Here is a 49,571-nt window from a genome sequence, read left to right on the forward strand (position 1 = left end):
GCCCCGCGGACACCGCCGCGCCGATCGTCGCGACGCCGCCGCCGACGAACACCTCCGTCCAGCCGACACCGGCCTGGTCGAGCGCGCCGATCGCCATGCGGCGCACGCTGCAGGGTTCGGCTTGCGTGGCCAGCCGCAGCGGTTGCGGCGGATGGTACTCGAAATCCGCCGCGGCCATCCAGCCGAACGACTCCGACAGGATGGTTTCGCCGTCGAGCCGCCGGCTGTCGTGCTGCAGCGCGACGGCCGCGTCGAGCTGGCCGCGGTCGAATGCATCGAGCACGTCGCGCGACGCGGCGACGCGGATCTCCAGCACGAGCGTCGGCTCCGCTTCGCTCATGCGCCGCAGCAGCATCGGGAGATCGGCGCCGACGACATGGTGGCTGACGCCGATCACCAGCCGCCGCCGGCCGGTGCCGAACGCGCCGATCGCACCGTGGTGGGCGGCCACCAGTTCGCGCGCCGGTTCCAGGAATGCGGTGCCGTCGGCCGACAGGCGAACCTGCCGGGGCGTGCGTTCCAGCAGGCGGCGGCCGAGGCCGCTTTCGAGCCGCTTGATCTTCAGGCTCACCGCGGACTGCGTCGTGTCCATCGCCTCGGCGGCCCGCGTGAAGCTCTTGAGGTCGGCGGTCAGCACGAACGCCTGCACGGCTTCGATGTCGAGCGTTTTCATCGCACTCTCATCCATTGAGAAATCGAATCATTGAAATATTCTGCCATCGTATTTTCAAATGATTCAAGGTCTTCTACGCTGTTCTCGAGCCATTCGGAATCTCCGTTTCCCTTCAGGAGTCGATCATGCTGACCGCGTACTACGTGCACCGCCTGCCGGCGGATTACGACCTCGACATCATCCGCCATCGCGTGCGCGAGCGCGGCAGGCTCTGGGACGACACGCCGGACCTGGTGTTCAAGGGGTTCCTGCTGCGCGAGGCGGGGCGCTACGGTGCGACGGAAAACGGCTATGCGTCGTTCTATCTGTGGCGTAACGAGCAGGCGTTCGCCGGGTTCGTCACGGGCGGCCGCTACCGGGTCGTGACGGACAGCTTCGGCCGCGCGCCGATCGACGTGCAGGTCACGCTCGATGCGCGCGAGGGCAGTGCGTCGACGGGGCGCTTCGTTCGTCTGGAAGCCGTCGATATTCCGGCGGATGCCGACCTCGAGGCGACGCTGGCGCGGGAGGTGACGCGCAATCGCGAAGTGGCGGCGCGGCAGGGTGTGGTGGCGGCCGCGGTCAGTCTGGACTCGCTACGCTGGCGGCTGACGCGTGCCCTCGTCACCGAACACGAGCCGGACGGCGGCGGCGCAGGCACGGTGTATCAGGTGCTGCATCTGGCGAGGCCGTTGCTCGATACGCTGGAAGGGAGCGGAGCATGACGACGGGCGTCGCGTCGCGATCGCGGGCCGGGCCGTCGGGTGGGGCGAGCGGCCCGGCATCCGTGCGATTGCCGGCCGGCCTCGTGGTCGCCGCGCATCTGGCCGGGATCGCGGCGGGGATCGCCGCGATTGCCGCGCTCGCGACGCTGCTGGCGCTGCTGTTCCGGTGAGGATCGCCGGTGCGGACGGCGGAAGACGGAAGAGCCGGGCACGACACGCGCGGCTCTTCCGCTGGGTGGGTGCCGCTCAGTGCCCTTGCAACCGGATATCCCGCGACGACGCACCGACGTACACGGTCCCGCCCGGCACGAACCGCCAGCCGTTACGTGACGTATCCCACACGCTCTGCATGCGCGGCGACACGGTCACGCGGACACGCCGCGCCTCGCCCGGATTCAGCCGGATCTTCTCCCAGCCGACCAGCCGCTTCGGCGGTTCGTCCTTGTACGGCACGCCGAGATAGACCTGCGGGATCTCCGCACCGGCGACGCGCCCGTCGTTGCGTACCGTGAACGCGACGCTCAGCGACCCGTCCCACTGCTTCGACACCGACAGCCCCGAATACGCGAAGTGCGTGTACGACAGCCCGTAGCCGAACTCGAACATCGGCTTGATGTTGCGCGCGTCATACCAGCGATAGCCCATGTTCAGCTTTTCCGCGTAGACCGGGTCGTTGTCGAACGTGCCGTTTTGCCCCCAGGCCGGCGAATCCTGATCGCGCGCGGGGAAGGTGACGGGCAGTTTGCCGGACGGATTGACCGCGCCGAACAGCACGTTCGCGATCGCCTTGCCGCCGGCTTCACCCGGATACCACGCCTCGACGATCGCCGACACGTTGTCCTTCCACGGCATCAGCACCGGATTGCCGCTCTGGACGACGACGATCGTATGCGGATTCGCGCGCGCGACGGCTTCGACGAGCGCGTCCTGGTTCGACGGGTTCGCGAGGCTCAGGCTCTGCAGGTCGCCGAAATCCTCGCCGGCCGGCTGGGCCACCACGACGATCGCGACGTCCGAGCGGCCCGCGAGCGCCGCGGCCTGGTCGATTTCCTGCTGCGTATACGCACGGAACGGCGACTGCTGGTCGCTGTTGCCCGCATACGTGACCTGCGCGGCCGGCGCAAGCGCGCGGATCGCCGCGACGATCGGCACGTCGACCTTCAGCCAAGGATTGCGCCACCAGCTGCACCCGGTCGACGCGCCGAACGTCAGGCCGCCGCAACCCGCGAACGACCCCGACACCGGGTCGCGCGTGTTGCCCGAGCCGCCGCCGGACAGCACGGCCGCGTCCGCATGGCCGCCGATCACGGCAATGCGCGACAGCGCCGATGCCGCCAGCGGCAACTGATTGCCGTCGTTCTTCAGCAGCACGATCGACTGCTCGGACGCGGCCTGCGCGAACCGGTTCGCGGCCGCGAAATCGATCGTGCCGCCGCCCGTGGCCGGATCGTCCATCACGCCGACGCGGATCATCACGGCGAGCTTGCGCCGCACCATGTCGTCGAGTCGTGCGGTCGACACCGAGCCGTTCGCGATCGCCTGCTTGACGGCCGTCGGCGTCAGGTACACGCTCGGCCCGACGTCTTCTTCCTCGTCGAGCCCGGCGTTGATCGCGGCGGCCGTGCTGTGCGTGGCGCCCCAGTCGGACTGCACCTGGCCCTGGAAGCCCCATTCGTTCTTCAGCACGTCGTTCAGCAGGTGAGGGTTTTCGCACGCGTATGCGCCGTTCAGCCGGTTGTAGCTGCACATCACGCTGCCGGGGCGACCGCGCTTCGCGGCGATCTCGAACGGCAGCAGGTAAAGCTCGCGCAGCGTGCGTTCGTCGATCTGCGTGTTGCCGCCCATCCGGCCGTGCTCCTGCTCGTTGCCCGCGTAGTGCTTGATCGTGGCGATGACCTTTTGCCGCTGCGTGGCGAGCGTGCGTTCGGCGAGAAGGTCGCCCGCGAGCAAGGGATCTTCGCCGAGATACTCGAACAGCCGGCCACCGCGCGGCTCGCGTGCGAGATTGGTGCCGCCGCCGAGGCCCATGCCGAATCCTTGCGCGCGCAACTGGATCGCGACCTGCTTGCCGTAGTCGTACGACAGCCGGCGATCCCAGCTCGCGGCGACGGCGATCGTCGCGGGGAACGTCGTGCTGGCCTGCGACGTGCTGCCGGAGCCGGTCGCCGAGTCGACCATGTTGAGATCGGGAATGCCGAGCCGCGGCACGCCCTGGATATAGCCGGCGCCGCCGCCAGGCACCTTGGACATTTCGTATTGCGAATGGATGAACTGGAGTTTCTCGTCGAGTGTCATCTTGCGCACGAGCAGGTCGGCGCGCCGTTGCGCGGCGGCCGACGCGAACGCATCGGTCGCATCGCCTTGTGCGTTGAAGTCGGCGTCGCCTGCGTAGGCGGTGGTGCAGAGGGTCGCTGCCAGCACGACGGCCGGCCAGAGTGTGTCCCGCATGTTGCTCTCCTGATCGTATTGCCGATTGTTCGGATGATGTCTGGAGCTGCGCTCGTCCGGTGGATTCGCACCGGACGCATTCGGCTGGCGATGCAGGGTGGTTGCGCGTCGGCATGCCAGGCCGGGCGGGGAATCGTTACGGCCGGTTGGGCTCGACCGGTCAACGCGGGCGGCGACGCGCAGGCCGCCCGGCACTGCCGAATCGGATGTAGCGATTCTCTGCAGCGACTAATGGTATGAATGTAGTTTGACTACAGCATCGGTGTTTCTACCGATATGTACGATCTTTATCGCGTAGTCGCGCAGGGTGGGTTGGAAAGGCGGTCATCGTTCCCGATGGTGGGGGTGTGGTCGGGTAAGAAGTACCTGTGTGCTGGTGCTATTGCGAGACTAGTTGTCCGGTTCGTTGCGTGCACATCTAACGGGATCGACATTGACATGTCATCGAATACGACGCGGTTGACCGGATGTTCGAAACGTACTTTTCATATGGCGATGGCGGTATCGCTCAATCACTTGGGTCATTTCACGCACTGTTTGCCGGTGAATCTGTTTATAGTCTTGCGCGGGTGCGTACGCTCGATCGAACTCGCACATCTCTTTTCGGTAATCAATATACCGGGCATCGAATCCGAAGGTGCGGCAGGAGTTGATTTCCGCTAAGTCCGACAATCACACGTGCAGGATCGATATGGCATTCCAGCTTCAGGATCGGGTTCAGGAAACGACCACTTCTACCGGTACGGGGGCACTGTCCCTGGCCGGTGCAATGACGGGATTCCGCGCATTTTCGTCCGTGTGCGCCAATGCCGATACTTTCTATTACGGGCTGCAAGCCGTCACGGGGGCCGGCGTTCCGAGCGGGAACTGGGAGATCGGAATCGGCACATACAACGCCAGCGGGAACACGCTAGCGCGTACCACCGTGCTGGCGTCGAGCAATGGCGGTGCGGTCGTGAATCTGGCTGCGGGTACCACACAGGTATGGATGGATTTACCTGCGGCGCTTCCGGCCAATTTGCCGGTTAGCGCCAAATATTTTGGTGCAAAGGGAAACACCCGGATCGTCAACGACGGCGTCACGACATCGGGATCAACATCGTTTTCGTCGGCCTCGGCGGTATTCACGGCGGCGGACGTCGGCAAGCGTATCGACATCGCGACAACGAACGCCAGTGGCGTTGCAACGCTGGTCGTTTCCACCACGATTGCGGCGTTCGTCAGCGCAACGCAGATCACGCTCGCGAAAGCGGCCAATGCGTCGGCGACCGGGGCGAACGTGGTCTACGGCACCGACGACGGCCCGGCCCTGACAGCCTGGCTGAATTACCTGATGACTATCTGGCCGGTCAAAGGCGACCTGCCTGCCGGGGTCTACTATTCGAGCCTCGTGCTTCCGCCGATCACCAAGCCGATAGCCGTGTTCGGGCATTCGGCGCGCACCTCGATCATTCAGTTCGGAGCCGGCGTCAGCGGCCAATGCCTGACGGTATTGAACGCGGGCTTCAACAACGAAGCGACGGATTTGCCGCAGACCGGAAACGTGTCATGGACGTCGAACATGGCCGTGCTCGCCGGGTGTGTCCTGCGCGACTTTACCCTTCAGGGCAATCGCGCGTGCGCATCACTGCAACATGGCCTGGTGTTGCAGGGCAACGTGGACTGGCTCGATGTCGCTCACGTGAACTGTCTGTATTTCCGCGGCGCCGGCGTGCTGTGGATGGACACCGGAAGCGGATCGACGCAAGCACGCGCCAACGTGCGCGAGATCAATCTGAACACGATGAAGATCAGGCACTGCGGCGACCTGTCGACGAATACGCCGAGTTTCGGGGTCTACCTTGACGACAGCCCGGCTGCCACTATGTCCGACTCGTCGAACCTGTTCAACCTGAACAATATCGACATCATCTTCAGCTATGGCACCGCGCTTGCCGTGCAGGATCGGCGCACGTCGAATACCGGCTTCCCGCTGTACGGAATTCAAGCGAGAAACATCGTGCTGCACGACCGGATGACGACGATGGGACTGAGCGGCGGCCGGATGTTTAGCGTCATCGGACAGGTCACAAACTGCCTTTTCGACATCAACGTCCCGCTGAGCGCACGTAATGATTACGCAGCGGAGATTCTGCCGAACCCGAATTTCAATGTTTATCCCACGGACAATGAATTTACCTTCGCATTCCCGAAGACGGTGAAGGGGGTGACGATCGGGAATATCGGCTACAACACGATCAGGTTCAGGAATTATTTCGGATGTGCCGAGGCGGTGTTCATTTCCACCGAGAGCCCGTACAACCTGCGAATCGATTGCGAGACCGACAGTGTGTTTCAGCAGGTCGCATCCGCCCTGATGCTGACGGGGACGGGCGCCGTCGCGATCCCGGGCTGGTCGTTCGGTACGACACCGAACCTGTCGATCTTCATGCCGGTCAACGCAGTCAACGGGACCGGCGATACGACGCTGGCGACCATTTTCGGCATCACGGGCACGATCACGCGTTCGGGAAGCGTCACGGCCGGGACCGACACCTATACGTTTACGCCGTCTTCATCCAGTACCGCGTACATTCCTGCCGGTGAATACTTCTCGAAGATCTGCGTCGACGCTTCGCAAGGCAACGGTGTCGCCGGGCGCTACAAATATATTCCGGAAGACCGCTACGGACGCGCTGTCAACAGCGCATGGGCCAGCGGGCGCCTGCTGCAAATGTGGCCGTGGCAATTTCACATCGAGAATGCAACCGGGCTCGTTCGTTACAGCTACGGCGTGCCGACGGCCGACAGCGCGGGTAACGCGATGGCGGTATGGTCCAACGGCTTCGTCGGCACAAGTTCGACGCCCGGGGTGACCGGTATCAGCAAACTGACGGCGAACTACGCGTCGCCCACGACGCTGACCAACCTGATCGGGGGCATCGACGGCCAGTCGGTGAAGATCGTTGCGACCAACGGCAATTGCACGATCGCGAACAACGCGAACATCCAGACGACAACCGGCGGCAATGTCGTCATGGCGAACGGCCAGGTTCTGACTTTTACGTTCGACGTAACACTGAACAAGTGGTGTGGCGGTTAGCAAGCCGCGGTCACGATCGCTTTTCAGGGTGTGGCACCATTTCCGTATGAAGTTTGGCGTTCGGTGGGGTTGCTCACATACGCGCCGGGCTGGACGGTGTCCAATCGTGTGTCGCCGCGGGAGCGGCCGCGCCGGAGCACGACCGTGACGGCAGGTAGCGCGGGGCGCTAGCTGACTGTATATCGTGCCGCTCACGCGAGGCCGCGGCGTATCCCCCGGATAAATGAAACAGCGTGCGTCACCGGACGGTGTCTTTCCGGTTCGCACGCTGGCTTGCCGAGGCCGACAAGCGGAATTACTTGGTGATGAGCGCGCCGGTCAAACCCGCACTGATTGCCGGCAGCAATAGATTCAGCACGCGGCTGGCCCGGACGAGCCCGGTATTGTCGACATAGACGATGTCCTTCGACGCCAGCGGGAACTGATTCGCCAGCAGCATCGAAACCGGTGACTTCATGTCGAGTCGATAGACTACGGGATCGCTGTCGTCGGCCTTGCGCAACACGAAAACCTGTTTGGCATTCGACGTCTGCTGGTTGAGTTGGCCGGCCTGTGCAAGTGCTTCGTTCAGCGTGAGCGAACCGTCACGTTGCGGCGGCACGGCCAGCGGCTTGTTGACTTCACCCATCACGTAGATCGGATTGTCTTCGCGCGCGCTCACATGCAGCAGGTCGCCCGGCTGCAGCATGATGGCGGCGGGGTTCTTGCCCGTTTGCATCATCCGCGCGACATTCACCGGATACGTCGTCCCATTGCGCGTGATCGTGACGCGACTCTGGTCCGCTGTCGGTGCAAAGCCACCGGCGCGATTGACTGCTTCGACCAAAGTCATCGGAATGTCGTTGATCGCCTGCGAACCGGGTGCTCGCACTTCACCGTCTACATACACCTGCTCGGCACGGAACGATGCCACGCGAACGGTAACTTGCGGCTTGATAAACACCTTCTTGAGTTCGGCAGTGACTTCCCGCTGGATCTGCACCGCGTTTTTTCCGGCGGCGTGGATCGGTCGCGTCATGTATGGAAACTGCACGTTGCCGTCGCTATCGATGACGAAACCGGGCGCCGCGTCCGAGGACTTCGTGTTCGGCGTCGGCTGGCCGGCAGCGGTGGCGAATTCCGGGTGATCCCATACCGTGATTTGCAACACGTCTCCCGGACCGAGCCTGTAGCCGCTTGGCCTGCCGAGCAGATTGTCGGGAATGGGCGACGCGGTGCGGTTCTTCTGCTCCGCGCGAATGAGCGTGATCAGCGTCAGATCGATCTGCTTGACCGGCACCTTCATGTCGCTGGTCACGTCACCGTTGTCGTCAGTCGTGACCGGCAATGCAGGGGACGACGCCATGTGCTGTCCGGGCGCATATGCACAAGCGGAAAGCATGGCGGAAATCGCCAGGCAAAGCGCCGCGCGCGTTCGGCGCCCTGTCGGGTCGTTCTTGTTCGGCACCGATGTGCCGAATCGTTCGTGGCTGCTCATGTCGTCATTCAGCATGGTTAAACAAAAAGCCTTGTCATCGATACATTGACGTATTGCGACGAAGACGTTTTTCGGCAGGTGACGGGGGCTCATGAACCTGAGTTCGACCGAAGACCCCACTTGTTTACTCGCTCGCTTGCCGTTCCAGTCGACCGACTATCAAACGCCTCGACCTCATCGCATGCTGCCGGGCGTACCGGCCGATCCGGGATGGGTTCCCGCATGGGCCATGTTGGACGAACCACGGAAAAAGGATGTGCGTTAGTTCACCCAGCCGTGGATAGCAGGCCGGATTGGTCGCTCGCGAGCAGTCGTTGATTCGTCATTTATTTGTGCGGTTGGGGTAGGTCGAAAACAGGGGGGGAACATTGCGGTCGGGCGCGTTCAAGTAGGCTGGGCCACATTTCTCGAATCGACCCCCGACGTGGCGCGAGAGGGTCGGTGACCCGGTGATTCGCTTACTCGGGGCCGCTTAATGTAAGGCATCGCACTCAGAAAACCGCGCATTTATCGCATAGTGATCCGGACCAGCAAGGTCACTTGTTTTCTGTTCAACGAATTCGACGGTGCGTTCTCGCGTGCAGGTGGTCGGACTCAGGACAAGTGCCTCGCGTGATGTGCCGAAAAGAGTGGCCCGGAGCGAGTGGCGGGACATGCGTGATCAACAGCATGCACGGCGACAGTGAGCCCGTCAGGACGGCAATTTGGGAGCGTATGCATGACATTGGATAGGCCTTCATCGAAGCGATCTCGAGACGGATCGGGAAGTATTTCTCGAAACGGGGTTGACTTCACGCTGGTCCAGCTGCTGGAAAACGTGTTTGATCACTGGCGCGTTTTCCTGGCTGTTTTCCTGGGGTGTTTGCTGTTGGCGATCGTGTATGCCGTTGCGGCAACACCGATGTACTCCGTGGACACGTTGATACAGGTCGAGGAAAACAAGCACAGCGCGCTGGGTTCGCTCTCCGAAATTTCAAACGCGCTGGATATCCAGAACTCGGCCGTCGTCGGCGAGATCGATATCGCTCGCTCGCGCGCGGTTGTCACCCAGGCAATCGACGCTACCGTCGCGCAGGTAGATGTGTCGGTCAGGAATACGATTCCGCTCGTCGGCGGTTTACTCGGTTCGATCTTGTCGAAGGATCGCAATGGCCTCGTCGAGCCATTGTTAAATACGCCGTTTTGGGCGTGGGGCGGCGAGCGGATCGAATTCACGAAATTCGACGTTCCCGATGCGCAGATCGGCAAGAAACTGGAACTCGACTATCTCGAGGGTAATCGCTTCCTGTTGAAGAACAGCAATGGTCAAGAGGTGTTGGCGGGCCAAGTGGGCCAACCAACCGAGGCAAACGGGTATCGGGTGGAGGTATCGCGGATCGTGGCACGCGCCGGTACGGAATTTCGCGTGCGCCGCGTCGCCACGCCGGTGCGACTCGAGGCTGTCCTGAAGAAACTGAACGGGGCCGAAACGAAACGTCAGTCGGGCATCATGCAGCTGAGTTTCGAGGACCCTGACCCCGTGTATGCCGCGCGGTTGCTCAATGCCATTGCTGCCGCCTATCTGGACGCCAAGACAAAGCGGCGCTCGGAGGATGCCGAGCACAGTCTTGCGTTTCTCGACACGCAATTGCCGGTGGTCAAGAAGCGACTGGAGCAGGCTGAGCATGCGTTGAACGAGTTTCGCAATGCACAGGGATCGATCGATGCGCAAGGCGATGTGCAACTGCTGATCGACCAGTTGGCGCTCGTAGAAAAGTCGCGGCTCGAAGCCAAGCTCGAGTACCAGGATCTGGCGTCGAAATATGTCGCCGGACAACCTCAGCTTACTGCGGTAGCCAGCAAGCTGAAAACGCTGGATCAGCAGTCGGCGGAATTGAAAAGCAAGGTCGCGCGCTTGCCGTCGCAGCAGCAGACCTACTTGCGCCTATCGCGCGACGTCGAGGTCAACAATCAACTCTATATCGGCTTGATGAACAACGCGCAGCAGCTGCAAATTGCAAAAGCTGGCACCGTCGGTAACGCGTCCGTTATCGACAAGGCTGATGTCACCGACAAACCGGTTCAGCCGAAACGCTTGCTCGTCATCGTGCTGGGTGCTGCGATCGGTTTGATACTGGGCGTTGCTTCGGCACAAGGCTGTGCGTTGTTTTTCCAAAACGCCCGGAATCCGGAGCATTTAGAGGAGGTGGCCGGCGTCCCTGTGCTGGGTATTGTCCCGACCTCGTTACATCAGGTCGAGGCCGACCTGAACGACAGATCGGCGTTTATAGCGGCGAGGGAGTATCCCGATACGCCGCTGGCCGAAGCGTTGGACGATCTGGCGCTGTTGTTGCGTTACGCGACGACTGCTACGCAGGGTAAATCAAGGATCGTTCTGGTCACGTCTCCCGAGCCGGGTCAGGGCAGGTCGATGATCTCAGCCAATCTTGCGCATTTGTTCTCGCAAAGCGGTCTCAAAACACTGCTGGTGCGTGCCGATGCAGACGAATCGGGCGCTGATCGATACGTGTCCACGAAATACCCGGCAGGGATGTCGGATGTGTTGACTGGCTCGCGGGACCTCGGGAAGGCGATCTACCACGTCCGGGAAAATTTCGATGTACTGCCTGCAGGAAAACGTGTCGAGCCGTCGCGGCACCTGTTCGAAATGGAGCGGCTCGATCCTCTGATCACCGCATTGCGACGCGAATACGACGCGGTCGTCGTGGATGCGCCAGTGGCGCGCCCGGTCGCGAAGGTCGCGATGTTGTCGAGGCTGGCGGACGTTACGCTGATGGTGGCGCGGCAAGGTTCGGTCAGCTACGCCGGCGTGGCGGATGTGATCCGGAATTTGAACCGGGTTGGCGTGAAAGTGGATGGGCTGGTATTCAACGGCTTTCAGCCTTCACCATTGCGTCGGCGCCATTACGCGAACATCGAGCCGCATACGAAAGAAGCCAAGTCGCGAAACGCTCCAGGCGACGTCGTACCCGTTGCATTTCTGTTCAGGGCGTGGGAGCGGGTAAGAAAGGGACTGCTGAGAAACGTTGCCTGATATCGCATGCACCAGTCAATTCGCTGGTTCATGGCTGGATCGAGCGAGGGAGCCGGCAGTGCGCTTGCGGAAGGGGGGCGATCTTGCAGCGGGCAGGGCGCGTGCGGCTAGAACGGTGCGTCACCGGTGGAACGAATTTCAGGTTGCAGCATGATAGACAAAACTGCGCGAACAATACAAATCAACGGGGGGCCGATATCCGCAACCGGGGTGACGATATCGACGTTATTCGCGCTTGCGTTTTTGATCAATGCGATGATGCCGGCGCTCGGCGTGACGGAGTCGAGCGCCACGTGCACGTTGTTGCTGGCAACATCGGGACTTGTCGTCCTGGTCAAGTATCGTCCGGTGTTTGCAGTGTCGGTGCTCTATGTACTCGCGATCGGGCTGACTGCATTCCTTGCCGGTGTCGGACTGGAGAACGGTGGATACCTGAGGGAAACCGACATCTCGGGTGAGGCGACCGGCGCTTTCAGCCGGCTTCTTTCGTTCTATCTGATTTTTGTCTTATGTGCGCTCGTCGCATTCGACAGGTTCCTTGATGAGCGTCCGTCGTACAAGCCGATCAGGGCGCGGATTGCGTTGCAACCAATCAGTATGACGATGGGGTTTGCACTTGCGGCCGCGATCATCGTGACCGGTGTGCTGGCGGGGCTGACGTCGGGATTCTCGTTGTTTACCGGCATCAATAGGTATGCGTTGCGCAATGATGCGTCGAACGGCGCGATGTTCAATCTTTTCCTGAACAATCAAACCTTCATGGGTTTTTTGTTGGGCACCATTGCCACCAGTTCCAATAAACGCATCCGGTGGTTGGCGATCCTTACGATGGCGATCGACCTGGGCCTCAATGTGCTGCATGGCGAGCAATTCATGGCGGTGCTGCATATCGGCCTGTGTTCGCTGGCGCCGTTCATCGCGATTCATGCGATGAACGGTAAGCCGGTTGTCCGCTATCTGGGTATAGGTGCCGGGCTGGCGCTCTTGCTCGGCACCGTTTCCATCGTTTACGCCTACCGGGGGCAGGGGCTGGAAGTTGCGGATGTGATCTCGTCGCGCTTTCTGCTGCAGGGGCAGCCGTGGTACGTGGTGGACGGTGATGCGCGGATGTTCACGGCACCGGCACTCGGCGGCGCGGCTGCTTTTTGGCGTTTCGTGAACTCTCTCGCTTCCTGGACGATGCCGACCTTTTTCGACGATTCCGAACCGAGTGGTTTGCGCGACTTGATGATCTCGTATATGGAGCCACAGCTCCTCAAGGCCTACATCTTCGACGACGTCACGTTCACGATGGGAAACATGGCGGTACCCGTGTATTGGTTCGGCTATGTCGGGGGGGCAATTTTCGTCGCGATGACCGGCGTCGTATATGGTGCGCTGGCCGCGTTACAGATCCTGGTCACGATGCGTGGCGGGGTCGTGATGCTGTGGCTGATGGCGAAGGTCTTCTCGTATGCGACCTTCGCCGTTCAGCAGGGCGATTACTGGATGATGTTCGGCTCGCGCACGGCATTTTATGCGTTGGCCGCACTGGTTTGGTGGTACGTGATCGACAGGAGGCGTTCCGGCTCGAGTTGAATGCGGCATTCGCTTGGGCCGTTGCACCGAACGGTGCGATCTCGACGACCGGAATCATTTGGGCTGACGCCGCAGGCATGGGTGTCGCGTTGCGATCGAGATACTTGGGTTTTCACTATTTCAGCCATGTCCCACTCGAACGATTCGAAGCGCTTTCACCATGTCGATGCGATGCGCGCGGTTGCCGTGATACTCGTCATATGGACACACTATGCCGAGCGATTTGCTCCGCTGGCAGGATCGCAATACATGCTCGACACGCTTCAACGCTCCATGAATTTCGGGCGTGTGGGTGTGGTCGTGTTTTTCGCGATCAGCGGCATGCTGATTCCCTCCAGCCTGCACGGAGAGATTGGTGCGGGAACGAAGCGGTTCCTCGTTCGAAGGTTCTTCCGGTTATACCCGGCATACTGGTTGGCGCTTCCTTTGGGATATTTTGTTCATTGGTATCTGTTTGATAAAAAAATGGATATCGATGGGATCGTGGCAAACGTGACCATGATGCCCGCCGCATTCGGAGAAAGCCTGATCTTGCCGCATGGCTGGACGCTCGAGACGGAATTGTATTTTTACGGGCTCTGCCTAATCTTGTTCTGGGGCGGCGTACTTCACCGGATGTTCTGCCTATGTGTTGTCAGCATCGGATTGACCGGGCTGTTCGTGACGATCGTCGAGTTGAAACTCGCCCCGGCCGGTATGCCAAGCGAATACAAGACCATGCCGTACCATCTCGGTATCATGTTTTGGGGTGCCTGCTTTCGGCAGGCATACGACACGCCTCTCAAATTGCTGCGCGTTCGATGGCCAGGGCATGGTGCACCGGGTCGAATGGCGCTCACTTACCGGTCGGCGGTAGGTTGCCTGACGGCGGTGATTGCAAGTGTCGCGCTGATGGGGGCGCTCAGCGATTGGCGACATAACAACATGGAACACTTTCCGACTTCGCTTGCTTACTTCATCGGCATCGCGATATTCGTCGCATTGGCGACTGTTCTGAAGCTCCGCATTCGCCTGCTTTCATGGCTGGGCGAGATCAGTTACTCGATCTATTTGCTGCATAGCCTCCCGTTGTTTGCAATGTTCTGGTTGTGCCAGCGTTTCCACGTCACCGGATGGCCGCTTGGTCTCTACATGATCGTACCGGTCCTGCCTTTGATTCCATTGTCATGGGCCGGCTATCGTTTGTGCGAGGCTCCGTTCGTGGAGTTTGCGCGTACGCTCACCGCGCGGCGCAGCAGTAGTCTGTTTGCCTCTGGCGACGCTGACGGCTGATCCGTACGGATCGGTCCGGGTGACATTCGGGCCGATTGAAAAAGAGAAACGCGGATGGTTCTCGGGATCGAGAAGCGGACGCCCGATATCTTCCGGGGGATGCTGGATTGCGGCATGAAACGGATATCGGTCGGCACCGCACGATTGAAGTCCATATAGAGGATTTCGTTAGAGTTTATTAAAACAAGGATAAGACCATGACACCTGTCCAGTTTGATGGATGCGTCGGCTGGCTTCACGAGGGCAATCGAACACACGGCATCGTCATCTGCGAGCCGCTCGGTCACGAAGCACTTTGGCTTCACAAGCTCGTGCGTTCACTCGCCGAGCATCTTTCTGACCGTGGCTTCCCGGTGCTGCGCTTTCATTATCCGGCGAGTGGCGATTCGCTAGGCGACGAAAGCGATCCTGATCGCTTCGGGAAAATGCTCGGGAGCGTTCAGTCCGCGGTCCAGGCATTGCGAGAGCGCATCACGGTGGACCATCTGACGCTCGTCGGGGTACGTGCCGGCGCGGCAGTGGCGCTCCTCGCCGCGGACGGCATCCCCGGGCTAACCCGTTTCATCGCGCTCGCGCCCGTCGTGCGCGGTCGCGGCTACCTGCGCGAGCTCTCTGTCGTCGCGCAACACTGGCTCGACAATGCCCCGCCGACCGTGAGATGCGCGGTTCGCGACGAGAAACCCCTGAACATACTCGGACACCTGTACCCAGATGATCTGGTCGAGGCGCTGCGGCGTATCGACCTGCGCCAGATTGCCGGTCAATCGGGCACATTGCCGGCGCGCGCATTGCTGGTCGATGCACCGTACGGCGACAGCGCGACGCTTTCGGACGCGTTGCAGGCGCGGGGTGTCGAGGTAAAGGTTCATGCATGCACCGACTGGGCGGACGCAATGCGAGAGCCGCTCTGGTCGCGGCTTCCGGAGGCATTGCTCGACACGGTTGCGGACTGGCTCGACGACGATCCGGATCCGATCGTTCGCGCGTGCGCGCAATGCACCGACGCCGGCGTGGTACTGAAGGGAAAAGAAAGTATCGAACGAATCGTTCGCGTGGGTCCGCAGCAGATGGTCGGGGTGCTGTGCGAGCCGGCCGAAGGCATCATGCGTGCCGCCGCACCCACTCTCCTGATAACGAATACGGCCGCCAATCCACGCATCGCGGATGGACGCCTCGCGGTTCGACTCGCCCGGTCGCTTGCCGCGCAGGGTATCTGCAGTCTGCGGATTGATGCCAGCGGAATCGGTGACAGTGGCGCGCGCGCACGTGACAATCAGCAGGACATCCCGTATTCGGATCAGGTAATCACCGATATGGTTTCAGCTGCAGACTGGCTGAAAGAGCACGGGCATTACAAGGTTGTTTCGTTCGGGATTTGCTCCGGTGCGTATACGTCGCTTCATGCCGCGTCGAACGGCCAGTTTGCCGGCGCGATCGCAGTCAATCTCCAGGTCTTCGTGTGGCCGCGCGGAGAGACGCTCACGAATGTGATCAAGAATCAGACGAATTCGATGCGAGGCTATCTAGCGTCGCTGCGCAGCGCTGGAAAGTGGCGCCGTCTGCTGCGCAGTGGTCGTGATTTGCGTCCGGTACTGCGCGGATTGTCGCGCTTCCTCGTCGATTTCATGTCGGTGCCGATCATGCGTATCGCAGAGCGGGTCGGGAGATACCCCGGCAAGGATACGCCGCGAGGATTGCTGCGCGACATGTCGGCGCGTGGCATTCGCACCCATCTTGTCTACGGCATGCTCGATCCGGGCGTCGATACACTGGTACGGCATTTCGGTCCCGCGTCGCGAGCGTTCGCTCATTTGCCGAACATATCGGTCGATCTGCAGGAATCCGTCGATCATTCATTGCACGGCACCGCCGCCGCGCAATATGTCATCGATAGGTGTACTGCACTGCTTGCATGTTGGCGGGCGCCGGTGGAGCTAGCGGTGCCGGAGAAAACGAAACACGCGACTGTGTCGCACTCGCGCAAACGGCACACCGAGTCGACGCTCTAGTTGTGAAGCTTCAATGGGTTGTATCGATGGTTCATCCGGACTGAGTCCGGGAGACTGGAAGTCGCCAAACATCCAACCTTCCGGGAAGCCAGCCGGATGAACACCCATAAGAATGCCCGACTCACCTTTGCCCGCCGACTTGAGATGGTTCACGAGATCACCGAATTCGGTTTGAGTGTGCCGCAGGCGGCAGCCGATCACGGCGTGACAGCACCGACCGTGCGCAAATGGCTTGGACGCTACCTGGCCGGCGGTGCGGTTGCGCTGGCCGACGCTTCTTCTCGGCCAACTCGTTCGCCTAGCGCGATTGCGCCAGCCACGGCTCTGCTGATCGTTGAGTTGCGCCAGCAGCGCTTGTTGCAGCGTCAGATCGCACGCCAGGTCGGTGTATCTGCGTCGACTGTCAGTCGAGTCTTGGTACGTGCTGGATTGTCTCGTTTGACCGATCTGCAGCGGCGCGAGCCGATCCAGCGATACGAGCATGAGGCTCCGGGGGATTTTCTGCACATCGATACCAAGAAGCTCGGCCGCATCGCACGCCCCAGCCATCGCGTCACGGGCGATCGGCGCAATTCGGTGGATGGCATCGGCTGGGAGTATCTGTTTGTGGCCGTAAATGACCACGCTTGTATTGCCTTCACGGCGATGCATCCGGACGAGAAGCAGGCCAGTGCCGTGCAGTTCTTGCGTGACGCCGTGGCTTGGTATGCAGCACTCGGCGTGCGTGTGCGCTGGCTGTTGACCGACAACGGTTCGGCGTTCCGTTCACGCGAATTCGCTCGCGCCTGTCAGGAATTGGGTATCCGGCACAAATTTACACGGGCGTATCATCCTCAGACCAACGGCAAGGCTGAGCAGTTCATCCAATCGGCCTTGCGCGAGTGGGCATACGCCTGGACATACCAAAGCTCCGCCCACCGCAGCGATGCCTTCGCAAGCTGGCCGCATCACCACAACCGGCATCGTGCCCACAGCGCCATCGGCGGAATTGCGCCGATGGCCAGACTGCCCGCGTCGAGAAACAACCTCTTGACGCTTCGCAGCTAGGCCGCAGCCTTATCGTTGTCGGTGGGGCGGGCAGCGTTATGTCGCCGCCGCTATCGCGGTATTCGTTTCGAGCGTTGCGAGGAACGTTCGCGGGCACACCGGGAAGGTATGGCGAAACCGGCTCTGAGTGACCATGCGAACAGATTCGTCATTCTCGGTACGTTATCGTTGCGACGTAGTGTGTCACGGGGCCACTTGCCGGACGTACGTGGCGCAGTGATTCCGCTCAGGAATATCCATGAAACGAAATTGCCACGACTGCCGGAAATTGCGCAAAATTTACTGCTTGCAAGCGGCCTGCGACACCGTGCAGATCTCGACGCGACGCGAAGACGATGACGATGCGTCGAGCTTCCGGCATCACGTATGTCGAGGTCCTGCGTGATGCGCGTGCTGGTCATCAACGACTTCGTTCGAAGGGGAGGGGCGGAGGAGGTGTACCGAATGTCCGTTGACGTGCTGCGCGCGCGCACCGACGTGACGGTCGAAACCTTCGACGAGCATGCGCTGCCCGCGGTCGAAAATATTCGGCGCGCTCGTGTATGGTCGCGCGCGACTGCGCGTGCGCTCGTCGCGCAGCTCGATCGGTTTCGGCCACAACGCATTCTGGTACACAATTATCACAATCTGCTGTCGAGCGCGATCTTGCCCGTGCTTGCCCGCTACAAGCGGCGCTCGGGGTGCAGTTTGTACCTGACTGCGCACGATTACCATCTCGTGTTCTACAATCCGAGCCTGCAGATTTATTCCCGCGGGCAGACGAAACCATTGTCGCTGGACCAGCTGCACAGTGCCCGACGCATCGTCTCTGTCGCCAGTCCGCACGGAATTTTCCACGACGTCGTTAAGAAGTTGCATTGGCACACGGTCAATGCACTTTTCGACCCGCTTGGCCTGTTCGATGAAATCCTCTGCCCAAGCCCGTTCATGCGCGACCTGATCGGGCGATTCGGGCGAACCCGTGTCACGCTTCTATCGAATCCGATCGATTCGGCATTGGTTCCGCGCGCGCCGAAACCTGCGCAGCGCGCTCGCCTGGATCTTGCGTTCGTCGGCCGTATTGAAGCGGACAAGGGACTGGCTCAGTTTCTCGCGCTTATGGCCGATTCCGCCGGCGAAGCGATCGAATCGCTTACCGTTTATGGTGACGGATCGGAGCGCGGTCCTCTCGAGGAACGCCACGCGGACCTCGTCAAAGCCGGAAGGTTGCGTTTTGCCGGCCGTCTCGATCACGCCGCGCTTTTCGCCGAACTGCCTACGCACGACGCGCTTGTGCTTCCATCGATCTGGGTGGAAAACGCCCCCCTCGTGATAGTCGAGGCCGCGGTGCTCGGCCTGCCGGTGCTCGTGAACGACATCGGCAGTCTGTCGACATTCGGCGACGAAATCGGCAACAAGATCCTCTATCGAAACTTCCCCGAAGATTTCTCCCGCGCAATCGACGCGCTACGCACGCACCTCGCCGACGAAAATCGTCACTACGACTGGTCACGTTACTCGATCGATTGCTACGCATCGTCGCTGTATGCCGCGCTCGGTATTGACGAGCCCGTACCGCGCACGCGTGCCTGCTGACAGTCGATGCACTACCCATTTTCACTTCAGAAAGCACGATGACCGCCGTTCGAAAAAACTTCGCCATGTTGTTTGCGTTGCAGATCTCGACGTATGTCGTGCCGCTCGTCACGCTACCGCTCTTGACCCGTGTGCTGGGCCCTCAACAGTACGGAAGGCTGGCGTTCGTGCTCGCGGTGACAACGTATTTCATCAATCTGGTGAATTACAGCTTCGACCTGACGGCGACGCCGCGCGTCGCGCTCGCGCGTGACAAGATCGAGCGGTCCAGAATTTTCTGGACGACCATCAGCGCCCAGTGGCTGATAACCGTCGCGGGCTTCGCGGTACTCGTCGCGATGACGTCGTTGATTCCGTACTTCGAAGCGGAGCGCACGGCGCTGCTGATCGAATTCGGGATGGCAATAGGCGCCGCGCTCACGCCAGGCTGGTACTTTCAGGGCATTCAGAAGCTGAGCGTGTTCAGCATGACGGTGGTCGGGTATCGAGCACTGAGCGTCGGCGCTTTCTTCCTGTGGGTTCACACGCCGGACGATATTCTTCATGCGGTCGCCATTAATGCAGCCGTGCCGTTGCTCTGCGGTTTCACCTCGCTTGCTTACCTGTTCTTTTGTCAAGAGATCGCGCGTGTCCGCGTGCGGTTCGCGGATATTGTCGATGCATTGAAAGGCGGCACGCAGGTCTTCCTCGCATCGACTTCAATCTCGTTCTACGCCTCGACCAACACCGTCCTGCTGAGTATCGTTTCCGGTCACGTGGCCGCAGGCTATTTTGCCGCGGGCGACAAGCTGATCCGGGCCGCTGTCGGCATGTTGCAGCCGCTGAGGGCAACCACTTACCCTCATATCACCTATCTGATGCATAACGCACGTGACGAGGCGTTCGCGTTCCTTCGCAAGCTGATTGTCGTGCAGGGTGCGCTAGTGCTCGCAATGTCGGCGGTGATCTACGAGTTCGCGCCGCTCGCGGTCCGGATCCTGTACGGAGACACGTTCGGGCCGACAGTCGGCGTGCTGCGTTGTCTTGCGCTGGTGCCGTTCATGGCATGCATGACCGATCTATTCGGAATCCAGACGATGCTGCCGCTCGGCATGAAGCGCGTTTTCAGTACCATCCTGATCTCGTCCGGCTTGCTGAACGTCACGATACTGCCGCCGCTTGCCTCGCTATTCGCGGAGCGTGGCGCGGCGATCGCGGTGTTGATGGTCGAAACGATCGTGACCGTCGTACTCATGTACGTGCTCTTCCGTGAACGGGTTGGCCTGATCAACATACCGGCAAGATCGAGGTGATGCGGCTCGTGACGGAACAGGTTGGTCTGCGGCGACGACGGTTCGTTGTCCTCTACCGAGAGCACGAAGGGCTGCTCGCGCCATGATCGCAAGTATGGGCAAGGATCGGATGCTGCGTCACTGGTGATTCAGCCGCGTGACATACGCGAATCAGGTTTCCGGTCGAGTATTTGCTAGTCGAATCGGGGGCTTGGTCATGAACTTCTTTGCCTCGGCGCGCAAATGCCGACCCTTTCCATGTTTCCAGGGCTTGGTGACGGCGCGAGTCTTGGTTGAGACGACCGTCAGAGTGAGCACGCCGGATCATGCCGGTGCGAATCCTCCGTCGAAGCGACGGCTTGCTTCGATCGCCTACAGCCCTTCGAATATTTCCGTCATCATTTTTGCGCTTTTGCTCCAGCAGTATTTTTCCGCGTGGAGATTTCCCTTCCGTCTGAGCTCGGCTCTGAGTGCGTCGGAACCCAGCACGCGCCGCAATTTTTCCGCAATGTCGTCCTGCGAATACGGATCGCAGTACAGCGCCGCATCGGCGCAGACTTCCGGCAGCGCCGCGGCTTTTCCGACGATCGTCGGGCAACCATAGCGCATCGCTTCAAGAGGAGGGATGCCGAAACCTTCGTAGATGGATGGATAAAGGAAGCATGCCGCATTTTGGTACAGCGCTTTCAGTTGCTCGTCGCTGATATAGCCGACGAACTTGATGTTCGGTTCTGCCGCCAAGACATGATCCTGGTTTCCGAACACGGTGGTGTTTCTCATCCCGACGATGACGAGGTCGACCGACGGATCGTCGATCTGCCGAAATGCCGCGATGAGCCGGCCAAAGTTCTTGGTGGGATTCATGCTGCTGACCGCGAGCACGAACCGGTTCGGCGTCAGCGAGTGCGCGTCGAGCACGCTCGTGTCGGGCTTCAGCGAGTCGAGGTGATCCGCACCAAGCGGAACGACGCTGATTTTCTCGGTCGAGATGCCACAGTGGTAGGCGAGGCGGTCCCGTGAAAAATAGGAGTTGGTCAGCACGCAAGCGGAGGTTCGCGCCAGGATCCAGAACATGATTCGGTACCACACCCGAAACGAACGCGAAAAGTGGGCGGGCGTGTCGAATACCGCCGCATCGTGCATGTAGATGATCTGGTTGCGGATGAAAATGGACGCGGAATTGCCGAGATTGACGAGCCGACCGGGACGGGCGAAAAACGGGAGCACCAGTTGCTCCCACACGGCACCCTTGTAAAAACCGACCTTGACGGTCCGCGCGCCGTTCACCTCTACGCCGGGCTGTGGAGGCATAAGGAGGGTCACCGGTTCTTGAGGCTGAAACTTGATGAGCGCGGCGATCAGCTCGCGTGCGACCCGTTGTACGCCGGTCGTCTTCTGCGTGGTGAATCGACCGTTGTACACGAGATGTTTCGACTTTTTGAAGGCGGTCATGTCAATCATTGGACATTGAACTCAGAATCGGGCTTTGACGTGGTCGAGGGCAACCGGCTTGAAGTCGCGAGTGCCGGCGTGAGAATCGACCGCGTCCAGGCCATAAAGCATGTGCCACTGCCGGAAGACCGTGTTCATCGAAAACCTTTGAACCGCTCTCGTGCGCGCTGCCGCACCCATTTTTTCGCGAAGTTGCCGGTCGTCCCGCAGCTTGGTCAGATACACGGCCATCTCGTCGACGCTCGATGCGATATATCCGGTTACGCCGTGAATCACCACGTCGCGATTACCGACGACGTCCGTCACCACGGCCGGTATGCCCGCAACCTGGGCTTCGATCAATGCGACCGGCATGCCTTCCCAGCGGGAGGTCTGGACATAGATGTCCAGACCCGACGTGAGTGCCAGCGCGTGTGCGCGAGTCACCCAGCCGCTGCAGATGACGGCCGTGCTCTGGCGTGGATCCGGAATCTCGTCGGCGTCGCCGCCGATCCACAGGAAGTCGACGTCAGCCCGCTGCAGTTTGGTGGCCAGCTCGACGAATGCGTGATGGTTCTTCTGGAACGATGCCCGACCGCTCATTCCAACCACTGTCTTGCCATCGTCTCGTGCTCGGCGGGGCAGGATCTCGGCGACATCGACGCCGTTTTCCACGAGAACTGCCGATTTCGCATGGACTTTTTCCTTGATCTCACCGAGCTCGCTGCCGGAGCACGCGACAATGGTTCCGCCGATATGAGCCGCGATGCGTTCGAAGTTCAGATAGGCAAACTGCTTCATGCGGGAAATATCGAAGCGCAGGAATGAAAGGCCGTGAGGGGAATAGAGGACCGTCGCATTGGGCGCGGCAATTCTCGACGCGAGACGCCCGAGTACGCCTGCCTTCGACGAATGCAGATGAATCGCGGCCGGCTTGCAGTCGCGAAGAATCCTGGCCAGCGCGCGCACGCTCAAAAGATCCTGCCTGATGCTGACCTCGCGTGCCATGTCGACGTAGATCAGCTTCACGTCAGGCCGGAACAACGTTGAAAAATCGGCCGGCGTTTCGGGGCGAATCGAGTGCAGTACCGTCACATCGACGCCGGCTGCCGCGGCGTGATTGGCTAGCAGGGTCACCATCGAAAGCACGCCGCCACCAAACGCCTCGGCAATATGAACGATCTTCTTTGTGGTCATCTTTCGGCCTGTCGGTTCGATCGCGTTTTTCATCGATTGCCGTGAAAGTGGTTGGACGGCGGATTGTCAAATAGCCGGCGGGTCGCGCATACGCGACATCCGGCTCAGTGAAATATGGATTCCTAATTCATGAATTCATGAAAATTTCGCGCATTGAATCCATCATGTTGGGATTGAGGTGGATGATCCGTTGGCGTCGACGGTAGAGTCGACGAGGGCAGGCCTCGGGCCACCGTCCCTCGAAATCACGCAACCGCAAGTGCCTGTCGTGGCGCGCGTTTGACGATGAGGGCATTGTGCAGCGCATGCGCGACGCGCTGGGTGCGATGGCTTACCGACGAAGGAATTAATCGATCGCCGCCTGGGCTGACGACATTCACCGAGCGGTTCGTCGTTGAGAGATTCGCGCTATGTCCGCGTAACGATTCGTGGAATGTCGCGGCATCAGAAGAGATGGGGCTGCATATCTAGGTGTGCTGGCGCACCGAGGTCTAGCAGGATCAAATGGTCCAATGGAAAGCATTACCTCGTCCGTTTCGACGAAATCGCCGATCTGCCCGGCGGTCAACGAGTGGCAAGGATGTAGCTTGTTGTCGTCGCTGCAGAAGCAATCGATTTCGCGGCAGCGGGCGTGAACCACGTCAGCCGCGGCAGCGGGTATTCGAGCGCACGGGGCAGCCCCCGTGCATCAGATTTTTCCAGGGAACCGATTCGATATGCATGGTTCACGATGCCAGTCTCGCGCGTACGCCGTAATCGCCGGCATCCTGATGGCTGGCGGATCGATGTGGCCCGGGATCGTCGTGGCGGCATCCGACGTGTCGGCCTCAGGTGCGCTGCATGCGAACGTACCGGATGCATACGTTTATCCCGCCCCCGGCCGAGCAGATCAGGCGGATGAGTTGCAACGCGTGCTGGACGGGTTGCGTCCGGGGCAGCGACTGGTGTTCGCGCCAGGGCGGTATGTGATCGGTCGTTCACTGATCGTGCGGCGGCCGAATGTCGTGCTGTCGGGTTACGGCGCAACGCTGATGGCAACCCGCCCGGGTGACCAGACGGTCGAGATGCGGGGCGACGGTACGACGCTTATCGGATTTCGGCTCAGGGGAACCGGCACGACGCGCCTGGCGACGCGGGAGTCGACCAAGGTCGAGGTGACGGGGCACGACGTCCAAGTACTCGACAACGTGATCGACGGCGGTGCCAGCGCCGGCATTTTCGTGTTTGGAGGCTCGGACGTCGCGATCGTTGGAAACGAGGTACTGTCAACGCTCGCCGACGGCATTCATGTGACGCATGGCGCGCGTGACGTGCTGGTGCAAGGCAATGTCGTGCGTGACACCGGGGATGACATGATTGCCGTGGTGAGCTACCGGGGCGATGGTGTGCTGAGCCGCAACGTCTTCATCACGCGCAACTCGCTCGAAGGCAACACGTGGGGGCGCGGAATCACGGTGGTCGGCGGCGCGGACGTGACGATCTCGAACAACGTTGTGCGCAACGTGCAGGTGAGCTCCGGGATTCTCGTCGCGCAGGAAGACAGCTTCCAGACCTACGGCGCGTCCGGTGTCCGGATCGAGAACAACATAATTGCGAATATCCAGACGGTGACCGGCCGGACCGATCCGCGCCCACTCACGCAGCAGGCAGCGATAGAGGTCAGCACGTGGTCCGGTACGGTGACGCAAGTGGCCGTGATCGGCAACCGCGTATCGCAAGCGCGCTTCGACGGCATTCGCGTGTGGGGAAACGTGTCTGGGGTCCGGCTTGCGGATAATCAATTGTCGGGGATCGGAGGCATGCCGGTACGGGTTGGCCCGAAGCAGGATTGCGCTGTCGGCGACGCGAAAGCCGAGCCGTGCGCGATGGCGCTTCAAACCCGGCTGGTTACGCCCGATGTAGTCGGTGCGGATACGTCGTTGCTGCCGCGCGTTCGCGAATTCGCGTGGCAGCCTCGTTGATTGCCCGGCGCTGTCGATTGACGGCGGAACGCGCACGGCGAACGGCGTCGTCCGCCAGGTTGATCGATCAAGTGAGATCCGGGCGGGCGCCGTATCGACTATGTCTGTCGGGCAGGCAGCGCCTCGACCGCCCGCCCATACTGATCGTCGAACCGAACGATATCGTCCTCGCCGAGATAGTCGCCCGATTGCACTTCGATGATTTCGAGCGGAATCCGGCCGGGATTCTCGAGGCGGTGCACTTCGCCGACCGCGATGTACGTCGATTCGTTCTCGCACAGCAGGAACGTCTCGCTGCCGCGCGTCACCTTCGCGGTGCCGCGCACGACGATCCAGTGCTCGGCGCGGTGATAGTGCATCTGCAGCGACAGCCGCTTGCCGGGCTCGACGACGATCCGCTTCACCTGGAAGCGCTGGCCGAGATCGATCGAATCGTAGTGCCCCCACGGCCGCTGCACCTTGCGGTGCTCGCGCGCCTGCGGGCGCCGGTCGGTCTTCAGGCGCTCGACGATGTTCTTCACGCGCTGCACGTCGTGCTTGTTCGCGACCAGCACGGCATCGGGCGTTTCGATCACGACGACGTCCTTCATCCCGACGCACGCGATCAGGCGGCCCTCCGAACGCACGAGGCTGTCCTGCGTGTCCTCGAACACGATCGGGCCGCGCGCGACGTTGCCGTGATCGTCCTTCGGCATGATTTCCCAGATCGCATCCCAGGTGCCGACATCCGACCAGCCGGCCGCGAGCGGCACCACGATGCCTTCGATGCCGAGTTCGCCGTGCTCCGCGAGCCGTTCCACCACCGCGTAGTCGATCGAGTCCGACGGGCACGTGTCGAAGGCCGCCGCATCGATCCGGAAGAACGGATCCTCGGGGATGCCCGCGCGCCACGCGGTTTCGCAGGCCGCATGGATGTCCGGTGCGAGTGCGCCGATCGCCTTCAGCCAGACCGATGCGCGCGTCACGTAAATCCCGCTGTTCCACCAGTAATCGCCGGATTGCAGGTAGCGCTCGGCCAGCGTCGCATCGGGTTTTTCGACGAAGCGTCCGATCGCGTAGCCGCCCTGGCCACCGTGGCGGCCCGTGCGCGGCTCGCCGACCTGGATGTAGCCGTAGCCCGTCTCCGCGCGTCGGGGCAGCACGCCGAGCGTGACGATCGCCCCTTCCTGCGCGTAGCGCGCCGCGCGCGCGATCGCGTCCTGGAACGCGCCGACGTCGGTGATCACGTGATCGGCCGGCATCACCGCGAGCACGGGATCGTCCGCGAGCTGGCTCGCGTCGAGTGCCGCGAGCGTCAGCGCGGGCGCGGTGTTGCGCGCGGCCGGTTCGAGCAGGATGCGGGCGGGCGCCGCGCGACCGACCACCTGCGCGGCACTCATGACGCGATGCTGTTCGCCGCAGACCAGCAGCAACGTGTCGCCGAGCGACGCGTTCGCGATGCCGTTCAGGCGGCGCGCCGTCGCCGACAGCGGCGATTCGTTCGAAATCAGCTCGATCAACTGCTTCGGATACTGCTCGCGCGACAGCGGCCACAGCCGGGTGCCGGAGCCGCCGGCGAGAATCACCGGCAGGATGCGCGGCAGGTCGGGATCGGGAACCGGGCGAAGGGTGCGGGTCATCGATTGGCTCCGGTGTCGGCGGGCAGCCGGTTGTGTGTACGGCTGTCGGCACGTGCGTCGTCGTCGCGCGACCGGTGTGCCGAAACGACCCGGTGCAGCAGGCCGCGCAGCGCGCCTGCTGCGCGGTCGCTGGGCCGCACCAGGCCGACGAACGGCGCACCCTGTTCGAGATACGGGCCGTAGGCCTTGCGAAATCCGAAACGCTTGTAGAACGCCTGGCGCGGTGCCGGGACGTGCGTGCGCACCGCGGCGTCGGGCCACGCCGCCTGCGCGGCGGTGAGGGCGCGCCCGATCAGCTGCTCGAGCGTAGCGTCGTCGCGCCGGCGCTCGCTCGTCAGCACCTTGTCGATCACGGCGTCCGGGTCGATGTCGTCGCCGGGCAGGATGCGTGCGTAGGCCGCGACTTCCATCGTGTCGCCGTCGCGTACGGTTGCATAGACATGCAGCGCGCCCGCGTCCTTGCCGTCGATGTCGAGATGCGTGTGCGCGTCCTCGACCACCAGCACGGCGTTGCGCGCGCGCAGGATTGCATAGAGATCGACGGCGCCCAGATGTTCGAATTCACAACAATGCCATTCCATGATGCTGTCCTCGCGTGATGCCTTCGGCACGCCGTGCCGCGCGGACGCGATCGTTCCGTGCGGTGCGGCGATTCTCATCATCCGGGTGCGCCGTGCGCCGGTCTGTTCGAAAGCGTACTCTCGCTCCGGATTCGCGCGGCCGGCACGGCATGCACGGCGCGGCCTGCCGCGCGAGCGCCGCAAAGTGCGGTAGCACACACCGCGGCGGCCGGTGCTTTTCCATAATTGACCCATCGTCGCGGCCCGCCTCGATGCGCGGCCAGCCAACATCGAACGTCAATAAAGAACCGGGGCAGGACTTGAAGATTTCGAGCATTCACGACGGGGCGATCGTGCATGGCGGTGCCGGGTGCACCCTCGCGCACGCGGTCGGCTGCATCGCATGGGCGGACCGTGTGGAGCCTCGTCGAATTCCTTCCGGATCGTGCGCGCCCGCGCGGCACACGCGTCCCTCATCCCCACGCCATTGTTTGCACGCATGCGCCACCGCGGCGATGCGTCGTCGCCGCGGCTCGCGACCAGGCGGTGCGGCATGGCCGACTGCGACAACGGGCAGCCCGCATCCTTACAGATGGAATGCAGTGCACGGGCGTGACGCAACCGGGCGTCGCCATGCTGCACTGCGGGAGGCGGCGGTCGGCACGACCGGCATCACGCTTGGCCGCGACGATGTGCCGGAGGACGACCGGCGTGCTCGGCGGGCGTTTCGCCGTGCGCCGGCACAGCGGAACGGGATGCCCGACGCGGCGTGGTTGATTACGGCATGTAACCGACAAGAGCAGGACGGGCAGGCCGCATGCGGTCGCGATACGATGCGGCCTGCCGCCGGTGGGCCTGATTATGTGGAAAATGAAATGCGGTGCCGCCCATTCCGGGGGATTTCGATGAATATCACAGGCAATCGACCGTCCCCATCTTGCGGAAAAGTAGTATTTGCCACTGATTGACTGGAATGCTCGTAGATAATCAAATCTCAGTGGACAAACACGTGTGGTGCGGTGCGACAGGTCGCGTAACCGGTTGATTCAGGATTATCTTTTGGTAACACGACCATCTCGAAACGGGGTGTAAATTCAGATGCGGATGAAATGCGGCAGTCATTCCGGGAGCGGGTTGGCGGCCATCCGGTTCGGCATCGGGCGCCATTGTCGTGTACGACGTGACGCACATGCCGGCGGCATTCCCGTCTGCCGACGCGCTCCGCCTTGACGGCGGGTCGCTTCAAAGCGGGAACGTCGTGGCTCCCGCAGCCGCGCGTTCCCTTCGAGTTAGATGACAACGAGGCCGGATGACATCCGGCTCGACCTCCGGGGGTTCTCGCCGTGTGCAGTTTCGATCTTCGCCAAAGCTGCGGAAACGCAGCGCGGAAAGGCGGCCATGCGCCGCCGGCCGCAGCGCACGCGAACGGTTCGCGGAGTGGAGAAAGTGATGGTTCGTTATGAATATGCCAATAACGCGCGATAAGAGCGCCGGCGCGGGGAGTGGTAACGGGCAGCGTCCGCTGATTTACTGGACGCAGTCGCCGTCCGTCATGCTGCGAAAGGAACTGTCGCGACGCGACTGGAAAGTGTCGATCGTCGCGCAGGCGAGTGAGCTGCGCGATACATCCGGCGAGATCACCTGCGGCATCCTCGACCTGAGCGGCGGCCACGCCGACGCGATCGGCAGCATTGCGTCGACCTGCGCGTCGATGCGCGACGTCGTCTGGGTCGCACTCGTCGACGTCGGCCAGACGGCTTCGCCGAACGTGCGCGCGCTGTTGCGCGACTATTGCTTCGATTACGTCACGTTGCCGGCGTCGCACCAGCGGATCGCCGATACGGTCGGCCATGCGTACGGCATGGAATGCCTGTTCGCGCGCGACCGCGAACGGCTCGAATCCGAAGAGAAAGGCATTGTCGGCACCTGCAGCGCGATGCTGCGGCTGTTCGATACGGTGCGGCGCTTCGCGCGCACGGACGCACCGGTGTTCGTGTTCGGCGAAACGGGGACCGGCAAGGAGTTGACGGCCGTCGCGATCCATCGCCATTCGGAGCGCCGCAACGGTCCGTTCGTCGCGGTCAATTGCGGCGCCATTCCGCCACATCTGCTGCAATCCGAACTGTTCGGCTACGAGCGCGGCGCGTTTACGGGCGCGAACGCGCGCAAGATCGGCTATGTCGAAGCGGCGAACGGCGGCACGCTGCTGCTCGACGAGATCGGCGACCTGCCGCACGAGAGCCAGGCAAGCTTGCTGCGTTTTCTGCAGGAGCGTGCAATCCATCGCCTTGGCGGCAGCGATCCGGTACCGGTCGATGTCAGGATCGTGTCGGCGACGCACGTCGACCTGCGCGACGCGATGGAGGAAGGGCGCTTCCGGGCCGACCTGTTCCACCGGCTGTGCGTGATGCGCATCGACCAGCCGCCGCTGCGCGCGCGCGGCAAGGACATCGAGCTGCTCGCGCATCACATGCTCGAGCGCTTCCGCGGCGACGCGCGCCATCGTGTACGCGGATTCTCGACGGATGCGATCACGGCGCTGTACAAGCACGACTGGCCCGGCAACGTTCGCGAACTGATCAACCGCGTGCGCCGCGCGGTCGTGATGACGGAAGGCCGCCTGATCACCGCCCAGGATCTCGAACTCGAATACTGTCTCGATGCGGCGTCGCCGTCGGTGGCCGACATCCGCAAGTCGATCGAGCGCGAGGCAATCGAAACGGCGCTGCTGCGCACGCGCGGGCGCGTCGCGGCTTCGGCGCGGGAGCTCGGGGTGTCGCGCGCGACGCTGTACCGCTGGATGGAGGCATACGGGATCGAGCGGCCGCGCGGGACGGGCTCGTCCGACTGAGATTCGACCGGGGCGCTCGCGGCTTGCGCAGCCGCGAGCGCCGCGTCAACCGGCCTGCGTGGCGCGCACCGCGCGCGCGGCGTTCACGGCGCGGATTTCCACGGCCGGCGGCCCATCCGCGGCCCCATTCTTCCCGGCCGTTCCAAGCGGAACGAGCACCACGCGTGCCGGCGTGCCGGGCGCGAGATGGAACCAGTCGTCGCGCGGCACGAATCCCGGCGCATCGATCTGCACATGGCGTGCGACGTGCCGTGTATCGATGTCGACGTGCCACGTGTCGCCGGTGCGCGATACACACGCCTCCAGCCCGAGTTCGCGGCGCGCCAGCACCGCCGGATGCGTACGGGACGGGAAATGGAATGCCTGCGACAGCAGGGTGCCGTCGTCGCCGCGCAGGGTCGCGACGACGGTGTCGTGTTCGCAGGGCCCGAAGCGGTACGCGTAGGTCCAGTCGAAGAAGCGACCGAGCAGCTCGGCCGAACCGATCCGCACCGTGTCGTGCGCGGCGATCCGAACCGGGCAGCCGGCCCGTGCAACCGCCGTGCGGCCGTCGCGCAGCGCGACCAGTTCGAGCGCCGCCGACAGCGGCGCGGGGCGCTCGTTGACGACATGCACGTCGAGCCCGTTCAGGCCTTCGTCGATGAGCAGCACCTGTACGGGTTGCAGCACCTGACGCAGCGCATGCCACGCCGATTTCGGCCGGTGCGCGGCGTCGATTACCCCCCAGCCGGCGCCCGGCATCACGTCCTGGAACTGCCAGACCAGCGCGCCGGCGCAGCGCGAGCCGGTGCGCCGCCATTCGGAAAACGTCTCGCGCATCACGTCGGCGACTACCGCGCGCGACAGTTCGAAGTAGCGCGCCGGATCCTCGCGCCGCAACCGGTCGGGCACGACGTCGTACAGCGTCTGCAGATAGTGGTCGCGAATGTCCTCGAAATCCCACGACGTGCCGGGGTCGCGCGGCACGGCGGCTTTCCAGCGCGGCTCGTGCACGCCGGGCCAGCCGAGCTCGGCGAGCGTCGCGTCGCATGGCACGTTCGACAACGCGAGGCATTCGCTCGCGAAGCGCACGTCCGCGCGGCGCGCGTCATCGAGCGGGCGCAGGTAGGCACCGACACCGTAATAGTGCGACACGCGTTCGCGCGGCATGAACGGCAGCACGCCGCCGTCGGGCGAATCGGGCACGTACGGGACGTCGGGCCGGCATGCGGCCGCATGGCCGGCCAGCCGGTCGGCGGTCAGCTCGAGGAAGCGCTGCTTCGGCCCGAGCCCGGACATCGCGGCCTGCTGCGCGATCTCGCTGCCGCCGCACAGGACGGCAAGCGACGGCGATGCGCCGTGACGCGAGAGGAACTGTCGGGCCTCGCGATCGACGTTGTCCGCGAACGCGGGATCGTCGAGCGCGTAGTCGAAGTTCGCGAACATGAAATCCTGCCAGACCAGCAGGCCGAGCCGGTCGCACCACGCGTGAAAGGCATCGGCCTCGTAGGTCATCGTGCCGCCGACGCGGATCATGTTGAAGCCGGCGTCGCGCGCGAGCCCGAGCAGGCGGGCGTAGGTGGCGTCGTCCGCGTGCAGCGCGAGCGGCGCGGCGCTGCTCCAGCACGCGCCGCGCGCGAACACGGGCACGCCGTTGACGCGCAGCCCGAAGCCCTTGCCGTCGGCGCCGGGGTCGACCTCGATCGTGCGAAAGCCCGTCGCGCCAAGCGGCCGACGCTCGGCGCCGATATGCAGCGCGATGTCGTACAGCACCGGCTCGCCGTGCGTATGCGGCCACCAGCGGCACACGTTGGGCACCGCGACGCTTGCGCGCAGGCGATCGGGGCCCGCACGTTCGAGCGTGGCGTGGTGCTGGCCGCACGACAGCCGTGCCGCGAGCGCGTCGGGCAGCGGCGCGGCGAACGTCAGGTCCGCGTCGAGCCAGCCGGTGTCGCCCTCGAGGCGCGCGTGCAGGTTGCAATCGGCGAGAACGGGCCCGTCGGCCGGATCGAGCACGTCCACGGGCCGCCACGGGCCGGTCGGCACATGCGGCGGAAACCAGCCCGGCATGTGCCCGAACAGCGACGTGCGGATCGTGCGCAGGGCCGCCGGCTCCGCGAGGCGCGTGCGCCAGCGCGCGCGGCGCGGCGCGCGCGCGTCGCGCAGGTGCGGGGCGAGCGCGCGGAAACAGAGCGTCAGCCGGTGCGACCCGTCGAGCGACACGGGCACGTCGTGCGCGACGAACATGCTGTCGGAGCGGAGGATCGGCGTGTCGTCGAGCCACGCCTGAGCGAGCGTCGCGAGGCCGTGAAAGCGCAGCACGCGCGGCCCGTGTCCGCGCAGTTCGATCCGGTACCAGTGGTCGCGCTCGTCGAGCGATACGGCTTCGTCGAGCCGGCCGGCGAGCGCGAGCGACTGTGCGACGGTACCGGGCACGGCCGCCGGAATCCAGCCGTTGCCGGCGGCCGGGAGATCGCGCGGTTCCCGCGCGGCCCCCGCGGCCGTCGCCAGCATCGACCACGCGGGCAGGGCGCGCGTGCGCGTCACCGCATGACCGGCACGGGTGCCGCCGTGTCGCTGTGCACGGGCGTCATGTGCCGTAGCGGCAAGCCGATCTGCCGCGCGCACGCGACCACGTCCGCGTAGGCGGCCTCGATCGCTTCGAGCGTCGAATCGCCGCGTTCTTCCTTGCCGCGCGCGCAGGCGCGTGCGAGCCGGAATTCCAGCACCATCGCTTCGGACGCGATGCGGTCGCACGCGGCGCGGATCTCGGCGAACGGCCCGACGCAGCCGCTGGCCTGCAGCCAGCGCGCGTAATGGCCGAACAGCTCGAAGTTCGCGCCGAGCTGTCGCACCGAGTTGAACGAGTACGCATGAAAGCGCTCGAGCGGCGAATCGGCGAGCGTCCGCGCGTCGGTCTGCAACTGCCGCCGGAACGCGGCGATCGGGTCGACCACCGGCAGGCGCCGCAGGTGGCGCTGCAGCGCGGCGAGCGACGTCTCGCACAGCGTGCGTTCGTCGAGCGGCGCAAACCGCCGTTTCGCGCATTCGACATAGGGTGGCAGCGTCATCGGCGAGCTGCCGCCGACGAGCCCGTCGTAGTCGAAATCCTCGGCCACGTAATAACCGCTGTTGTGGAAGTAGCCGATCTGGCGATTCGCGCGGTCGATCGCATCGATGCCGATCGTCGTCTTCGTGTGCTGCGTGCGGTAGCTGCTGCCGCGCGTATCGGGCAGGAACCACGCGTCGACTTCGACGATCATCAGGTGACCGCGCGCGACCTGCGTCTCGATGTGCCGGTCGAGCGGTTCGTAGATCGAGTGCTCCTGCACGACGATGCCGTACAGCCGCTCCAGTTCGTCGTGCGGAAACTTGAAGAACGTGAACTGGTCGCCCTCGAAATCGAGCGCGATCGTGAACGGCAGCGCCGCGTACGGATTGAAGCCCCACCACCGGAGCACTTCGAGCCACATGTCGACGTAGCAGTTGGTCTGCTTCCAGACCATCTCCTGGCTGTGCAGCGGATGCGGCCGGTAGTGGCGCGCACGGTGGCGCACATCCTCGAACGACGCGTCTTCGCCGTCGCGGGACACGAATCTCATCGCGTGCCCCACAGCACGTCGCGGACTTCACGCGGCCATGCATCGATGTCGAAGCCGTGGTGGCGGAACAGCGCGAGCGTGAGCCGTTCGAGGCCGAAGCCGACGCAGCCCGTGTGCGCGACCTCGTCCGCCGCGGTGCGGATGTTCCACAGCAGCCCGAAATGGTCCATGTGGTAATTGAAGCTCAGGCAGGCGGTCTGGCGATCGTCGTGCTCGATCGGGATCAGCAGCTCGAACTTCAGGTTCTGCTCGCGCTGGCTGTTCGCGACGATCTTGCCGCCGCGCCCGAAGAACGGGTCGTTCGCGAGGTCGATCGCGTTGGGCAGGCGCAGCGCCTCGATCATCCGCGTGCCGCGTTCGATCCAGGTCTCGCGGAACGAGACGATCTGCTCGGGCGTGCCGATCCGCACGTATTCGCGCATCCGGAACAACTGCATGCGGGTCGGATCGAGCGACGGCTCGTGGCGGAAGCAGTACGAGAATACGTCGACGATCCGGCCGTCGGCCGGCAGCGTGCCCGCGCGTGCCACGACAGGGTAGACGGGGTAGCACGCGGCCGGCGTCATCACGACATAGGTCGGCTTCTGGCTTTCCGTCCAGTCGTCGCCTCGGTCTAGGCACTGGAGTACGCGCTGGTGCTGGCGTTCGTCGCCGCAGAACGCATGCACGCTGCCCGCGAGCTGCGGGAAGCTCTTCATGTATTCGCTGCGCTCGAACTCGATGCGGCTCATGGCCGGCGGGAAGCGCAGCACTTCGGCCTGCTGGTCGGCGCCGATGCGCGTGACGAACGCGTCGAGCGCTTCCACGACGCGCTCGAACCGTTCGCTGCGGCCGAACAGGCCCTGGATGCCGGTCGAGACCAGCAGGCCCGCGTCGATCAGTTCGTCGCGCAGCGGGTTGACGCCCGCGCGGTCGAGCGGTGCGTCGGCGGGAGCGGAGGCGGCGGAGGGCACGGCAAGGCGATCGTTCACGTATGTTTCTCCAGCGTCGCAGGACGCAGCGCGAGCAGCAGGTTCGAGGTGTTGGTGGCAATGCGGTCGTTGCTGATCATCAGCGGCGCCGCATGCAGGTCGCGAATGTGGCGGCCGATGCTGAACGGCGTGCCTTGCTTGTAGCCGGCCATCCCGCAGATCATCATGGCCTGGTGCGCGACTTCCAGCGCGGTCGTCGACACGTAGGTCTTCAGCGTGTTGATCTCGGCGGCCCAGGCCATCCCGGCCGACCACGAGCGCGCGGTCGCATTCGCATGGAGGCGCAGCACGTTGTCGACGCGGGCCTGCATGGCCTGCATCAGCGCGAGCGATTCGGCGATGCGTCGCGACGCGGGCGACGGTGCGCCGTCGGTCTGGCGTGCCTGCGCGCGGAAGAACTGGTGCGCGCGATGGAACGCGTCGCCGGCCACGCCGATCCAGACCGCGGCCCACAGGATGTGCGACACCGGCACCATCGTTTCCTCGGCGATCTTCGCGAACGGCACCGGCAGGCACTGGACGGCGGCGCCTTGCGCGTCGAGCTCGAAACCGTTGCTGCAGGTGCCGCGCATCCCGAGCGTGTCCCATTCGCCGCGGCGCGTGAGCGTGTAGCCGTCGCGCAGCAGCGTGACGAGCACCTGCTCGGAAGCCGGGGCGTCCGCATCGCGTCGTGCGGTCGCGAGGATGCCGTCCGCATAGTCGCCGTACGAGATCGTCGGCGCGGATTTGCGCAGCCGGAACTCGCCGTTGTCGGTTTCGAGCGCGCACTGGCTCGCGCGCAGGTTGCCGCCGACGCCGTTTTCCGACGTAGCCGATGCGAGCAGCCACTGGTGGCGCACGAGTTGCTGAAGGAAGAGCTTGTGCCAGCCCTGGTCGACCGCGTGGTCGACGATGCAGGCGACCTGGATCTGGTGCATCGCGAACACCATGGCCGACGACGCGCAGGCCTGGCCGAGAATCGAACAGGCCGACGCGATGTCCTCCAGCGACGCGCCAGCGCCGCCGAGATGGGTCGGCACCATTGCGCCGAGCAGGCGGCGCGCGCGCATCGCCTCGATCGCCTCGACGGGGCAGCGCGCGTCTCGGTCGACCGCGTCCGCGTGCTGCGCGGCGATCTGCGCGACGGCATGCGCGGCCTCGTCGAGCCGATGCGCGTCGCTGTCGGTCGCGAGTTCGGGAAGCAGCGCGCTCATGCGGAATGCTCGGTGCGTTGCAGCGTGGCGATCGTGTCCGCGAGCGCGTCGATGCTGCGGAACAGGTTGCGGTTCAGCATTTCGTCGGGAATCTCGATGTTGAATTGCTTCTCGATCGCGAGCATCAGCTGGATCGTATCGAGCGACGAGAGGCCCGCTTCGTAGAGGTCGTCCCCGTCGCCGATCGAATCGATCGCGGCTTCGAGGTGGGCGACGTGCTTGAGGATGGTTCTGATTTCGTTTTTCACGTGCTGCTCCGGCGTGCGTGGTGTCGTCCGCTCGGGCAGACGCGGCATACGCGCTGACGTCCCCCCGGCAGTCCGGCATCAGTAGACCATTGGCAGGCACGGCGTTCTGTTCGCCACCCTACAAACCGCTAACCCTGCGTACCGAGGAAGCGCAGCGCCGAAGTGCCGCGCGGGCAGGCGGGGGAGGCGGGTCAGGCGCGCGAAGCGGCCGGCACACCCGAGTCGGCCGACAGGATGCGCTTCATCTCGTCACGCACGATCGCGCGGCAGCCGCACGACATCTTCTCGAGACCGTCGAGGTCGGCGAGCTCGATCGAACTCCGGTATTGCCGGATCAGGCCCAGCTTCTGGATCTCGCCGGCGGCATCGGTGACCGTTTCGCGCCGCACGCCGAGCATCTGCGCCAGCATGCTGTGCGTCACCTGGATCTCGATGCTGCGGGTCCGGTCGTACGCGAGCAGGAACCATCTGCATAACTGATGTTTGAGCACGTGATGACGGCTGCAGAACGTGATCTGCGAGACCTGCGCCATCAGCAGCCGCACGCAGACGAACACGAGATGGCGAATGACCGGTGACGCGTCGAACGCGGCGGCGAACACGCGCCGGTCGAGCCGGTAGGCGAAACCGTCGCGGCAGGCCACTGCCCGGCAGGGCATCCGGCCGCTGCCGCCGATCACGTCGTCGCACGCCACGCTCTCGCTGCCGATCTCCGCGACTTCCAGCGTCATGCCGCCGGACGACACGTACTGCAGCGAAATCGCGGTCGTGACGGGCAGGTAGACCGCGGCGAGCATTTCGCCGGGCTCGCAGAGCACTTGCCCCGATTTCAGGTGGACAAGTTGAAGGTGGGGGGCGAATGTCGCGAGCTCGTCGCGGTCGACGGCCGCGAGAAACCGGTTCGCATCGAAGCTGTGAGAAAGCTCGATCATGCCGTTCGCGTACGCGACGGTGTCAGGGGCCTGGTGAGTCACGGCGCATCCTCGTAGGGTGGCGGTCGCGCGTCGTCTCGGCGATACCCCGAAAATGGGGAATTCGCACGATCGTGCGGACTTGTGTTCGTCAGAAATGGAGTGACGATACTCGCGAAAAGGCTAACACGCCATTGAATTCGATCAATTGCACATTGCGTCATTTCACAAAGTTTGACGATTTTTGGCGGGCGGGAATGTTATCCGGATTTAATGATTCGTTTTAGTGGAATTAATCATCCGGAAATCGAATGGGACGTTTGACATTCATTCGATGTCGAACGGGAATCAATCGAACGGTGCCGTGCTTCGTGCGGAGAAAGTGCTGGGCGGACATTGAACATTATTTGACAATCGAATGACGCGCGCAAAAATATCCATAAAAATCAATTATGTACGAGCGAAATGTGCGTCAGGTAACAGAGCCTGAATTTAGTGTGTCGATTCAAATTTGAGACAGTTTCAAACGGCCGTGCGAGGCATGATGCCGCAGCGAAGTGCTGCAGGGCACATCACGGAAACAATTGAAAATCGACTGTAAGTATATGAGCGGCAAGCCTGGCAGCCCCGCCGTATCTGTCTTGGTTCGATGCAGGGGAAATGATCAGTCAAATGGCTTGCGGTGTCCGGCGCCCGGAAGAGTGTCCGGAAATGAGACGCTTTTTCTGGTTTTGAGCCGGTAATTCGGGCGATCTAAATCGGGCGTGATTCACATATTAAGGATGGACAAGGTTTGGCACGTAAATCGCTTATTCGGGCTGGCGTGTCGAAACGGGACGGCCGATTCGATCCGGCGGCAATGAGCCGAGGGTCGGTCGGAATCAGGGTTGTGGGCCGCAACCACCGCCGACGTCCGGGCGCGCATCGCGATAACGAGTTCCGTGCCCGCGGCTGCAAGCGGCGCGAACGATAAAAGGGATACAGACATGCTTCATCTTCACTCGAGCTACTCGGCGAATGCCATCCTCGATGCCCTCCCGGAGGACAGCATCCGCACCATCGCACCGCATCTCGAACTGGTCAGGATCAAGGCCGGGATGCTCGAGCGGGTCGGCGAACCGATGCGCCACGTGCATTTCCCGACGACGTCGATGATGTCGGTGCAGCACCTGATGGAGGATGGTGCGATGGTCGAGGTGGCGCAGGTCGGCCGCGAGGGAGTGGTCGGTCTGGCGACGCTGGTCGGTGGCGCCGCGGCGTCGCACCGGATCGAGGTTCGCATCGGCGGGATGGCCTATCGTGTGCCGAGCTGCGTGATGCGCGCCGAATTCGAGCGGTCGCCGGCGACCTACCGGCTGCTGCTCAGCTACTGCCAGGCCGCGATGGCGCAGATCTCGCGCAGCGCGCTGTGCAACCGGCATCACTCGGTCAGCGAGCAGCTCAGCCGCTGGCTGCTGCTCGCGCACGACCGCATCGACGGCGACGAACTGGCGGTCACGCAGCAGACGATCGCGAACATGCTCGGCGTGCGGCGCGAAGGCGTGACGGAAGCGGCCGGCAACCTGCAGGAAGCCGGACTGATCCGGCAGCGCCGCGGCCGCATCACGGTGCTCGACCGCGACGGCCTCGAACATCACGCGTGCGAATGCTACGACCTGATTCGCGCCGACTATCGCAGGCTGCTCGGCACCCGTGAGACGGCGAGGCCGACACCCGTTCGGCCCCGCATGCCGGACGGGCATCGCGGGTTCCCCGCACATGGTGCGTGACGATGCAGCCGAGGTTCGGTGGAACGAATGCGATGCGGCGTGCCGCGATCGCAGCGACCGACGCCGTACTCGTGCTGGCCGGCGCGCTCGCGGCGCAGGCGGCCTCGGGCGTCGCGTGGCGCGCGCTGTCCGACGCGCAGCGCGGCACGATCGCGCTGCTGTGCGTGCTGACGGTGGCGTTGCTGCCGCGCTACCTGCGCACCGTGCGCGGCAGCGTGGCGCCGCAAGGCGGCACGCATGCGCTGACGCAGACGATCGTGGCGCTCGTCTGCGCGAGCGTGCTGACGGTGGGCGCCGCGATGTGGATCATGAACCGCGGCGGCACGATCACGACACGCTGGATCGCGCGCACGGTGCTGGCCGGCGACGCGGCGCTGCTGCTCGGCCGTGCCGCGCTGCTGGCGCTGGCACTGACGCGCGACGACCCGCGCGCGCGGCAGCGCCGCGTCGCGGTGGTCGGTGCGACGGCGTACGGGCGTGTCGCGGTCGAGCGGATGCAGCTCGCGCCGCAGGGCCCTTTCGTGGCGGCGTGCGTATTCGATGACGACGCGCCGGCTGCCGCCGGCGGCATCGGCGGCGTGCCGGTGATCGACGACTGGAACGCACTGCGCGACCTGATTCGCGGTGGCGAGATCGACGAGGTATGGCTCACGCTGCCGATGTCGCAAGAGTGGCGGATCCAGCGCATCGTCCGCGAGTTGCGCGACGAGTTCGTGGAATTGCGGCTGCTGCCCGACGTGCGGCAGATGGCGATGGTCGATCGCTCGGCGACCGACGTGCTCGGCATGCCGGCGATCAATCTCGCGACCACGCCGCGCTCGGCGCCGGAGCTGTGGGCGAAGTTCGCGTTCGACCGGCTGTTCGCATTCGGTGTGCTGATTCCGTTGCTGCCGCTGCTGTCGATGCTGGCGATCGCGGTCAAGCTGTCGTCGCCGGGGCCCGTGCTGTTCAGGCAGCGCCGCAAGGGCGTCGACGGCCGGGAGTTCGACATCCTGAAGTTCCGGACGATGCGCGTGCATCGCGCACAACCGGGTGTCGTGCGGCAGGCGTCGCGCAACGATGCGCGCATCACGCGCGTCGGCGCGTTCCTGCGGCGCACGTCGCTCGACGAGCTGCCGCAGTTCTTCAACGTGCTGTTCGGGCAGATGTCGGTCGTCGGCCCGCGTCCGCATGCGATCGAACACGACGACCTTTACCGGCAACTGATCGACTGCTACATGTACCGCTACCGCGTGCGGCCCGGCATCACCGGATGGGCACAGGTGAACGGCTATCGCGGCGAGACGCGCAAGGTCGAGGCGATGGAGGCGCGCGTCAAGTTCGACCTGTTCTACATGCAGAACTGGAGCTTCTGGTTCGACATGAAGATCATCCTGTTGACGGTCGTGCGAGGGTTCATCGGCCGGAATGCCTTTTGAGGATTGCGAATCGTCCGGTGCGGTAAATCACGCCGGCGAATCCGTCGGTGGATCGATGCCGAACCAAAGGACAGACGCGATCATGCGGCGAATTGCTGCGCTGCGGCTGCGCTGACGGGCGTTGCGGCGTGAATCCTGCATCGTGTTTTCGCGTCCGTCCCCAGTTTCCGCAAGCCTTCACGTGCATCGCGGGGCACGCTGATTCCGGTCAACACACGCGTGTGCAATGGGTTTATCCTGCATCGAATGCGTCCGGCGCCTGATGCGTCCGGGCGCGTATCCGTGGCGCGGCGGCGCCGGTCGAACCTTGCCCGCCGCACACCGGCGCGACACTGCGCGCGACCATTTTCCGCGCGGAACCCGGAACAGGAGAGACGGCCATGGCGCTCGACGCACAACAACGGCAGACGCTGAAACAGCGGCTGAACGAGAGCGAGCAGACGTTACGTGCGGAGATACGCACGAGCGAAGACCAGCGCGCGTCGGAATCCTATGCAGATCTCGCCGGCGCGGCGCCGGACGAGGGCGACGAGGCGAATGCGGATCTGTTCGTCGACGTCGATCATGCATTGATCGGCATGAAACTCACCGAACTGCGCGCGGTCGGCCGCGCGCAGCAGCGGATGCGCGACGGCAGCTACGGCGAATGCATCGACTGCGACGGTTCGGTCGGCTACGAGCGCCTGCTGGCGCGCCCGGCCGCCGAACGCTGCACGCATTGCCAGTCGATCTACGAGCGGCACTACGCCACGACACCGCGCGCCACCCTCTGACGTCGCGCCGCAACGTCGCTGCACGCGACGCACGGCCGGCGTACGATGATGAACGTGCGCCCGGCGGCGTCGGCATGCGGCACCGCGCGGGCAGACGGCGTCGCGCACGCGCGCGGCACCATCCACGTGGAAGGGAGCCACGCCGATCATGCCGATCCACAATGCCGGGTGTGCGGCCGTGTTCGCCGAGATCGCCGACATGCTCGAGATCCAGGGCGCCAATCCGTTCCGGGTGCGTGCGTATCGCAACGCCGCGCGCACGATCGCTGACTACGGGCGCGATATCGCGACGATGATCGCGAACGGCGACGATCTCGGGAAGATTCCGTCGATCGGGCCCGATCTCGCGTCGAAGCTGCGCGAGATCGCCGCGACCGGCACCTGCGAACTCCAGCAAACGCTGCGTCATGCGCTGCCGGGTGCGATCGTCGAGCTGCTCGACGTGCCGGGGCTCGGCGCGAAACGCGTGAAGGCGCTGCATGACGCGCTGCACGTCGATTCGCTCGAACAGCTTCGCGCCGAGGCGAAGAGCGGGCACGTGCGTGAATTGCCCGGCTTCGGTGCGAAAACCGAAGCCCATCTGCTCGAAGCGATCAACGACCGGCTGCAACGCGAACCCCAACGCTTCCTGCTGCCGGATGCGGCGCACGCGCTGCTGCCGCTGCTCGAACGCCTGCGCGCGATTGCGGGTGTCGGCAAGGCTGTGCCGGCCGGCAGCTTCCGCCGCCGCCGCGAGACGGTCGGCGATCTCGACATCCTCGTCACCGCACGCGATCCGCAGGCCGTCGCCGACGCGTTCGTCGGCTACGGCGAGGTGGCGCGCGTGCTGGCGCACGGCAAGACGAAGTCGAGCGTCGTGCTCGCGAGCGGGTTGCAGGTCGACCTGCGCGTCGTCGATGCCGATGCGTTCGGCGCGGCGCTCGTCTACTTCACCGGATCGAAGGCGCACAACATCGCGTTGCGCAGGATCGCGCAGGCCGGCGGGCTGAAGATCAACGAATATGGCGTGTTTCGCGGCGACGAACGGATTGCCGGCGCGACCGAGGCGTCGGTGTATGCGGCGATCGGGCTGCACGAAGTCCCGCCCGAATTGCGCGAGGATCGTGGCGAGATCGACGCGGCGCGCGCGGGCGCGCTACCGGCGCTGGTCGAGCGCAAGCATGTGCATGGCGACCTGCATGCGCATACCGACGCATCGGCCGGCCGCGACAGCTTGCGCGCGATGGCCGATGCGGCACGCGCGCGCGGATTCGCGTACCTGGCCATCACCGACCGGGCACCGGATGCCGGCGGCGGCCGCGACGGCTTCGACTGGCTTGCCCGGCAACTCGACGAGATCGACCGCCTGAACGCGTCGTTCGACGATTTCGTGCTGCTCAAGGGCGTGGAGGCCGGCATTCTCGAGGACGGCAGCCTCGACGTGCCCGACGCGTTGCTCGGCCGGCTCGATCTCGTGGTCGGTGCGGTACGCGACGGCTTCGAGTTGTCGCGCGATGCGCAGACCGCGCGCGTGCTGCGCGCGATGGACCAGCCGCATTTCACGATTCTCGCGCACCCGACGGGCCGCATGCTCGGCGAGCGCGCCGCATGCGAACTCGACGTGGCACGCGTGATCGCGCATGCCGCGGCGCGCGGCTGTTTCGTCGAACTCGATGCGCAGCCGCGGCGGCTCGACCTGCCGGACATCTGGTGCCGCGAGGCCGCGAAGGCCGGCGTGCCGGTGGTGATCGGCTCGGATGCGTGCAGCACGGACGAACTCGACAATCTCGCATACGGCGTCGATCAGGCGCGACGCGGCTGGCTGACGCGGCCCGACGTGCTGAACACGCGCACGCTCGCGCAATTGAGGCCGCTGCTTGCACGCACGATGGGAGCGGACGGCACGTCCAGGCGCCGCGGCTCGAAGGGCGCATGAACGCACCGGCGGGCGCGTCGCCCGCCGTGCGAGAAGGCGGTCACGTCATGCCAGCACGCCGGCCGCCGGTACGTAGGGCAGGCCGAGCGCCAGCGCGACCGCTTCGTACGTGATGTGCCCGTCGCACACGTTCAGGCCCGCGCGCAGGTGCGGATCGTCGGTCATCGCCTGCTTCCAGCCCTTGTCGGCGAGTGCGAGCGCATGCCCGAGCGTCGCGTTGTTCAGCGCGAAGGTCGACGTGCGCGCGACCGCGCCGGGCATGTTCGCGACGCAGTAGTGCACGACGCCGTCGACGACGAAGGTCGGGTCCGCGTGCGTCGTCGCATGCGAAGTCTCGAAGCATCCGCCCTGGTCGATCGCGACGTCGACGACGACCGCCCCCTTGCGCATCGTCGCGATCATGTCGCGCGTGACGAGCCGCGGCGCCGATGCGCCCGGCACGAGTACGGCGCCGATCACGACGTCGGCATCGCGCACGGCTTCGTCGATCGTGTGCGCGTTCGAGCAGACGGTCGCGATCCGGTTGGCGAACACGAGGTCGAGCTGGCGCAGCCGGTTCACGTTGGTGTCGAGCACGGTGACGCGCGCGCCGAGGCCGACCGCCATCTGCAGCGCACCGGTGCCCACCACGCCCGCGCCGAGCACGACGACGTGCGCGGCCGGCACGCCGGGCACACCGGCCATCAGCAGGCCGCGCCCGCCGCGCGGGCTTTCGAGGTGGGTCGCCGCGACCTGGATCGACATGCGCCCGGCCACCTCGCTCATCGGCGCGAGCAGCGGCAGGCCGCCGCCCGGGCCCGTCACGGTTTCGTACGCGATGCAGACGGCGCCGGATTTCACGAGTGCTGCGGCCTGTCCGGGATCGGGCGCGAGATGCAGGTACGTGTAGAGGATCTGCCCGCGCCGCAGCATCGCGCATTCCGCCGGCTGCGGCTCCTTGACCTTGATGATCATGTCGGTACGCGCGAAGACTTCGTCGGCGCCGTCGCAGAGCGATGCGCCCGCGGCCGTGTAGTCGTTGTCGAGCAGGCCGATCGCGGTGCCCGCGCCGCGCTGCACCAGCACGCGGTGGCCGTGCCGAGTGAGTTCGCGCGCGCCGGCCGGCGTGAGGCCGACACGGTATTCGTGGTTCTTGATCTCCTTCGGCACGCCGATCAGCATGAGTCGCCTCCATGGCCTTCGTTATCGTTGTCGTGCAGGTGCGCCGTGCGGCCGATCGCGCGGATGCGTATCGACCGCGGTACTGGAATAACAGGGTAGTAGTGCGCGGAGGGAAGTCAAGCGGCCGGCCCGCGCGCACTGCGTTGCAACATCCGTCTTGGCGGGTTGCGACCGGAGGTCGCAATGCGCGTGTTGCCGGGTTTCGGTATCGTCATGTGTGTCGCGGCCCGGGGCCGCGCGCCGGCGTTTTGCCGGCAGCACGTCGAGATAACGACACAACGAGACGAGGGCATTGACCGACATGACCGGGGCGTATTTCAGCGTGCCGACGCTTTGCGCGATCGCGCTCATTCACGTGTACTGGGCGTTGGGCGGGCGGCGCGGCAAGCGTGCGGCCATTCCGGAGCAGGACGGCGAGCCGCTGCTGCGGCCGACCGCCATCGGCACGCTCGCCGTCGCGGCGGCATTGCTGGGCGGTGCGTGTGTGGTTGCCGCGCGTGCCGGCTGGCTGGGGCCGAACCCGTATCCCGGCACGATCTCGTTCGCGGTCGTTGCGCTCGCATTGATCTTCGCGGTGCGGGCCGTCGGCGATTTCCGTTACGTCGGCTTCTTCAAGCGGATTCGCGGGTCGCGTTTCGCACGGATGGACACGCTGTATTACTCGCCGCTGTGCGCGGCGCTGGCGCTGTCCATCGCATCGATGTTCTGGCCGCGGTGACCGCGCGTCTCAGCGTGCAGGCGCGTCCCGCTCCGTAAGGTATTCCGCCGGCACGGCATCCGTCAGCCATACGCCGTTTTCGGCGACGAAGAACGTGTGGCCTTGCCGATGCATGCGCTGCGCATCGACCTCGAGAATCACGGGCACGCCGTAGCGTGTGCCGACGGCCAGCGCGGTCCGGACGTCAGGCGACAGATGCACGTGATGACGGGCGCCGGGTATCAGCCCTTGCGCCCGAATCGAATCCAGGAAGCGCGTCGCGGTGCCGTGATAGAGGCGCTCGGGCGGTTGCGCGGCCGGATAGCGGCGCTGCACGACGGGCGTCGAATGGCCTTGTACCGCGCGGATGCGTCGGCCGTCGTCGGAGAGGGCGAAGCGCTGCTTGTCGTTGGTCGCGCAGACGGTTTCGAGCGTCGCGCGATCGACGGGATGCCCCAGGCGGGCGATGCCGGCGATCAGTTCGTCGATGTCGGCCCAGCCTTCCGGGTCGAGCCGCAGCCCGATCGTTTGCGGCGCGTGGCGCAGCAGGTAGCTGAGGGTTCGGCTGATGCGGGTCGCGTCGGCCGCCGGCAGTTCATTCTTCTGTGGTCTCATGAGACGCGGAGGCTACCAGAGCGCGATGCAACCCGGCACCCACGGGTGCGCCGCGTGGCTGGAAAGCCACAGCCTTCCGCGAAACCCGACACACGACAATCCTTTCCCTGACGCCCGTGTCGGCGGGTAATCGCGCGAATCCTTTCGCGTTCCGGCTTCCGGATTTTTCAATTGTTGCGATTTTCGATGCATTGAATTGCATTGGCGTACCTTTGAATGGAACCGGTTCCATATATAATTCGCGGCACTTGTCGCCGGGCCCGAAAGAGGGTCGTGCACGTTGCGCTTGCTGTCGGCAAACGCGACGTCTAAGTTGAATGAGGGTCATGAGCGATGAGGGGCAGATGCAGGCAGATGCCGGTATTTGTCAGACGATATGGCTCACAAAGAAGCCGATCCGTGCAGCGCAGCCTGAACCGGCGCGATGCGCGGCCGCATGAAGGCGCTGCCGCGCATTGCACGGGCGGCGCCTGCATCGAGGTTGTTCGCAACAGACGAAAGAACAGGACGGCCAGCCGGTTGCGGCAAGGCTGCCATGCCGGACATGCCGCATGCGGAGTGCGCGCGTCCGGGCCCCGAGATCCCCAACGATCAACATCCGACCATGTCCACGTCACCTGACAAACCCAACTCGCGCCGCCGTTTCCTGCGCACGTCGGTCGCGCTCGTGCCGATCGCGTCGGTCGCCGGCTGCGACCTGCGCTCGTCGTCGCCTTCCGCGACGACCGGCAACGCGCCCGGTGCATCGGCCAGCGCCGAACGCGCCCCGTACAAGCCGACCTTCTTCGATGCGAAGGAATGGGCGTTCGTCCAGGCCGCCGTCGACCGGCTGATTCCGGCCGACGCCGAAGGCCCCGGCGCGCTCGAATCGGGCGTGCCCGAATTCATCGACCGCCAGATGGAGACGCCGTATGCGCACGGCGCGACCTGGTACATGCAGGGGCCGTTCCAGCAAGGCGTGCCCGAGCTTGGCTACCAGCTGAAGCTGGTGCCGCGCGACATCTACCGGCTGGGTATCGCGGCGGTCAACCGCTATTGCGAGAAGACCCACGGCAAGGCGTTCGCGGATCTCGACGCGCCGACGCGCGACACCGTGCTCGGCGCGCTGGAGAAGGGCGGCGCGCAGATCGACGACGTGCCGCCCGGCGTGTTCTTCGGCCAGTTGCTGCAGAACACGCGCGAAGGCTATTTCTGCGATCCGGTGCATGGCGGCAATCACGACATGGCCGCGTGGAAGATGATCGGTTTTCCCGGCGCACGCGCGGACTTCATGGATTTCGTCAACCAGAGCGGCAAGCCCTATCCGTACGGCCCCGTCTCGATCAACGGGGAGCGCAGCTGATGGCCGCAGAGAAAAAACCGCATGTCGATGCGGTGATCGTCGGCTTCGGCTGGACCGGCGCGATTCTCGCGAAGGAACTCACCGAAGCGGGCTTGAACGTGGTCGCGCTCGAGCGCGGCGAGTATCGCGACACCTATCCGGACGGCGCGTATCCGAACACGATCGACGAACTGACCTACAACATCCGCAAGAAGCTGTTCCTCGACCTGTCGAAGACGACGGTGTCGATCCGCCACGGGCTGCAGGACACCGCGCTGCCGTACCGGCAGCTCGCCGCGTTCCTGCCGGGTGAAGGCGTGGGCGGCGCGGGGCTGCACTGGTCGGGCGTGCATTTCCGGATCACGCCGGAAGAGCTGCGCCTGCGCAGCCACTATGAAGAGCGCTACGGCAAGAAGTTCATCCCCGAAGGGATGACGATCCAGGACACCGGCGTGACCTACGACGAGCTCGAGCCGCATTTCGATTTCGCGGAGAAGGTGTTCGGCACGTCGGGGCAGGCGTACAAGGTCGGCGGCAAGGTGGTCGGCGACGGCAACGTGTTCGAAGCGAACCGCAGCGACAACTTCCCGCTGCCCGCGCAGCTCAACACGTATTCGGCGCAGCGCTTCTCCGATGCAGCGAAGTCGCTCGGCCTGCATCCGTACCGGCTGCCGTCGGCGAACACGTCGGGCCCGTACACGAACCCGTACGGCGTACAGATGGGCCCGTGCAACTTCTGCGGCTACTGCAGCGGTTACGCGTGCTACATGTACTCGAAGGCGTCGCCGAACCTGAACATCCTGCCCGCGCTGAAGCAGGCGCCGAACTTCGAGCTGCGCTCGAAGTGCCACGTGCTGCGCGTCGACCTCGACGACACGAAGAAGCGCGCGACGGGCGTGACCTATGTCGACCCGGCCGGGCGTGAAGTGCACCAGCCGGCCGATCTCGTGATCGTGGCCGCGTTCCAGTACCACAACGTGCACCTGCTGCTGCTGTCGGGCATCGGCAAGCCGTACGACCCGATCTCGGGCGAAGGCGTGGTGGGTCGCAATTTCGCGTACCAGAACCTGTCGACGATCAAGGCGTTCTTCGACAAGGACACCTATACGAATCCGTTCATCGGCGCGGGCGGCAACGGCGTCGCGGTGGACGATTTCAACGCGGACAACTTCGACCACGGCCCGCTCGGCTTCGTCGGCGGCTCGCCGCTGTGGGTGAACCAGGCCGGCGTGAAGCCGATCAGCGGCATCGCGACGCCGCCCGGTACGCCGCAGTGGGGCTCGGCGTGGAAGAAGGCGGTCAAGGACAACTACGCGCACACGATCTCGATGGACGCGCACGGCACCAACATGTCGTATCGCGACGTGTACCTCGACCTCGATCCGACCTATCGCGATTCGTACGGCCAGCCGCTGCTGCGGATGACCTTCGACTGGAAGGACAACGACATCAAGATGGCGCAGTACGTGACCGGGCAGATGAAGAAGATCGCGGAGGCGATGGGGCCGAAGGCGATCGGCGTGTCGACGCGCGAGTTCGGCAAGCACTTCGATTCGCGCGCGTACCAGACGACCCACCTCGTCGGCGGCGCGATCATGGGCACCGACCCGAAGACAAGCGTGCTGAACCGTTACCTGCAGTGCTGGGACGTGCACAACGTGTTCGTGATGGGCGCATCGGCGCTGCCGCAGGGCATCGGCTACAACCCGACCGGGATCATCGCGGCGCTGGCCTACTGGTCGGCACGTGCGATCCGCGAGCAATACCTGAAAAATCCCGCTCCGCTGGTGACCGTATGAAGAGGACGATGAACCACAACGTCGCGCGCCGGATGTCGCGCGCGCTGGCGGCCGGCGCGGCCTGGGCCGCGCTCGGCTTCGCAGGCTCGACGGCGTTCGCACAGCCGGCTGCGCCTGCGGCGGCTTCCGGCCCGGCGACTGCAACCGCGGCCCGATCCGCCGACGCGAACCTGATCAAGCGCGGCGAATACCTCGCGCGCGCGGGCGACTGTATCGCGTGCCATACCGCGAGCGGCGGCAAGCCGTTCGCGGGCGGGCTGAAATTCGACACGCCGATCGGCGGCATCTATTCGACGAACATCACGCCGGACCCGAAGACGGGCCTCGGCGGCTGGACTTACGAGGACTTCACGCGCGCGGTGCGCGAAGGCGTGCGCAAGAACGGCGACACGATGTATCCGGCCATGCCGTTCCCGTCGTACGCGCGCCTGACCGACGACGACATGAAGGCGCTGTACGCGTACTTCATGCACGGCGTCGCGCCCGTCGAGCACGAGAACCGTGCGGTCGATATCGTGTGGCCGCTGTCGATGCGCTGGCCGCTTACGATCTGGCGCAAGATGTTCGCCCCGACGCCGAAGCCGTTCGACGCGGCGCCGTACACCGATCCGGTGGTCGCGCGCGGCGCGTATCTCGTGCAGGGTCTCGGCCACTGCGGTGCGTGCCACACGCCGCGCGCGCCGACGATGCAGGAGCGCGGGCTGACCGACGCGGACGGCCCGGACTTCCTGGCCGGCGGTGCGGCGATCGACGGCTGGGTGCCGACGAGCCTGCGCGGCGAGCCGCGCACGGGCCTCGGCACGTGGAACGAAACCGAGATCGTGCAGTTCCTGAAGACGGGCCGCACGCTGCGCACGGCGGCATTCGGCGGGATGACGGACGTGGTCGGCCACAGCATGCAGCACATGACCGACGACGACCTGAACGCAATCGCGCGCTACCTGAAGACGCTGCCGCCGCGCGTGCAGGGCGAGCAGCCGCACGTGTACGACGCGGCGGCTGCCAAGGCCCTGCAGGCCGGCGATGCGAGCAAGCCGGGCGCGGCCGTCTATCGCGACAACTGCACGGCCTGCCACCGCAGCGACGGCCATGGCTACACGCGCGTGTTCCCGGCACTCGCCGGCAACCCGGTCGTGCAGGGCGACGATCCGACCTCGCTGATCCACGTCGTGCTGGAAGGCAGCGCGCTGCAGGGCACGCGCACCGCGCCGTCGACGTTCACGATGCCGCCGTTCGGCTGGCGCCTGTCGGACCAGGAAGTCGCGGACGTATCCAACTTCGTGCGCACGAGCTGGGGCAACACGGGGGCGCCGGTGACCGCCGCGCAGGTCGCGAAGGTGCGCAAGAGCGTGCCGTCGACCCGGCCCGAACCGCCGCCGGGCGCGCGGTTCCCGCAAGCGTCGCGCTGAC

General features: G+C 64.3%; 35 protein-coding genes. 20 read left to right on the forward strand and 15 right to left on the reverse strand.

Going from position 1 to position 49,571, the window contains the following annotated elements; all coding sequences use genetic code 11:
- Nucleotides 1-673 (reverse strand): LysR family transcriptional regulator (locus tag ABY44_RS02420; RefSeq protein ID WP_431640806.1); only part of this gene is annotated, 673 nt, incomplete at its 3' end.
- Between the two features lie 125 nt (nt 674-798).
- Here ABY44_RS02420 and ABY44_RS02425 point away from each other — a divergent pair.
- Nucleotides 799-1,377, forward strand: a complete 579-nt coding sequence (locus ABY44_RS02425; protein ID WP_060171125.1) for a DUF4865 family protein — start codon at nt 799-801, stop codon at nt 1,375-1,377.
- Complete coding sequence (locus ABY44_RS02430) at nt 1,374-1,547, forward strand: hypothetical protein (protein WP_162923081.1); 174 nt, start codon at nt 1,374-1,376, stop codon at nt 1,545-1,547. Before ABY44_RS02425 ends, ABY44_RS02430 begins: the two co-directional genes overlap by 4 nt.
- Nucleotides 1,548-1,623: 76 nt before the next feature.
- Here the strand turns inward: ABY44_RS02430 and ABY44_RS02435 are convergent, their stop codons facing one another.
- Nucleotides 1,624-3,825, reverse strand: coding sequence for a glycoside hydrolase family 3 C-terminal domain-containing protein (locus tag ABY44_RS02435; protein WP_059696358.1), 2,202 nt, complete (start codon nt 3,823-3,825; stop codon nt 1,624-1,626).
- Between the two features lie 691 nt (nt 3,826-4,516).
- Here ABY44_RS02435 and ABY44_RS02440 point away from each other — a divergent pair.
- Complete coding sequence (locus tag ABY44_RS02440; protein WP_060171123.1) at nt 4,517-6,907, forward strand: hypothetical protein; 2,391 nt, start codon at nt 4,517-4,519, stop codon at nt 6,905-6,907.
- A 295-nt stretch (nt 6,908-7,202) separates the two neighbouring features.
- Here ABY44_RS02440 and ABY44_RS02445 read toward each other — a convergent pair whose 3' ends face one another.
- Nucleotides 7,203-8,384, reverse strand: coding sequence for a polysaccharide biosynthesis/export family protein (locus ABY44_RS02445; protein WP_124544750.1), 1,182 nt, complete (start codon nt 8,382-8,384; stop codon nt 7,203-7,205).
- 718 nt (nt 8,385-9,102) lie between these two features.
- Between ABY44_RS02445 and ABY44_RS02450 the strand changes: the two genes are divergently transcribed.
- The 7 genes from ABY44_RS02450 to ABY44_RS02480 all read left to right on the forward strand — a co-directional run bounded on the left by ABY44_RS02450 (nt 9,103) and on the right by ABY44_RS02480 (nt 20,191).
- Nucleotides 9,103-11,418 (forward strand): GNVR domain-containing protein, encoded by a 2,316-nt coding sequence (locus tag ABY44_RS02450; protein WP_059683276.1) that lies wholly within the window; start codon nt 9,103-9,105, stop codon nt 11,416-11,418.
- Between the two features lie 150 nt (nt 11,419-11,568).
- The gene (locus tag ABY44_RS02455) at nt 11,569-12,996 is read left to right on the forward strand and encodes a DUF6418 domain-containing protein (RefSeq protein WP_059696351.1); all 1,428 of its coding nucleotides are present in this window, start codon (nt 11,569-11,571) and stop codon (nt 12,994-12,996) included.
- 126 nt (nt 12,997-13,122) lie between these two features.
- Nucleotides 13,123-14,268, forward strand: coding sequence for an acyltransferase family protein (locus ABY44_RS02460; RefSeq protein WP_059696349.1), 1,146 nt, complete (start codon nt 13,123-13,125; stop codon nt 14,266-14,268).
- 197 nt (nt 14,269-14,465) lie between these two features.
- Complete coding sequence (locus ABY44_RS02465; RefSeq protein ID WP_060171121.1) at nt 14,466-16,277, forward strand: serine aminopeptidase domain-containing protein; 1,812 nt, start codon at nt 14,466-14,468, stop codon at nt 16,275-16,277.
- A gap of 96 nt (nt 16,278-16,373) precedes the next feature.
- Complete coding sequence (locus ABY44_RS02470; RefSeq protein WP_060171119.1) at nt 16,374-17,324, forward strand: IS481 family transposase; 951 nt, start codon at nt 16,374-16,376, stop codon at nt 17,322-17,324.
- Nucleotides 17,325-17,708: 384 nt separating this feature from the next.
- On the forward strand, nt 17,709-18,899 hold the full coding sequence (locus tag ABY44_RS02475; RefSeq protein WP_059696337.1) for a glycosyltransferase: 1,191 nt from the start codon (nt 17,709-17,711) through the stop codon (nt 18,897-18,899).
- A gap of 38 nt (nt 18,900-18,937) precedes the next feature.
- On the forward strand, nt 18,938-20,191 hold the full coding sequence (locus ABY44_RS02480) for an oligosaccharide flippase family protein (protein WP_060358949.1): 1,254 nt from the start codon (nt 18,938-18,940) through the stop codon (nt 20,189-20,191).
- A gap of 351 nt (nt 20,192-20,542) precedes the next feature.
- Here the strand turns inward: ABY44_RS02480 and ABY44_RS02485 are convergent, their stop codons facing one another.
- Entirely contained in the window at nt 20,543-21,622 is a 1,080-nt protein-coding gene (locus ABY44_RS02485) for a glycosyltransferase family 4 protein (protein WP_059696333.1), read from the reverse strand.
- Nucleotides 21,623-21,643: 21 nt separating this feature from the next.
- Complete coding sequence (locus tag ABY44_RS02490; RefSeq protein ID WP_059683290.1) at nt 21,644-22,798, reverse strand: glycosyltransferase; 1,155 nt, start codon at nt 22,796-22,798, stop codon at nt 21,644-21,646.
- Nucleotides 22,799-23,514: 716 nt separating this feature from the next.
- Here ABY44_RS02490 and ABY44_RS02495 point away from each other — a divergent pair.
- Nucleotides 23,515-24,759, forward strand: coding sequence for a right-handed parallel beta-helix repeat-containing protein (locus ABY44_RS02495; RefSeq protein ID WP_060171115.1), 1,245 nt, complete (start codon nt 23,515-23,517; stop codon nt 24,757-24,759).
- A gap of 98 nt (nt 24,760-24,857) precedes the next feature.
- Here the strand turns inward: ABY44_RS02495 and ABY44_RS02500 are convergent, their stop codons facing one another.
- Nucleotides 24,858-26,378, reverse strand: coding sequence for a mannose-1-phosphate guanylyltransferase/mannose-6-phosphate isomerase (locus ABY44_RS02500; RefSeq protein WP_060171113.1), 1,521 nt, complete (start codon nt 26,376-26,378; stop codon nt 24,858-24,860).
- A complete protein-coding gene (locus ABY44_RS02505; protein WP_027791409.1) occupies nt 26,375-26,959 on the reverse strand; it encodes a GNAT family N-acetyltransferase in 585 nt (194 codons plus the stop codon). Before ABY44_RS02505 ends, ABY44_RS02500 begins: the two co-directional genes overlap by 4 nt.
- Before the next feature lie 1,438 nt (nt 26,960-28,397).
- On the opposite strand from ABY44_RS02505, the gene ABY44_RS02510 reads away from it, so the two are divergent.
- Nucleotides 28,398-29,789, forward strand: coding sequence for a sigma-54 dependent transcriptional regulator (locus ABY44_RS02510; RefSeq protein ID WP_034196042.1), 1,392 nt, complete (start codon nt 28,398-28,400; stop codon nt 29,787-29,789).
- Between the two features lie 45 nt (nt 29,790-29,834).
- Here the strand turns inward: ABY44_RS02510 and ABY44_RS02515 are convergent, their stop codons facing one another.
- From ABY44_RS02515 to ABY44_RS02540, 6 genes are all read right to left on the reverse strand, one after another.
- A complete protein-coding gene (locus tag ABY44_RS02515; RefSeq protein WP_060171111.1) occupies nt 29,835-32,315 on the reverse strand; it encodes a glycoside hydrolase family 2 protein in 2,481 nt (826 codons plus the stop codon).
- On the reverse strand, nt 32,312-33,370 hold the full coding sequence (locus ABY44_RS02520) for a DUF1839 family protein (RefSeq protein WP_027791413.1): 1,059 nt from the start codon (nt 33,368-33,370) through the stop codon (nt 32,312-32,314). Before ABY44_RS02520 ends, ABY44_RS02515 begins: the two co-directional genes overlap by 4 nt.
- On the reverse strand, nt 33,367-34,341 hold the full coding sequence (locus ABY44_RS02525; RefSeq protein WP_060171109.1) for an amino acid--[acyl-carrier-protein] ligase: 975 nt from the start codon (nt 34,339-34,341) through the stop codon (nt 33,367-33,369). Before ABY44_RS02525 ends, ABY44_RS02520 begins: the two co-directional genes overlap by 4 nt.
- Complete coding sequence (locus tag ABY44_RS02530; RefSeq protein ID WP_060171107.1) at nt 34,338-35,534, reverse strand: acyl-CoA dehydrogenase family protein; 1,197 nt, start codon at nt 35,532-35,534, stop codon at nt 34,338-34,340. The genes ABY44_RS02525 and ABY44_RS02530 overlap by 4 nt, the downstream gene beginning before the upstream one ends.
- Nucleotides 35,531-35,782 (reverse strand): acyl carrier protein, encoded by a 252-nt coding sequence (locus tag ABY44_RS02535; RefSeq protein WP_006490451.1) that lies wholly within the window; start codon nt 35,780-35,782, stop codon nt 35,531-35,533. The genes ABY44_RS02530 and ABY44_RS02535 overlap by 4 nt, the downstream gene beginning before the upstream one ends.
- A gap of 191 nt (nt 35,783-35,973) precedes the next feature.
- The gene (locus tag ABY44_RS02540) at nt 35,974-36,756 is read right to left on the reverse strand and encodes a Crp/Fnr family transcriptional regulator (RefSeq protein ID WP_027791416.1); all 783 of its coding nucleotides are present in this window, start codon (nt 36,754-36,756) and stop codon (nt 35,974-35,976) included.
- A 923-nt stretch (nt 36,757-37,679) separates the two neighbouring features.
- Here ABY44_RS02540 and ABY44_RS02545 point away from each other — a divergent pair.
- The 4 genes from ABY44_RS02545 to polX all read left to right on the forward strand — a co-directional run bounded on the left by ABY44_RS02545 (nt 37,680) and on the right by polX (nt 42,568).
- On the forward strand, nt 37,680-38,462 hold the full coding sequence (locus ABY44_RS02545) for a Crp/Fnr family transcriptional regulator (RefSeq protein WP_027791417.1): 783 nt from the start codon (nt 37,680-37,682) through the stop codon (nt 38,460-38,462).
- Between the two features lie 2 nt (nt 38,463-38,464).
- Nucleotides 38,465-39,880: an undecaprenyl-phosphate glucose phosphotransferase gene (locus ABY44_RS02550; protein ID WP_414143076.1), complete on the forward strand. Its 1,416-nt coding sequence runs from the start codon at nt 38,465-38,467 to the stop codon at nt 39,878-39,880.
- Nucleotides 39,881-40,260: 380 nt separating this feature from the next.
- Nucleotides 40,261-40,653, forward strand: coding sequence for a TraR/DksA family transcriptional regulator (locus ABY44_RS02555; protein ID WP_034196043.1), 393 nt, complete (start codon nt 40,261-40,263; stop codon nt 40,651-40,653).
- Between the two features lie 148 nt (nt 40,654-40,801).
- Entirely contained in the window at nt 40,802-42,568 is a 1,767-nt protein-coding gene (gene polX, locus ABY44_RS02560) for a DNA polymerase/3'-5' exonuclease PolX (protein WP_060171104.1), read from the forward strand.
- Between the two features lie 45 nt (nt 42,569-42,613).
- On the opposite strand, the gene ald is transcribed toward polX, so the two are convergent.
- Nucleotides 42,614-43,729: an alanine dehydrogenase gene (gene ald, locus ABY44_RS02565; RefSeq protein WP_060171102.1), complete on the reverse strand. Its 1,116-nt coding sequence runs from the start codon at nt 43,727-43,729 to the stop codon at nt 42,614-42,616.
- Between the two features lie 301 nt (nt 43,730-44,030).
- On the opposite strand from ald, the gene ABY44_RS02570 reads away from it, so the two are divergent.
- The gene (locus ABY44_RS02570; RefSeq protein WP_027791422.1) at nt 44,031-44,447 is read left to right on the forward strand and encodes a DUF3995 domain-containing protein; all 417 of its coding nucleotides are present in this window, start codon (nt 44,031-44,033) and stop codon (nt 44,445-44,447) included.
- Nucleotides 44,448-44,456: 9 nt separating this feature from the next.
- Here the strand turns inward: ABY44_RS02570 and ABY44_RS02575 are convergent, their stop codons facing one another.
- Nucleotides 44,457-45,041, reverse strand: coding sequence for an RNA 2'-phosphotransferase (locus ABY44_RS02575; RefSeq protein WP_060171100.1), 585 nt, complete (start codon nt 45,039-45,041; stop codon nt 44,457-44,459).
- A 604-nt stretch (nt 45,042-45,645) separates the two neighbouring features.
- On the opposite strand from ABY44_RS02575, the gene ABY44_RS02580 reads away from it, so the two are divergent.
- From ABY44_RS02580 to ABY44_RS02590, 3 genes are read left to right on the forward strand one after another with little or no spacing between them, the layout of a single operon-like run.
- The gene (locus ABY44_RS02580) at nt 45,646-46,383 is read left to right on the forward strand and encodes a gluconate 2-dehydrogenase subunit 3 family protein (RefSeq protein WP_060085515.1); all 738 of its coding nucleotides are present in this window, start codon (nt 45,646-45,648) and stop codon (nt 46,381-46,383) included.
- Complete coding sequence (locus ABY44_RS02585; protein ID WP_021163240.1) at nt 46,383-48,161, forward strand: GMC family oxidoreductase; 1,779 nt, start codon at nt 46,383-46,385, stop codon at nt 48,159-48,161. Before ABY44_RS02580 ends, ABY44_RS02585 begins: the two co-directional genes overlap by 1 nt.
- Nucleotides 48,158-49,570, forward strand: a complete 1,413-nt coding sequence (locus ABY44_RS02590; RefSeq protein ID WP_060085161.1) for a c-type cytochrome — start codon at nt 48,158-48,160, stop codon at nt 49,568-49,570. The genes ABY44_RS02585 and ABY44_RS02590 overlap by 4 nt, the downstream gene beginning before the upstream one ends.
- Nucleotide 49,571: the final 1 nt, after the last annotated feature.

The organism is Burkholderia sp. ZZQ-2 (assembly GCF_050768715.1).
GTDB classification, from domain to species: Bacteria; Pseudomonadota; Gammaproteobacteria; order Burkholderiales; family Burkholderiaceae; genus Burkholderia; species Burkholderia cepacia.

Excerpts from the sequence above, each read along its gene's own strand:
- ABY44_RS02460 (WP_059696349.1), top strand. The coding sequence starts at position 13,123 with ATGTCCCACTCGAACGATTCGAAGCGCTTTCACCATGTCGATGCGATG.
- ABY44_RS02470 (WP_060171119.1), top strand. The coding sequence starts at position 16,374 with ATGAACACCCATAAGAATGCCCGACTCACCTTTGCCCGCCGACTTGAG.
- ABY44_RS02520 (WP_027791413.1), bottom strand. The coding sequence starts at position 33,370 with ATGAGATTCGTGTCCCGCGACGGCGAAGACGCGTCGTTCGAGGATGTG.
- ABY44_RS02475 (WP_059696337.1), top strand. The coding sequence starts at position 17,709 with ATGCGCGTGCTGGTCATCAACGACTTCGTTCGAAGGGGAGGGGCGGAG.
- ABY44_RS02590 (WP_060085161.1), top strand. The coding sequence starts at position 48,158 with ATGAAGAGGACGATGAACCACAACGTCGCGCGCCGGATGTCGCGCGCG.
- ABY44_RS02430 (WP_162923081.1), top strand. The coding sequence starts at position 1,374 with ATGACGACGGGCGTCGCGTCGCGATCGCGGGCCGGGCCGTCGGGTGGG.
- ABY44_RS02555 (WP_034196043.1), top strand. The coding sequence starts at position 40,261 with ATGGCGCTCGACGCACAACAACGGCAGACGCTGAAACAGCGGCTGAAC.
- ald (WP_060171102.1), bottom strand. The coding sequence starts at position 43,729 with ATGCTGATCGGCGTGCCGAAGGAGATCAAGAACCACGAATACCGTGTC.
- ABY44_RS02505 (WP_027791409.1), bottom strand. The coding sequence starts at position 26,959 with ATGGAATGGCATTGTTGTGAATTCGAACATCTGGGCGCCGTCGATCTC.
- ABY44_RS02550 (WP_414143076.1), top strand. The coding sequence starts at position 38,465 with ATGCAGCCGAGGTTCGGTGGAACGAATGCGATGCGGCGTGCCGCGATC.
- polX (WP_060171104.1), top strand. The coding sequence starts at position 40,802 with ATGCCGATCCACAATGCCGGGTGTGCGGCCGTGTTCGCCGAGATCGCC.
- ABY44_RS02445 (WP_124544750.1), bottom strand. The coding sequence starts at position 8,384 with ATGAGCAGCCACGAACGATTCGGCACATCGGTGCCGAACAAGAACGAC.
- ABY44_RS02465 (WP_060171121.1), top strand. The coding sequence starts at position 14,466 with ATGACACCTGTCCAGTTTGATGGATGCGTCGGCTGGCTTCACGAGGGC.
- ABY44_RS02575 (WP_060171100.1), bottom strand. The coding sequence starts at position 45,041 with ATGAGACCACAGAAGAATGAACTGCCGGCGGCCGACGCGACCCGCATC.
- ABY44_RS02450 (WP_059683276.1), top strand. The coding sequence starts at position 9,103 with ATGACATTGGATAGGCCTTCATCGAAGCGATCTCGAGACGGATCGGGA.
- ABY44_RS02425 (WP_060171125.1), top strand. The coding sequence starts at position 799 with ATGCTGACCGCGTACTACGTGCACCGCCTGCCGGCGGATTACGACCTC.
- ABY44_RS02495 (WP_060171115.1), top strand. The coding sequence starts at position 23,515 with ATGCATGGTTCACGATGCCAGTCTCGCGCGTACGCCGTAATCGCCGGC.
- ABY44_RS02455 (WP_059696351.1), top strand. The coding sequence starts at position 11,569 with ATGATAGACAAAACTGCGCGAACAATACAAATCAACGGGGGGCCGATA.
- ABY44_RS02570 (WP_027791422.1), top strand. The coding sequence starts at position 44,031 with ATGACCGGGGCGTATTTCAGCGTGCCGACGCTTTGCGCGATCGCGCTC.
- ABY44_RS02485 (WP_059696333.1), bottom strand. The coding sequence starts at position 21,622 with ATGACCGCCTTCAAAAAGTCGAAACATCTCGTGTACAACGGTCGATTC.
- ABY44_RS02585 (WP_021163240.1), top strand. The coding sequence starts at position 46,383 with ATGGCCGCAGAGAAAAAACCGCATGTCGATGCGGTGATCGTCGGCTTC.
- ABY44_RS02510 (WP_034196042.1), top strand. The coding sequence starts at position 28,398 with ATGAATATGCCAATAACGCGCGATAAGAGCGCCGGCGCGGGGAGTGGT.
- ABY44_RS02480 (WP_060358949.1), top strand. The coding sequence starts at position 18,938 with ATGACCGCCGTTCGAAAAAACTTCGCCATGTTGTTTGCGTTGCAGATC.
- ABY44_RS02440 (WP_060171123.1), top strand. The coding sequence starts at position 4,517 with ATGGCATTCCAGCTTCAGGATCGGGTTCAGGAAACGACCACTTCTACC.
- ABY44_RS02545 (WP_027791417.1), top strand. The coding sequence starts at position 37,680 with ATGCTTCATCTTCACTCGAGCTACTCGGCGAATGCCATCCTCGATGCC.
- ABY44_RS02530 (WP_060171107.1), bottom strand. The coding sequence starts at position 35,534 with ATGAGCGCGCTGCTTCCCGAACTCGCGACCGACAGCGACGCGCATCGG.
- ABY44_RS02500 (WP_060171113.1), bottom strand. The coding sequence starts at position 26,378 with ATGACCCGCACCCTTCGCCCGGTTCCCGATCCCGACCTGCCGCGCATC.
- ABY44_RS02435 (WP_059696358.1), bottom strand. The coding sequence starts at position 3,825 with ATGCGGGACACACTCTGGCCGGCCGTCGTGCTGGCAGCGACCCTCTGC.
- ABY44_RS02580 (WP_060085515.1), top strand. The coding sequence starts at position 45,646 with ATGTCCACGTCACCTGACAAACCCAACTCGCGCCGCCGTTTCCTGCGC.
- ABY44_RS02490 (WP_059683290.1), bottom strand. The coding sequence starts at position 22,798 with ATGACCACAAAGAAGATCGTTCATATTGCCGAGGCGTTTGGTGGCGGC.